The 57,671-nt window shown below is 39.3% G+C and carries 48 protein-coding genes and 7 tRNA genes (1 of these 55 running past the window's edge); 16 read left to right on the forward strand and 39 right to left on the reverse strand.

Translation table 11 applies throughout. The features are described from left to right. Positions 1-27 precede the first annotated feature (27 nt). From GQR39_RS16700 to pspA, 5 genes are all read right to left on the reverse strand, one after another. Positions 28-1,053, reverse strand: a complete 1,026-nt coding sequence (locus GQR39_RS16700; protein ID WP_121954546.1) for a TIGR01620 family protein — start codon at positions 1,051-1,053, stop codon at positions 28-30. After that, entirely contained in the window at positions 1,050-2,468 is a 1,419-nt protein-coding gene (locus GQR39_RS16705; RefSeq protein ID WP_121954547.1) for a YcjX family protein, read from the reverse strand. Before GQR39_RS16705 ends, GQR39_RS16700 begins: the two co-directional genes overlap by 4 nt. 63 nt (positions 2,469-2,531) lie before the next feature. Further along, positions 2,532-2,933, reverse strand: coding sequence for an envelope stress response membrane protein PspC (gene pspC, locus GQR39_RS16710; RefSeq protein ID WP_007580963.1), 402 nt, complete (start codon positions 2,931-2,933; stop codon positions 2,532-2,534). Beyond that, entirely contained in the window at positions 2,930-3,163 is a 234-nt protein-coding gene (gene pspB / locus GQR39_RS16715; protein WP_002958332.1) for an envelope stress response membrane protein PspB, read from the reverse strand. Before pspB ends, pspC begins: the two co-directional genes overlap by 4 nt. Positions 3,164-3,230: 67 nt before the next feature. Next, positions 3,231-3,890: a phage shock protein PspA gene (pspA, locus tag GQR39_RS16720; RefSeq protein WP_002958333.1), complete on the reverse strand. Its 660-nt coding sequence runs from the start codon at positions 3,888-3,890 to the stop codon at positions 3,231-3,233. Positions 3,891-4,076: 186 nt separating this feature from the next. Between pspA and pspF the strand changes: the two genes are divergently transcribed. The 7 genes from pspF to GQR39_RS16755 all read left to right on the forward strand — a co-directional run bounded on the left by pspF (position 4,077) and on the right by GQR39_RS16755 (position 11,009). After that, positions 4,077-5,141 (forward strand): phage shock protein operon transcriptional activator, encoded by a 1,065-nt coding sequence (gene pspF, locus GQR39_RS16725; RefSeq protein ID WP_002958334.1) that lies wholly within the window; start codon positions 4,077-4,079, stop codon positions 5,139-5,141. Positions 5,142-5,156: 15 nt separating this feature from the next. Next, a complete protein-coding gene (locus GQR39_RS16730; RefSeq protein WP_024607851.1) occupies positions 5,157-6,764 on the forward strand; it encodes an ABC transporter substrate-binding protein in 1,608 nt (535 codons plus the stop codon). Beyond that, positions 6,764-7,798 carry an ABC transporter permease gene (locus GQR39_RS16735; protein WP_007580956.1) on the forward strand — a complete coding sequence of 345 codons (1,035 nt, stop codon included), beginning with the start codon at positions 6,764-6,766 and terminating at the stop codon, positions 7,796-7,798. The genes GQR39_RS16730 and GQR39_RS16735 overlap by 1 nt, the downstream gene beginning before the upstream one ends. Next, positions 7,785-8,678 carry an ABC transporter permease subunit gene (locus tag GQR39_RS16740; protein ID WP_007580954.1) on the forward strand — a complete coding sequence of 298 codons (894 nt, stop codon included), beginning with the start codon at positions 7,785-7,787 and terminating at the stop codon, positions 8,676-8,678. Before GQR39_RS16735 ends, GQR39_RS16740 begins: the two co-directional genes overlap by 14 nt. Then, complete coding sequence (locus GQR39_RS16745; RefSeq protein ID WP_007580952.1) at positions 8,679-9,671, forward strand: oligopeptide/dipeptide ABC transporter ATP-binding protein; 993 nt, start codon at positions 8,679-8,681, stop codon at positions 9,669-9,671. Beyond that, positions 9,671-10,432 (forward strand): ABC transporter ATP-binding protein, encoded by a 762-nt coding sequence (locus GQR39_RS16750; protein WP_010553756.1) that lies wholly within the window; start codon positions 9,671-9,673, stop codon positions 10,430-10,432. The genes GQR39_RS16745 and GQR39_RS16750 overlap by 1 nt, the downstream gene beginning before the upstream one ends. Before the next feature lie 85 nt (positions 10,433-10,517). Further along, complete coding sequence (locus GQR39_RS16755) at positions 10,518-11,009, forward strand: VOC family protein (RefSeq protein ID WP_165736170.1); 492 nt, start codon at positions 10,518-10,520, stop codon at positions 11,007-11,009. A gap of 67 nt (positions 11,010-11,076) precedes the next feature. Here the strand turns inward: GQR39_RS16755 and GQR39_RS16760 are convergent, their stop codons facing one another. From GQR39_RS16760 to GQR39_RS16815, 12 genes are all read right to left on the reverse strand, one after another. Further along, positions 11,077-12,978: a SurA N-terminal domain-containing protein gene (locus GQR39_RS16760; protein WP_165736171.1), complete on the reverse strand. Its 1,902-nt coding sequence runs from the start codon at positions 12,976-12,978 to the stop codon at positions 11,077-11,079. 171 nt (positions 12,979-13,149) lie between these two features. Next, a complete protein-coding gene (locus tag GQR39_RS16765; protein ID WP_157823336.1) occupies positions 13,150-13,440 on the reverse strand; it encodes an HU family DNA-binding protein in 291 nt (96 codons plus the stop codon). Between the two features lie 183 nt (positions 13,441-13,623). Then, on the reverse strand, positions 13,624-15,993 hold the full coding sequence (lon, locus tag GQR39_RS16770) for an endopeptidase La (protein WP_165736172.1): 2,370 nt from the start codon (positions 15,991-15,993) through the stop codon (positions 13,624-13,626). A 151-nt stretch (positions 15,994-16,144) separates the two neighbouring features. After that, positions 16,145-17,428 (reverse strand): ATP-dependent protease ATP-binding subunit ClpX, encoded by a 1,284-nt coding sequence (gene clpX / locus GQR39_RS16775; protein WP_002958344.1) that lies wholly within the window; start codon positions 17,426-17,428, stop codon positions 16,145-16,147. A gap of 135 nt (positions 17,429-17,563) precedes the next feature. Then, complete coding sequence (gene clpP / locus GQR39_RS16780; RefSeq protein ID WP_024590978.1) at positions 17,564-18,181, reverse strand: ATP-dependent Clp endopeptidase proteolytic subunit ClpP; 618 nt, start codon at positions 18,179-18,181, stop codon at positions 17,564-17,566. A gap of 164 nt (positions 18,182-18,345) precedes the next feature. Then, positions 18,346-19,650: a trigger factor gene (tig, locus tag GQR39_RS16785; RefSeq protein WP_007580935.1), complete on the reverse strand. Its 1,305-nt coding sequence runs from the start codon at positions 19,648-19,650 to the stop codon at positions 18,346-18,348. 378 nt (positions 19,651-20,028) lie between these two features. Further along, positions 20,029-20,105, reverse strand: a tRNA-Pro gene (locus tag GQR39_RS16790). Between the two features lie 70 nt (positions 20,106-20,175). Then, positions 20,176-20,252, reverse strand: a tRNA-Pro gene (locus GQR39_RS16795). Positions 20,253-20,322: 70 nt separating this feature from the next. Further along, a tRNA-Pro gene (locus GQR39_RS16800) sits at positions 20,323-20,399 on the reverse strand. Between the two features lie 14 nt (positions 20,400-20,413). Then, positions 20,414-20,489 (reverse strand) — tRNA-His (locus GQR39_RS16805). 23 nt (positions 20,490-20,512) lie between these two features. Further along, a tRNA-Arg gene (locus tag GQR39_RS16810) sits at positions 20,513-20,589 on the reverse strand. A 55-nt stretch (positions 20,590-20,644) separates the two neighbouring features. Then, positions 20,645-20,721, reverse strand: a tRNA-Pro gene (locus GQR39_RS16815). Positions 20,722-21,073: 352 nt separating this feature from the next. Between GQR39_RS16815 and folD the strand changes: the two genes are divergently transcribed. Continuing rightward, positions 21,074-21,928 carry a bifunctional methylenetetrahydrofolate dehydrogenase/methenyltetrahydrofolate cyclohydrolase FolD gene (gene folD / locus GQR39_RS16820; RefSeq protein WP_002958348.1) on the forward strand — a complete coding sequence of 285 codons (855 nt, stop codon included), beginning with the start codon at positions 21,074-21,076 and terminating at the stop codon, positions 21,926-21,928. A gap of 72 nt (positions 21,929-22,000) precedes the next feature. On the opposite strand, the gene cysS is transcribed toward folD, so the two are convergent. Next, entirely contained in the window at positions 22,001-23,380 is a 1,380-nt protein-coding gene (gene cysS, locus GQR39_RS16825) for a cysteine--tRNA ligase (protein WP_007580933.1), read from the reverse strand. Between the two features lie 155 nt (positions 23,381-23,535). Between cysS and GQR39_RS16830 the strand changes: the two genes are divergently transcribed. The 3 genes from GQR39_RS16830 (at position 23,536) to GQR39_RS16840 (ending at position 25,692) form a co-directional block, all read left to right on the forward strand. Beyond that, the gene (locus tag GQR39_RS16830; protein WP_007580931.1) at positions 23,536-24,027 is read left to right on the forward strand and encodes a peptidylprolyl isomerase; all 492 of its coding nucleotides are present in this window, start codon (positions 23,536-23,538) and stop codon (positions 24,025-24,027) included. 87 nt (positions 24,028-24,114) lie between these two features. Beyond that, complete coding sequence (locus GQR39_RS16835) at positions 24,115-24,852, forward strand: UDP-2,3-diacylglucosamine diphosphatase (protein WP_007580929.1); 738 nt, start codon at positions 24,115-24,117, stop codon at positions 24,850-24,852. 54 nt (positions 24,853-24,906) lie between these two features. Further along, on the forward strand, positions 24,907-25,692 hold the full coding sequence (locus GQR39_RS16840; protein WP_165736173.1) for a transporter substrate-binding domain-containing protein: 786 nt from the start codon (positions 24,907-24,909) through the stop codon (positions 25,690-25,692). On the opposite strand, the gene miaE is transcribed toward GQR39_RS16840, so the two are convergent. Then, complete coding sequence (gene miaE, locus GQR39_RS16845) at positions 25,689-26,456, reverse strand: tRNA isopentenyl-2-thiomethyl-A-37 hydroxylase MiaE (protein ID WP_007580925.1); 768 nt, start codon at positions 26,454-26,456, stop codon at positions 25,689-25,691. The two genes, GQR39_RS16840 and miaE, sit on opposite strands and share 4 nt — an antisense overlap. 206 nt (positions 26,457-26,662) lie before the next feature. Between miaE and GQR39_RS16850 the strand changes: the two genes are divergently transcribed. After that, positions 26,663-27,262 (forward strand): Yip1 family protein, encoded by a 600-nt coding sequence (locus tag GQR39_RS16850; protein ID WP_007580923.1) that lies wholly within the window; start codon positions 26,663-26,665, stop codon positions 27,260-27,262. Positions 27,263-27,377: 115 nt separating this feature from the next. On the opposite strand, the gene purF is transcribed toward GQR39_RS16850, so the two are convergent. The 10 genes from purF to GQR39_RS16900 form a co-directional block, all read right to left on the reverse strand. Beyond that, positions 27,378-28,904, reverse strand: coding sequence for an amidophosphoribosyltransferase (gene purF, locus GQR39_RS16855; protein ID WP_007580920.1), 1,527 nt, complete (start codon positions 28,902-28,904; stop codon positions 27,378-27,380). Positions 28,905-28,922: 18 nt separating this feature from the next. Then, complete coding sequence (locus GQR39_RS16860) at positions 28,923-29,417, reverse strand: CvpA family protein (RefSeq protein WP_007376853.1); 495 nt, start codon at positions 29,415-29,417, stop codon at positions 28,923-28,925. Between the two features lie 195 nt (positions 29,418-29,612). Continuing rightward, complete coding sequence (locus GQR39_RS16865; protein WP_165736174.1) at positions 29,613-30,254, reverse strand: SPOR domain-containing protein; 642 nt, start codon at positions 30,252-30,254, stop codon at positions 29,613-29,615. Between the two features lie 11 nt (positions 30,255-30,265). Beyond that, a complete protein-coding gene (gene folC, locus GQR39_RS16870) occupies positions 30,266-31,531 on the reverse strand; it encodes a bifunctional tetrahydrofolate synthase/dihydrofolate synthase (protein ID WP_165736175.1) in 1,266 nt (421 codons plus the stop codon). Between the two features lie 25 nt (positions 31,532-31,556). After that, positions 31,557-32,432, reverse strand: coding sequence for an acetyl-CoA carboxylase, carboxyltransferase subunit beta (accD, locus tag GQR39_RS16875; RefSeq protein WP_007376856.1), 876 nt, complete (start codon positions 32,430-32,432; stop codon positions 31,557-31,559). A 140-nt stretch (positions 32,433-32,572) separates the two neighbouring features. Beyond that, positions 32,573-33,370, reverse strand: a complete 798-nt coding sequence (gene truA / locus GQR39_RS16880) for a tRNA pseudouridine(38-40) synthase TruA (protein ID WP_165736176.1) — start codon at positions 33,368-33,370, stop codon at positions 32,573-32,575. Between the two features lie 148 nt (positions 33,371-33,518). Then, the gene (locus GQR39_RS16885) at positions 33,519-38,426 is read right to left on the reverse strand and encodes a FimV/HubP family polar landmark protein (protein ID WP_165736177.1); all 4,908 of its coding nucleotides are present in this window, start codon (positions 38,424-38,426) and stop codon (positions 33,519-33,521) included. Positions 38,427-38,781: 355 nt separating this feature from the next. Next, positions 38,782-39,798, reverse strand: coding sequence for an aspartate-semialdehyde dehydrogenase (locus GQR39_RS16890; protein WP_007586655.1), 1,017 nt, complete (start codon positions 39,796-39,798; stop codon positions 38,782-38,784). 48 nt (positions 39,799-39,846) lie between these two features. Next, positions 39,847-40,968: a 4-phosphoerythronate dehydrogenase gene (locus GQR39_RS16895; protein ID WP_165736178.1), complete on the reverse strand. Its 1,122-nt coding sequence runs from the start codon at positions 40,966-40,968 to the stop codon at positions 39,847-39,849. Between the two features lie 265 nt (positions 40,969-41,233). Next, entirely contained in the window at positions 41,234-43,456 is a 2,223-nt protein-coding gene (locus tag GQR39_RS16900; RefSeq protein ID WP_165736179.1) for a TonB-dependent receptor, read from the reverse strand. A gap of 408 nt (positions 43,457-43,864) precedes the next feature. Between GQR39_RS16900 and GQR39_RS16905 the strand changes: the two genes are divergently transcribed. From GQR39_RS16905 to GQR39_RS16915, 3 genes are all read left to right on the forward strand, one after another. Next, a complete protein-coding gene (locus GQR39_RS16905) occupies positions 43,865-44,455 on the forward strand; it encodes a LuxR C-terminal-related transcriptional regulator (protein WP_165721603.1) in 591 nt (196 codons plus the stop codon). A 1,038-nt stretch (positions 44,456-45,493) separates the two neighbouring features. Continuing rightward, positions 45,494-46,624 (forward strand): porin, encoded by a 1,131-nt coding sequence (locus GQR39_RS16910; RefSeq protein ID WP_076924484.1) that lies wholly within the window; start codon positions 45,494-45,496, stop codon positions 46,622-46,624. A gap of 12 nt (positions 46,625-46,636) precedes the next feature. Beyond that, positions 46,637-47,044: a phosphate ABC transporter substrate-binding protein gene (locus GQR39_RS16915; protein ID WP_024590963.1), complete on the forward strand. Its 408-nt coding sequence runs from the start codon at positions 46,637-46,639 to the stop codon at positions 47,042-47,044. Positions 47,045-47,486: 442 nt separating this feature from the next. Here the strand turns inward: GQR39_RS16915 and GQR39_RS16920 are convergent, their stop codons facing one another. The 8 genes from GQR39_RS16920 to rlmE form a co-directional block, all read right to left on the reverse strand. After that, positions 47,487-49,112, reverse strand: a complete 1,626-nt coding sequence (locus tag GQR39_RS16920; RefSeq protein ID WP_024590962.1) for a methyl-accepting chemotaxis protein — start codon at positions 49,110-49,112, stop codon at positions 47,487-47,489. A gap of 198 nt (positions 49,113-49,310) precedes the next feature. Then, positions 49,311-49,395: transfer RNA gene (locus GQR39_RS16925), tRNA-Leu, on the reverse strand. A gap of 81 nt (positions 49,396-49,476) precedes the next feature. Further along, positions 49,477-49,830, reverse strand: coding sequence for a preprotein translocase subunit SecG (gene secG / locus GQR39_RS16930; RefSeq protein ID WP_002962769.1), 354 nt, complete (start codon positions 49,828-49,830; stop codon positions 49,477-49,479). A gap of 1 nt (position 49,831) precedes the next feature. Then, positions 49,832-50,581 carry a triose-phosphate isomerase gene (gene tpiA, locus GQR39_RS16935; RefSeq protein ID WP_165721601.1) on the reverse strand — a complete coding sequence of 250 codons (750 nt, stop codon included), beginning with the start codon at positions 50,579-50,581 and terminating at the stop codon, positions 49,832-49,834. A gap of 71 nt (positions 50,582-50,652) precedes the next feature. Beyond that, on the reverse strand, positions 50,653-52,002 hold the full coding sequence (glmM, locus tag GQR39_RS16940) for a phosphoglucosamine mutase (RefSeq protein ID WP_165736180.1): 1,350 nt from the start codon (positions 52,000-52,002) through the stop codon (positions 50,653-50,655). Further along, positions 52,002-52,847 (reverse strand): dihydropteroate synthase, encoded by an 846-nt coding sequence (gene folP / locus GQR39_RS16945; RefSeq protein ID WP_165736181.1) that lies wholly within the window; start codon positions 52,845-52,847, stop codon positions 52,002-52,004. The genes glmM and folP overlap by 1 nt, the downstream gene beginning before the upstream one ends. A gap of 78 nt (positions 52,848-52,925) precedes the next feature. After that, on the reverse strand, positions 52,926-54,869 hold the full coding sequence (gene ftsH / locus GQR39_RS16950) for an ATP-dependent zinc metalloprotease FtsH (protein WP_032827068.1): 1,944 nt from the start codon (positions 54,867-54,869) through the stop codon (positions 52,926-52,928). Positions 54,870-54,935: 66 nt separating this feature from the next. After that, positions 54,936-55,565 (reverse strand): 23S rRNA (uridine(2552)-2'-O)-methyltransferase RlmE, encoded by a 630-nt coding sequence (gene rlmE, locus GQR39_RS16955; protein WP_007586629.1) that lies wholly within the window; start codon positions 55,563-55,565, stop codon positions 54,936-54,938. A gap of 88 nt (positions 55,566-55,653) precedes the next feature. Between rlmE and yhbY the strand changes: the two genes are divergently transcribed. Next, the gene (gene yhbY, locus GQR39_RS16960) at positions 55,654-55,950 is read left to right on the forward strand and encodes a ribosome assembly RNA-binding protein YhbY (RefSeq protein ID WP_002963153.1); all 297 of its coding nucleotides are present in this window, start codon (positions 55,654-55,656) and stop codon (positions 55,948-55,950) included. Positions 55,951-56,030: 80 nt separating this feature from the next. Here yhbY and GQR39_RS16965 read toward each other — a convergent pair whose 3' ends face one another. Together GQR39_RS16965 and GQR39_RS16970 are read right to left on the reverse strand one after the other, a co-directional pair. Further along, a complete protein-coding gene (locus tag GQR39_RS16965) occupies positions 56,031-56,534 on the reverse strand; it encodes a histidine phosphatase family protein (protein WP_165736182.1) in 504 nt (167 codons plus the stop codon). Next, positions 56,531-57,671, reverse strand: partial view of a serine hydrolase domain-containing protein gene (locus tag GQR39_RS16970; protein ID WP_165736183.1) — the 3' portion only. The gene runs 14 nt beyond the window's last position; the window shows 1,141 of its 1,155 coding nt (coding positions 15-1,155); its start codon lies off the right edge, out of view; the stop codon is at positions 56,531-56,533. Before GQR39_RS16970 ends, GQR39_RS16965 begins: the two co-directional genes overlap by 4 nt.

Below are 57,671 nucleotides of genomic sequence, written 5' to 3' on the forward strand. Positions count from 1 at the left end.
CATCAAAGATCAACACGCCCTCGTATTTTACTGCGTTGACTCCGCCTTTTTACGACTCATAATTTTACCTGCGATGCTTTGCACAGTGCCTTTTAGTAAGCTGCGTTTGTTTTCAAGCCGTGGTAATGGGCGACTAAGCTCCATTGCTTTGTAACCAATACGCGCTGTAAAAATACCGGCGCTGACCCCTTGCGCTGCCCGCCCCGAAAGCTTACCTAAAAGCTCAGCACTTAGTGCAGTTGCAGCAAGGTCAGATACAAGCTCAGCACTGCCTACAAACATTACTTGTTTTATCAGCATACGGTATAACTTTATACGGCTCGCGTAGCCAAAACCAATGCCGTAAATTTTACCAATTTGTTCTATTAACTTAGTACCGCGCCAAAGCACAGCCATCATATCCACCAGCGCAAGTGGGCTTAGGGCAACTAGCAGTGCAGATTCAGTCGCAAAACGATTTATAAGCTTTTTAGCTTTGGTGTCTTGAGTTATTAATAAACTGTTGGCGTACAGCGTCATTATTTCTTTGTCGCTGTGATGCATCGCTACTTGGTTTTTGAAGGTTTCAAAGTTATCAAGCTCCTGGTGTTTATTAAGCTTTTCGAGCCAAGGTAATGCACCGCCTACTTGCTCGCTGTTTAAAAGCCTGTCGGCTTCAACTCGGTGCAATTGGTTACGCTTTAAACTGCGCAGCATTCGGTACTCTCGCCACAATAAGCGCCCTATTAGCAGTACGCCACTTACAACCGCGGTTAAATAAACACTGCCTAAAATAATTGACTGCTCGAAAGCAAATAATAACGAGTATGCAAACTCTAAAAGCACCAGCACTATAAAACTAATAGCAAAAACACCTTTGAGCGTTTGCCACTTTGACTTTTTGTACACAGGTTCCAGATCTATTTCTGGCTCTAGTGCTTCATCTTCAAGTTCTTCGTAATCACTTTGTCCGTGCTGAATAATTTTTGCAGGTGCTAAAACGGGTTCGTTCTGCTCAATGCTTTGCGTATCTATGCGACGCCCTGCTTGAAATGGTTGGTTTGACTCACTCATGTTAATTTGTCTCCTAGCAGGTACTGCATGACATGATCTAATCGAATATGTTTTAGTTGTTTATCGGGGCTCGGCATTGGAGAAAACGATAAAAACTCAAATCCCTGTGCTGGCCACTCATTTTTATTAAGCATCCGCGAGGGAGGTTGCGGCGGTAAATACGTAAGCCAATCAGGCTCGTGTAATGGTTTACCGTAAATGCAGTCAAGCGTTTGGCCTTTGTCGGCAATTTGGCGCGGCTGCGTTGCTGTAATTGACGACATGGCCATGGTTTCTATTTTTACACCATCAAACTTTAAATGATTACTTTGCTCATGCACGAGCGAATCAAGTAGCAGTGCTAAATCTTTATGGTGCTTAGCACTTATATGATCTGACTTATTAGCTGCAAATAATATTTTGTCTATGTTGGGCTTAAATAAACGTTTAAAAAAGCCCGATTCACCATAGTTAAAGTGTGCGAGTAATTGGTTTATTACACTGCTTTGCTCTTGGAGTGTTTCGTGCCCTTCGTTTAGCGCACTAAGTACATCTACAAGTACGATTTGGCGATCGAAGTGTCTAAAATGCTCATTATAAAATGGTTTTACAACTTCTTTTATATAGGCGTTAAAGCGCTTAATTAAATGCGCTAAATTAGAACCCGCAACGACATCGTCACTGTTTATTTCACCCGACACTGGAAAAAACAATAACAATGGCGCGCCTTGTAAGTCGCCAGGCATAAGCATACGCCCAGGTTGTAACATAGCAAGTTTGGTGTCTTTTTTAAGCTCGACTAACATGCTTTGATAAAGCTGAGCAATATGAGCAAGTGCGTTTTCATCAACGGGAGCGTTTAAGTCAAGTTGCTCAACGGCCATTAAAAAATCACTTGATGTGTTTACGCGCGAAGGCTGAGTTAATAACGGATATTGTTGCTCGCACCATTGAGCATAGCTTTGCTCAAGCATAGGTAAATCAAGGAGCCATTCACCCGGGTAGTCAATAATATCTAAATAAAGCGTTGATTGCGGCGAAAAGTGGCCGCGCAGCCCTGCGTTACTTTGATACTTTATTGCCAAGCGCAGCGTATTAATCCGCTCAGTTGATGCAGGCCATGTAGGCATCCCATCGCTGGGTAATAATGAATTTAGCGCGCGCGTATAATTAAACGTAGGAACTTTTAACGCCTCTTGCGGCACAACTTTAGTGGCCACATGGCGGTGCTCGCGCATTACATCAAAAAAAGGTAAGTTTTTATCGTCCGCTTGGGTTGTTAAGTGTTTAACAAGCGCGGTAATAAAGGCTGTTTTACCACTACCACTTAGGCCAGTTACGGCAAGTTTTACGTGTTGGTCTAAACTGCGATGAAGGGCTTTTTGTGCTTTGCCTTTAATACTTTTAAAGGTCTTTTTTGCAAATGATTGGCTCATAAAGTGTCTTGCACCTAATTTGCCGTAATTTATCACGCTGCAAATAAGGTGCTATTAAATCCTTTAAAGTTTGTTAATTTCACGGCTCACCGTAAACTCGCTTGAAGTTACATGGCGCTCCATATCTTGAAGGCGAGTATCTACACGCGTTAAACGCTCTTTTAAATCTTGCAATGCGCGCCGCGGTGGCTCGCCCTTTTGCCATACTTTAAATTTTACTTCTAGCGGATCGTCAGTTTTAGTTGAGCTTTTAGTTTGCACTGTTGCGGGCTCTTTTTTATCTAAAATGAACCAGGCTGCAATATACGCTACCACAAATAATGGGCCACCCGTTAGCAGTACCGCACTAACAAATATAATGCGAACTAACCATAACTCCATATTAAAGTAGTCACTTAATCCCGCACATACTCCGGCTATTTTACCGCGTTGTGGGTCTCTTAATAATTCGCGTTTGGCACTCATACTTTGCGTCTCCATTGTGGTGACTCTTGATCAAGTAATGCTTCAAGTGTTTCAACCCTGTCTGCCATTTTTTCGGCTTTATGTGCAAGCTCAAGTAACTGGCGATGTTCGTGTTCACTTAAACCTTGGCTTACTTGTTTTTTGCTACGGTAATGTAAAATTAACCACAGCGGTGCAACAAAAATCATAAATATAACAAATGGTACAATTATTACGTCTGAATCAAACATAATCCTCTCCTGACAATCCGTTTTGATGTTTTTAAGCAGTGGGGCACTTTAAGTGCCCCTTTATAAATTATTTATCAGCTAGCTTCTTTTTAAGTTCGGCTAGCTCATCATCTATCTTTTCATTTTTTTGTAGATTAGCAATTTCGTCCGCTAACGTCTTTTTACCTAAATCGTAAGACTCAATTTGAGATTCTAGTCCATCAATTTTGGTTTCGTAACGTTCAAAGCGGTTAAGTGCGTCTTCTACTTTTGAACTATCAAGTGTCTTTTTCACTTCAAGGCGCGACTCAGCCGAACGTTGGCGAAGTATAATTGCTTTTTGACGAGATTTCGCATCTGCTAGCTTTTCTTGTAGTGTCGTTACTTCTTGCTGTAATTTCTCAATATGAGACTCTACATGTTCAAGTTCACTAGCGACTGAAGCAACGGCATCTGCCGACTTTTGCTTTTCAAGCAGGGCTGAACGCGCTAAATCGTCGCGGTCTTTACTTAAAGCCAGTTCGGCTTTATCTTGCCAATCGCTTACTTGTGCTTTAAGCGTATCTAAGCGGCGTACAATTTCTTTTTTCTCAGCCAATGTTTTAGCTGATGTAGAACGTACTTCAACAAGCGTGTCTTCCATTTCTTGAATAATCAGACGAACCATTTTTTCTGGGTCTTCTGCTTTATCTAAAATGGCGTTGATATTAGAATTAACAATATCTGCAAAACGTGAAAAAATTCCCATAACATTTACCTCTGTAATTAAAACTTAGTTAGTCTGCTATAACTAGTATCAATATGCTTGCCAACTTTTTAAAAGTTAAAATACACTTTATTTTCATTACGTTAAACTAAATATACAAATTTCTTTAGTTATCCCTATTTATGAAATACACTAACTGTTAGTAAAAATGACCAAGAGTTAGGAAATATGAGCCAATATCGCCAACAGGATAATTTACTCGGCCAATCAGATAGCTTTCTATCTGTATTAGATCAGGTATCGCAACTGGCTAATTTAGATAAACCGGTACTTATTATTGGTGAACGCGGCACAGGTAAAGAGCTAATAGCAGCACGCTTACACTTTTTATCAAAGCGTTGGGATCAAAACTACGTAAAACTTAACTGTGCAGCGCTTAACGAAAACCTTCTCGAAAGTGAATTGTTTGGCCACGAAAGCGGTGCCTTTACGGGGGCAAGTAAACGCCACGAAGGTCGTTTTGAACGCGCCAACAGCGGCACACTGTTTTTAGATGAATTAGCTAATACCTCAGCTATGGTACAAGAAAAACTGCTGCGCGTTATAGAATACGGTGAGTTTGAACGTGTTGGCGGCAAACAAACTGTAAAAGTAGATACACGCTTAGTGTGTGCCACAAACGAAGACCTCCCTTATTTGGCTGAGCAAGGTGAATTTAGAAGTGATTTACTCGATCGCCTTGCCTTTGATGTAATTACCCTGCCACCACTGCGCGAACGCCAAGACGATATTATGCTTCTTGCTGAGCAGTTTGCGATGAATATGGCGCGCGATTTAGAGTGGGAACTCTTTAGCGGTTTTACCCGAAGCGCAACAGAAACACTGCTTAGTTATGATTGGCCTGGTAATATTCGTGAACTTAAAAATGTGGTTGAACGCAGTTTGTATCGCCACGGTAGTGAACATATCCCCGTTCACCAGATTATTTTAGACCCATTCGATAGCCCATTTAGACCAAAAGCGCGCATTAAAGCACCTATAGCGGCTCAAACTGTTAATGCCGAGCCTATTGTTGTTGCGCCGCCGATTGCTCAAGCAAGCAGTAATATAGCCGTCGATATTCAATTTCCGTGCAGCTTAAAAGAGCGTTCTAACGACTTTGAAATAAACATGATTAATAAAGCGCTCGAACATAGCCAATTTAATCAAAAGAAAACTGCAGAAGTACTTGGTTTAACGTATCATCAATTACGTGGTTATCTTAAAAAATACAACTTGTTGGATCAACAATAGTCAGAGGTTATGCGGGTGCATAAATTATTACTTGTTTTGCTTGCCACCACTTTAGTTGGTTGCCTTGATAGCAAAGAAGAAATCATAGAAGAAAAAAACCAAGGCTTAGTTTATTGCGCTGAAGCTAACCCTGTGTCGTTTAATCCGCAAGTCACGACCACCGGTTCAACTATTGATATAATTGCTAACCAATTATACGACCGTTTAATTAGCATTGACCCTGTTACGGCAGAATTTCAAAGTGAGCTGGCGACCGATTGGAAAATTAGTAAAGATGGTAAATCGGTTACCTTTACCTTGCGTAAAGATGTAAAGTTTCATACAACTTCTTATTTTACCCCATCGCGGGATTTTAACGCCGACGACGTTATATTCACCTTTAGCCGATTATTCGATGTATACAATCCATATCACTTTGTGGGCGATGCCAATTACCCGTATTTTCAAAGTGTGGGGATTGATCAACTCATTCGTAAAATTGTGCGTGTGTCTGACTACCAAGTGCGTTTTGAATTGTTTAATCCTGAAAGCAGCTTTTTAGCTAATATGGCTACCGACTTTGCCGTGGTGCTTTCAGAAGAATACGCCATGGAACTTAAGAAAAAAAACCAAGAAAACTTATTTGATCAGTACCCTATTGGCACTGGGCCGTATATTTATAAAGAATACCGCCGAGATCACCTTGTACGCTTTTACCGTAATCCACTTTATTGGAAGCACGACGTTGCACTTGAACAATTGGTTTACGACATAACCCCTAACGGCACTACGCGTATAGCAAAAATGCTGACTAAAGAGTGCGATGTAACGGCTCATCCAAGTAGTGCGCAATTAAGTATTTTAGCGCAACGTGATGATATAAACGTTGAAAAAGAAACGAACTTAAACATAGGTTATTGGGCATTTAATACAGAACGTGCCCCGTTTGACGACTTACGCGTACGCCAAGCACTCGCACATGCAATAGATGTAGATAAAATAATGCAGGCGGTTTATTACGGTAACGGTACTCGCGCACAATCTATTTTGCCGCCAACCTCTTGGGCGTTTGAGCCACAAGAAGATATACCTACGTTTGACCCAGAACTTGCTAAAAAGTTACTAATTGAAGCTGGCTTACCTGATGGCTTTGATATGACGATATGGGCTATGCCTGTGAGTCGTATTTATAACCCTAACGCGCGAAAAATGGCTGAGCTTATGCAAAGTGATTTACGCAAAGTGGGCGTTAATGTAAGCATTGTAGAATATGAGTGGAACACGTTTATTCAACGTATTGGCGAGCATAGGCACGACAGTGTATTACTTGGTTGGGCCGCAGATACACCCGATCCTGATAACTTTTTTAGCCCACTGCTGAGTTGTACCGCTACTTTTAGTGGTAAAAACCCAGCAAACTGGTGTAATCCCCAATTTGACTTATTGCTTACTCAAGCACTAGACACTACTGATTTAAACAAACGTAAAAAATACTACGAAGACGCACAAAGCTTAATCATTCAAGAGCTGCCGTTATTACCTATTGCTCATGGCCTGCGCTTTCAAGCGAGTAGCGCTGATGTGGAAGGCATAACACTTGGCCCATTTGGCGCTATTTCGCTTGCCAATGCGAGGAAGAAATAATGATCTTAGATTATATTTTACGTCGCCTTGGTTTGTTCTTTTTTATGATACTGATGCTCAGCGTATTTACGTTTTCACTGGCGTATTTATTTCCCGGTGATCCGCTAAGTAATTTAAGCGGCATACCAAGTAGTAACTTTGCACAGCATAGTGAGCTTGAAGACAAATATTTATATAACAGCAATTACTTTATGCAATACATTGCCTTTTTAGGGCGAATATTTCAGGGTGATTGGGGGCTTTCGTTTGCCTCTGGTAATAGTGTGTTTAGCCATATTGTTGATTTGCTACCGGCTACTTTAGAGCTAAGCGTATACGCATTAATTGTATCGGTTGTTATTGGTGTACCGACTGGCATTTTAGGCTCTGGGTATCATAAACGTTGGCCAGACAAGCTCATAAACTCTACCACTATGGTGGGTTATTCAATGCCTGTATTTTGGCTCGCATTGTTATTAATAATGGTTTTTTCATTAAAGCTTGGCTGGTTTCCTATGTCGGGAAGAATGGGGCTCCTTTACGAAATACCCGCCAGTACTGGTTTTATTTTAATTGATATTGCACTGGCTGGCTTTCCATATAAAGGAATGGCCTTTGTTGATGCGCTGCGCCATTTAACACTTCCGACTATTGTACTGGCTATGTATCCAACCACTGTATTAGTGCGCTTTACTCGCGAGTCTATGCTTAAAGTAATGGATCAAAACTTTATTAAAACAGCTAGGGCAAAAGGCCTTAACCGCCGCCAACTTATCATGCACCATGCACTGCGTAATGCATTACTGCCGGTAATTAAGCAAATTGGTTTGCAATTTAGTACGCTAATAACGCTTGCGATGATTACCGAAGTTATTTTTTCGTGGCCGGGTATTGGCCGATGGTTAATCGATAGTATTTATCAGCGTGACTTTCCTGCAATTCAAGGCGGATTAATGGCAGTGTCTTTATTTGTTATTTTAGCTTCTATTACAGCTGAGCTTACTTACACGTTATTCGATCCACTCTCGCGGAATCAGGCCCATGGCAAAGTTTAATTTATTTTCTGAAGAGTCGAATAAATCGCCACTGGCGCGATTTTGGCGAAAGTTTAAAAATAACCACCCTGCTTTGGTTGGTTTATGGATATTTATGGCGTTTGCACTATTAGCCGCCACCGCTCCTTTTTTAGCCCCGTATGGTGTAAACCAACAACACACTGATGCACTGCTTATTCCGCCATCGTGGCGAGAAATGGGCGATGTACGCTTTCTTTTAGGTACCGATGATTTAGGCCGTGATGTACTCTCACGCTTAATGAATGGTGCTACGTATACGTTTGGCCTCTCTGTTGTAGCCGCCCTAATCACGACTATTTTTGGTGTGTTAGTGGGTACTTTTGCAGGGATTAGTAAAGGGCTGCGTTCAAGCTTTTTAAATCACTTGCTTGATATAACCCTTTCTATTCCTTCTTTGTTACTGGCAATAATAATAATCGCCATACTCGGCCCGGGTTTAATGAATACCGTATGGGCAATTATTTTAGCATTACTGCCGCAGTTTATTCACTCAGTACGTAACCTGATTGTTGATGAATTAAGTAAAGATTACATTACTGCGTTTAGACTAGATGGTGCGTCTAATTGGCATATTATATCGCGTGGTATTTTTCCTAATATTTATGAGCATATTGTGGTTATATTCACGATGGCGCTTTCTACCGCTATATTAGATATTTCAGCACTGGGATTTTTAAAATTAGGGGCTCAGCCACCAACGACCGAATGGGGCGCAATATTAGCCGAAAACTTAGGCCTTATTTATTTAGCACCGTGGACTGTAGCGCTACCTGGTATACTATTATTTTTAGCCGTGTTATCTACTAATTTAGTAGGCGATGGCCTGCGACAAGTGCTAAAAGCACGTAAGGCTGATTAAATGCAATTACTCGATGTTCGTAACTTAACAATTGAACTACGTACCTCTGAAACTGTAATTAGAGCCGTAGACAGAGTGAGCTTTAGCTTAAAAGAGGGCGAAGTACATGCGCTTGTGGGCGAGTCTGGCTCTGGTAAAAGCCTAATAGCAAAAGCGATTATTGGTGTATTGAACGAACGCTGGGACATTACTGCCGACCGTATTCATTGGCGCGGCGTAGACTTAATGCGTTTAAGCCCAGAGAAACGCCGTAAAATAGTAAGCCAAGATATAGCGATGATCTACCAAGATCCAAGTCGCTGCCTTGACCCAACTGCTAAAATATTTGACCAAATTGCCGAAACACTCCCAGAGATCGCAACTAAAGGTTTCTTTTTAAAGCGCAACCGCGAGAGAAAAGACAGAGTAAAAGCGCTTATTCATAAGGTGGGCATTAAAAACCACGAAGCGGTACTAAGTAGTTACCCACATGAGCTCTCAGAGGGCGTATGTCAAAAAGTAATGATTGCGATGGCCATTGCTCGCACGCCTAAGTTATTAATCGCTGATGAGCCAACTACAGCACTTGAGAGCACAACTCGCGCACAAGTATTTAGACTACTAAAAAGCTTAAACCAACTTAAAAACATGTCTATTTTGATGATCTCTCATGAACTTGAAGAGATTGCACATTGGTCGCATGGCATTCATGTTTTATATTGCGGGCAAATGGTTGAAGCAGGCCCAACCCATGAAATATTTAAACAGCCTCGCCATCCATACACGCAAGCATTACTAAAAAGCTTGCCTGACTACGAACAAGGTTTAGCCCATAAAGAACCTTTTTATGCACTTAAAGGGACTATCCCTACCCTGCAACACTTGCCTATTGGCTGCCGCCTCGGGCCGCGTTGTCCGCAAGCACAAAAAGCCTGCGTGGTAACTCCCACCCTTACTAAGCATCATGGTCATAGTTATGCGTGCCATTTTCCGTTAATTAAGGACATGAAATAATGCAGCCGCTACTAAAAGTACAAGCACTATCAAAAACATTCAATGTGCGAGCTGGGCTTTTTTCACGTAAAAAGTTTGAAGTACTTAAAAATATTTCGTTTTGTGTCGGTAAAGGCGAAAGTATTGCCATAATTGGTGAAACAGGTGCAGGTAAAAGTACATTAGCAAAACTACTTTCTGGAGCTGATACTGCTGATAGCGGGCAAATTTTGCTCGAGAATAATATTATCGAAGATAATGGCGTACGCGATAATCAATGTCGCCATATTCGTATGATTTTTCAAGATTCAGCTGCATCGCTCAACCCGGGGTTAACCATTGGCGAAATGCTTGATGATTGCCTGCAATATAATACTGAACTTGATGCTAGTGAACGCACTGAAAAGATTGATGCAACGCTTTCAAAGGTGGGTTTGTTAATCGATCATAAACACTACTACCCGCATATGTTTAGTGTGGGGCAACTACAGCGTGTTGCGTTTGCTCGTGCATTAATTTTAGATCCTAAGGTGATTGTGCTTGATGAAGCCGTTTCGTCTTTAGACCCTTCTATACGCGCGCAAATAGTGAATTTATTACTTAAGCTGCAGCGCGACACAGGCCTTACATATGTGATGATCACCCATCATTTAAGTCTAGTGCGCCACATCAGTGATTATGTGGTTGTACTCGATAAAGGCGAAGTAGTTGAATACGGCCCTACTGAAGATGTTTTTCAAAACCCCCAATCAAAAGTAACGCAGCGATTACTTAGCTGCTAAACGCAGCCTAGCGTGTAATGTAATCTCCTTTATGAAGGTCTTTGTTAAATGCGCAATTTAACAACTAAAACCATAAAGAGGATCTATGCTAAAAAAAACATTACTCACAGGCATTTCATCATTAGCGTTACTACTGCTATCAACAACCTCAATAGCTGACGAAAACTCTACCTCTAAAAGTTGGGTTGGTGGCGTTGATCATTTAGGTTTAACCGTATCAAACTTAAATGCATCCAAAGCATTTTTTACTGATGTACTTGGTTTTAAAACGCTAGGAAGTGATCCAACCTACCCCGCTTATTTTTTATCAAACAATAAAATAACTATTACATTATGGCGCGTAAAAAATGATGAAAAACATGTGGAGTTTAATCGGGCAGAAAATGTGGGCTTACACCATTTAGCACTCCGTGTTGAAAGTATCAAAAAGTTAAGCGAGCTACATACACACTTAAAAATGCAAAATAATATTATTATAGAGTTTGCACCGGAAAACTTAGGTAAAGGTCCAACCCAACATATGATGATAAGAGAGCCTAGCGGCAATCGGATTGAGTTTATTGCCAGAGGTAATTAATACCAACTTTATTTAAGACAATAAAAAAGGCGCTTTAAAAGCGCCTTTCTTTATGAGCTAAAATTAATTATTCAACAGTTTGTGTAGCCGTTGGTAAGCTAAGTTCAGCATTTGCTTTAAGCGCTTCAATAAATACCATGTAGTTTTTATTAGCTTGCGCCATAGTAATGCTTTGTTTTGCTTGAGGGTCAATATTAGCTGCAACTTGTGCATCTGTTACCGACTTAAGCGCAACAATTGCTGCATCACCATTATTTAAATTAACAAGCTCAACTACCGCAGAATCTGCTGGGTGAGCCATTTTAAATGCTTGAGTCACAATAGCAGGTGAAACAGTGTAGCTTTGACGTGTTAACTGCGCTTCTTGACGAACCGTCAAGCTTTGCTCGTTTGCTACATCGTTTAAGCTCTTACCTGCTTGTACTTCTGCAAATAAGCTACGCGCTTTTTCTTTAGCAAGCTCAGATGATTTTTCATTAACTAAACGCGCTTTAATTTGCTCGCTTACTTCATCCAGCGCTTTAGTAGCAGCAGGTTTATGCTCGTTAATACGAACAATAATTGCATGCTCCTCACCAAGCTCAATAACTTCAGAGTTTACTTTATCTTCAAGTAAATCAACTGATGTTAGTGCTGTTACAACTGCAGGGCTGTTTAAAGGCTCTGGTAGAGCATTAAGTGCTAAAAGAGGTGTAGATTTAACTTCCACTTCAGCAACTTCTGCAGCGTCGTCTAAGCGGTCTGAAATTTCAAATGCAAGTGCGCCCATTTCTGTTTGCTTTTCGTAAAACGCATCTACTTTTTCAGCTTGTTCTAATTCAGCACGTAAGTCAGCTTTAACATCGTCATACGCTTTAACTTGTTGTGGTTGAATGTCTGTAAGTTTAATTATGTGATAACCAAACTCAGAAGCAACAACCTCAGAAATGTCACCTTTGTTTTGCAGTGCGAAAGTCGCGTCTTCAAATGCAGGGTCCATTACGTCACGTTCAATCCATTCAAGGTCGCCGCCCATTTCGCCACTAACGATATCGTCAGATGATGATTCTGCTAACTCAGCAAAGTCTGCACCTTGCTCTAGTTGTGCATGAAGTGCATTGGCTTTTTCTTTTGCTGCATCATCGTCTTCACTGTTATCAATTAAGATATGTGATACACGACGCTTTTCTGGCTCAACGTATTGTGCTTTATTTTGCTCGTAATACGCTTTAACGTCATCCTCGGTTACCGATTCAACATTAATATCTGCTGCTTTAAGCTCAATATAACTTACTGAAATAAGCTCTGGAGATAAAAATTGTGATGCGTTTAGCTCGTAGTAATCAGACACTTCTTGCTCTGATACTTCTACGTCCGCGGCAAGCGCTTCTTTATTAATGACTAAGTAGTCAATACTACGAGTTTGCTGCTGCAGAGCAATTGCGCTTTTAAGCTCGCTCTCTAGGGCAAAGTCTGTACCTGCAACAGCAGATACTACCTGACTACGTGTCATATCTTTACGTAAGTATTCACGAAAAGCATCTGGTTGAAAGTTCATTTGACGAATTACTTGTAAGTAACGATCGTTATTAAACTTTTCACCAATTTGAAAGTACGGTAGTTCTAAAATTGTTTTACGTACACTTTCGTCGCTTACGCGAAGGCCTAAATCAGCCGCTAGCTGTGATTGCAATTCTTGTTGTACTAAGCGGTCAACTACACCTTGGCGAATTTGCGCCATGTAATTTGGATCAGCGGCAATTTGTGTAAAATATTCACCAAATTGTTGCTCTAAACGGCTACGTTCATTTTGGTAAGCACGGTTAAAATCGGTTTGACTAATTTTAATTCCATTTACTTCAGCAACGGGTTGTTCTGTGGTTTGACCTAAGTAACTACCGATCCCTGCTAAGGCAAAAGATAAAATCACCGCGCCTAAAATTATTTTGGCTACAGGTCCTTGCGAACCTTCTCTGATTTTCTCAAGCATTTGTTTATCTCTTTTTGATCAAGGTATTTTACCTTGTCACATGTAAAAAAAGCGTATCTTACCAGATACGCTTTTTCACTTGAAGTAACTGGCGGTAAAGTTACTTAATTCATCTGTTGTGGTGAATCAGTAACTTTACACTCGCCATAACTAATGTGTTTAAAACAGTGATTAGTTTACTGCGTCTTTAAGCGCTTTACCGGCTTTAAAAGCAGGAATAGTTGCAGCAGCAATTTGGATTGTTTCACCAGTTTGCGGGTTACGGCCTGAACGTGCAGCACGGTCACGTACTGAGAAAGTACCAAAACCAACAAGTGCAACTGAGTCGCCTTCTTTTAGCGCGCCAGATACAGATTCGATGAATGAATCTAGTGCACGACCTGCAGCCGCTTTAGAAATGTCAGCATCAGCTGCGATTTGATCGATTAATTGAGATTTATTCACAATATCATCCTCTTTCATTGTTATTATCAAGAGCGATGGTTTTTTAAACTAACATCACTTTTTTGAAAATTGTAGAGCAAACTTTTAATGCTCACATGATTATATTTTTCTTAAGCCTACGCCCCATAAGGGCTAGGCTTGAAAACCAGTGCTTAACTTATCATACCGTTTAGATTTGAAAAGCCCTAAAAAGCACTTTTTTTAGCTTTTTTCTTGGTTTTTAGGTGTTTCGACCGAAAAACTCTCAACAGGATGCACTAAAGCAAGCTTTAACACCTCGTCAATCCAAGTAACTGGGTGAATATCAAGACCTGCCAACACGTTCTCTGGAATCTCTTTTAAGTCACGTTCGTTAATTTTTGGAATGATTACTGTTTTAATTCCACCACGATGCGCCGCCAATAATTTCTCTTTTAAGCCACCAATAGGAAGTACTTCACCACGTAGCGTAATTTCACCGGTCATTGCAACATCTGCTCGTACAGGGTTACCCGTTAAGCTAGATACAAGACCTGTTACCATTGCTGCGCCCGCACTAGGGCCATCTTTTGGTGTTGCGCCTTCAGGTACGTGAACGTGAATATCACGTTTTTCGTAAAAGTCGCTATTAATACGAAATGTATCTGCGCGATTACGTACTACCGTCATTGCCGCTTGAATCGACTCTTGCATTACATCGCCCAGTGAACCGGTATAAGTAAGTTTACCTTTACCTGGTACAGCCGCACATTCGATTGTTAGCAAATCACCGCCAACTTCTGTCCATGCTAAACCTGTAACTTGACCAATACGGTCGCCATCTTCAGCTTTACCATAATCAAAGCGTTGCACACCTAAAAAGTCTTCTAGGTTATCTTGATTGATAATCACTGTTTTAGTGTCTTTTTCAAGTAAGATATTTTTAACTGCTTTACGGCATAGTTTTGAAATTTCGCGCTCTAGGTTACGTACGCCCGCTTCACGTGTGTAGTAACGAATAATGCCAATAATTGCACTATCTTCGATAACTATTTCAGACTCTTTTAAGCCGTTACGTTTTACTTGTTTAGTAATTAAGTGCTCTTTTGCAATGTTTAGCTTTTCATCTTCGGTGTAACCCGATAAGCGAATAACTTCCATACGGTCCAGTAATGGGCCCGGAATGTTAAAGCTGTTTGATGTTGCTACAAACATAACATCAGATAAATCGTAATCTACTTCAAGGTAATGATCGGCAAAGTGGCTGTTTTGCTCAGGATCAAGCACTTCTAATAGTGCTGAAGCTGGGTCGCCACGCATGTCTGATGACATTTTATCGATTTCATCTAACAAAAATAATGGATTTTTAACGCCCACTTTTGTCATGTTTTGAATTAGCTTACCTGGCATTGAACCAATGTATGTACGACGATGACCACGGATCTCAGCTTCATCACGTACGCCGCCAAGCGCCATACGCACATACTTACGACCAGTTGAACGTGCAATAGATTGACCAAGTGATGTTTTACCAACACCTGGTGGCCCAACTAAACATAAAATTGGCCCTTTAAGCTTATTAGTACGCTGTTGTACCGCGAGGTACTCAATAATGCGTTCTTTTACTTTATCTAAGCCGTGGTGATCGCTATCAAGAATTTTTTGCGCGCCCGCTAAGTCTTTTTTCACTTTAGAGCGTTTTTTCCATGGCACATTAATTAATGTGTCAATGTATGAACGCACTACAGTCGCTTCTGCAGACATTGGCGACATCATCTTAAGCTTATTAAGCTCTGTCGTCGCTTTGTCTTGTGCCTCTGCTGGCATACCCGATTCTTCGATGCGTTTTTTAAGTGCTTCAAATTCGTCAGGTACATCGTCAAGCTCACCCAGCTCTTTTTGAATGGCTTTCATTTGCTCATTGAGGTAATACTCGCGCTGAGACTTTTCCATCTGCTTTTTAACGCGGGTACGGATTTTCTTCTCAACTTGCAGTAAGTCTATTTCGCCTTCCATTAATGCCATTAAATATTCAAGACGTTCTGTAACGCTTGAAATTTCGAGCACTTTTTGCTTTTCAGGTACTTTAAGCGGCATATGGGCTGCCATTGTATCGGCAAGGCGTGCTGGCTCATCAATACCTGAAACTGAAGTTAGTACTTCAGGTGGAATTTTTTTGTTTAGCTTTACATAGCCTTCAAACTGGCTAATTGCGCTACGAATAAAAATATCTTGTTCTTTCTCGTCTACCGAATCAGATTCAATAAATTGAGCATTAGCAACAAAAAAGTCATCGTTATCTACAAATTCTTCAATTTGTGCGCGCTGTGTACCTTCAACTAAAACTTTAACTGTACCGTCTGGTAATTTTAATAACTGAAGTACAGTGGCAATAGTACCGATACGATAAATATCATCTTGCTCTGGTTCATCTACAGTTGCATCTTTTTGTGCAACCAAGAAAATTTGTTTGTCTTTGTCCATTGCCGCTTCTAGGCATTTTATTGATTTTTCACGGCCAACAAAAAGCGGGATCACCATGTGCGGGTATACCACAACATCGCGCAGTGCAAGGACTGGGATTTCGACTCGGTCGGTTCTCTCAAGCGTCATTATAGTTTCTCTTCGCACTTCATTTATTTTAAAGATTACTCAAGTATATGGGGATAACCTAATTAAAGTTCAACAATTTTCCCATACTCGATTAAATTAATTATAAAAAAAGGAGCCTAAGGCTCCTTTTTTCATTCAAATAGCTTAAAAACTATTCTGATGCAGCTTTATCTTGTTTATTATTTTCATAAATCAAGATTGGGTCTGACTCACCTTTAATAACGGTTTCATCAATAACAACTTTGCTTACGTCATCCATTGAAGGAAGTTCGTACATAGTATCAAGTAACACACCTTCAACGATTGAACGAAGACCACGTGCACCTGTTTTACGCTCCATTGCTTTGTGGGCAATTGCAGCTAAGGCATCATCGCGAAACTCAAGTTCAACGTCTTCCATACCAAACAATACTGAGAACTGTTTAGTAATCGCGTTTTTAGGTTCACTCAATATTTGCACAAGAGCAGCTTCGTCAAGTTCTGTTAACGTAGCAACTACTGGCAAACGACCTATAAACTCAGGAATTAAGCCGTATTTAACTAAATCTTCTGGTTCTACGTCTTTAAATGTTTCACTTAAAGAGCGACTCGCCGCAGATTCTTTTACGCTAACGCCAAAACCGATACCGGTATTTTTATGGCTACGTTGCTCAATTACTTTATCTAGGCCTGAAAATGCACCACCACAAATAAACAAGATTTTAGACGTATCTACTTGTAAAAACTCTTGTTGTGGATGTTTACGACCACCTTGCGGTGGAACAGAAGCAACGGTGCCTTCAATCAGTTTAAGTAGCGCCTGTTGAACGCCCTCGCCCGATACATCACGTGTAATTGACGGGTTATCTGATTTACGAGAAATTTTGTCAATTTCATCAATGTAAACAATGCCACGTTGCGCTTTTTCAACATCGTAATCGCATTTTTGTAAAAGCTTTTGAATGATGTTTTCAACATCTTCACCTACATAACCTGCTTCGGTTAATGTAGTGGCATCGGCCATAGTAAACGGCACATCAAGTAGACGCGCTAATGTTTCTGCAAGTAATGTTTTACCACTACCTGTTGGGCCGATAAGCAAAATATTACTTTTACTTAATTCAATGTCTTGCTTAGTCGATTGGTTACGTAGGCGTTTATAATGGTTATAAACGGCAACAGACAATACTTTTTTAGCATGATCTTGACCAATAACATAATCGTCTAAGTGTTTACGAATTTCTTTTGGTACAGGTAGTTTGTCAGACGTATCATGCTTAGGAGCAATGTCTTTGATCTCTTCCCTGATAATATCGTTACACAACTCTACACATTCATCACAAACGTATACTGAAGGGCCTGCAATTAATTTACGCACTTCATGTTGGCTTTTGCCACAAAAAGAGCAGTATAACAATTTATTACTTTTGTCGCCGTCTGTAGGAGTGTCAGACATTCAGCTACCTCATTTTATTACGTTGGCCACCAAAACTGTTGGCGGCTATTTCAATACGCTTTAACTATACCAAAATTTATTAGTTTTCGCATAGTAACTCAAAGTGGCAAACAGGCAATCCTGCTCGCCAAGCGCTTACTTTTTGTCGCGATTTGTAAACACAGAGTCTACCAAGCCGTAATCTACAGCTTGCGTGGCACTCATAAAGTTATCACGATCTGTGTCTTTAGAGATAATATCTAATGGTTGGCCTGTATGCTCAGCCATTAAGCGATTAAGCTTAGCTTTAATAGACAGAATTTCTTTAGCATGTATTTCAAAGTCAGATGCTTGACCTTGGAAACCACCTAATGGTTGGTGAATCATCACACGTGAGTTTGGTAGGCAAAAACGCTTACCTTTAGCGCCAGCAGTAAGTAAAAAAGCACCCATGCTTGCAGCTTGACCTACACATATTGTACTTACATCTGGTTTGATGAAGTTCATTGTGTCGTAAATAGCCATACCCGCAGTTACTGAACCACCTGGTGAGTTGATGTATAAAAAGATATCTTTATCAGGATTTTCTGATTCTAAAAATAGCATTTGCGCTAAAATCAGATTTGCCATGTTGTCTTCAACTTGACCTGTTAAAAAGATAATACGCTCTTTTAATAATCTCGAATAAATATCATACGAGCGCTCGCCTTTCGGTGTTTGTTCAACAACCATTGGGACCAATGCATTTAGGGGATCTGTAATACCAGTATTCATACTTATTTAATTCCTTATGCGCTTATACTTATCCTTATTATAAGGAAGCATAGTTATCGTTTTTCGCAAATTTAGAGCCAAAAACTAAAATGGCCCGGGCACGCTGTATAAACAGAGTAGCACGAGCCATTTAATCGTTAGCGAGAGCTTAAGTCAATGACTTATTAAGCACCTTGCTGTGGATTCATGATGTCATCAAATGCTTTTTCAACATCAGTAACAACTGCTTTAGCTAAAATAGCTTCAACAGCTTGCTCTTCCATTGCTACATTACGCATTTGCTGCATAAGTTGATCATTACCTTTGTAGTATTCTACTACTTCAGTTGGATCTTCGTATGCAGAAGCTACCGTTGCGATTAATGCTTCAACTTTAGCGTCATCAACTTTAATCTCGTTAGCTTTAATCACTTCACCTAATAAAAGGCCAGTTTTAACACGTGTTACAGCTTGCTCGTGGAACAATTCAGCTGGAAGCTCTGGCATGTTTTGAGCGTCGCCGCCAAAACGTTGAGCTGCTTGCTGACGTAGAGCATCAACTTCTTGATCAACAAGTGCTTTAGGCACTTCGATTTCGTTGTTAGCTAAAAGACCTTTGATTGCTTGGTCTTTAACGCTTGCTTTAACCGCTTGGTCTAGCTCACGTGTCATGTTCTTTTTAACTTCTTCTTTAAGCGCGTCTACGCCGCCTTCGGTAACACCGAATTTAGTTGCAAACTCTTCGCTTAATTCTGGTAATTCTTGCGCTTCAACTTTTTTCACTGTGATAGTGAATTGAGCCGCTTTACCTTTTAAGTTTTCAGCGTGGTAATCATCAGGGAAAGTTACATCAGCAACTACTTCTTCGCCTGCTTTTTTACCTACGATGTTATCTTCAAAACCTGGGATCATACGACCTTGGCCAAGCTCTAATGGGAAGTCTTCAGCTTTGCCGCCTTCAAATACTTCACCGTCGATAGTACCTACGAAATCAACTGTTACACGGTCGTTTTCGCCAGCAGCTGCATCAACATCAGCCCACGCTGCGTGTTGCTTACGAAGTGTTTCTAGCATGTTAGCTAAATCTTCGTCAGTCACTGTTACCGCTGGTTTCTCAACAGTAATTTTATCTAAACCTTGAACTTCAACTTCAGGGTAAACTTCAAACGTTGCTGAGAATTCTAAATCTTTACCTGCTTCAAGTGATTTAGGTGCGAATGTAGGCGCGCCAGCTGGATTGATTTTTTCAGAAACGATTGCTTCAATGTAATTACGTTGCATTACTTCGCCAGCAACTTCTTGACGAACTGCAGGGCCAAAACGCTTGTTAATTACAGATACTGGAACTTTACCAGCACGGAAACCATCTATACGCTGTGTTTTTGACAGTTGTTGTAGGCGTTTTTTTACTTCGGTCTCAACGTTCTCTGAAGGAACGGTGATAGTTATACGGCGCTCAAGGCCTTGGGTCGTCTCAACAGAAACTTGCATGATTTACCTCAATATTCAATTTTGGCGACTGTTCGCCTTCCTTTACAAACAAAGTGATCTGCATGAGTCTTGATAAAGTTTAAGCGGTTTTTCACACTTAAAAGCATCCGTCGCTACCATGAGATACCATTGCTGCTTTGCCCTTCGGGCACTATGTTAAACAATAGACGCGGCATTATAACCTAATATTTATGATAGTCGAGTATAGGGGGCAATTATTTGGACTAGATAAGGGACTATAGAGACTAACTGAATAAAAAACAGGCTAACTAGGCATTGAATGGATTAAAGTAGAAATTATTTAATAGAATTATAGGCTAACAGATTTAGATTTATAACTTAGAGGAGTTTACTTATTATTCTTATTAGATAAGAAAATGGTCGGCGATGCAGGATTTGAACCTGCGACCCCTTGGACCCAAACCAAGTGCGCTACCAAACTGCGCTAATCGCCGACATTGAAGAGTTTACTTCTTTTTTCATACTGAACACTTAAACTGAGAGTTTAAGACCATTTTAAGGAAATGGTCGGCGATGCAGGATTTGAACCTGCGACCCCTTGGACCCAAACCAAGTGCGCTACCAAACTGCGCTAATCGCCGACATTGAAGAGTTTACTTCTTTTTTCATACTGAACACTTAAACTGAGAGTTTAAGACCATTTTAAGGAAATGGTCGGCGATGCAGGATTTGAACCTGCGACCCCTTGGACCCAAACCAAGTGCGCTACCAAACTGCGCTAATCGCCGATATTCGTTGTAAATGGGGTGACTGATGGGGCTCGAACCCACGACAACCGGAATCACAATCCGGGGCTCTACCAACTGAGCTACAATCACCGCTATATTTACATGTTTTCAAATGGTGCACCCAGAAGGATTCGAACCTTCGACCCACGCCTTAGAAGGGCGTTGCTCTATCCAGCTGAGCTATGGGCGCATCGAAAACTTCATAGTTTACCAATAAGCTATTCGATTATAATAAATTATAAAAATGGTCGGCGATGCAGGATTTGAACCTGCGACCCCTTGGACCCAAACCAAGTGCGCTACCAAACTGCGCTAATCGCCGAAACTTATTATTGTTAGCGAGTGACCTCGTTGACAACGGGGTGCATAATAGTGATTTGACGGGGTTAGGTCAAACGTTTTTTTAATAAAACCAATCAAGTGCTCATTTTTAGTGCACAATGGTTAAATATTACAATAGTAGGCTGAAATTTAAACTATTTAATAACTCAAATGTTATATACATTAAAAGCAACTTGGCGCTGCTATGCTTTTCTGCGAAAATAGTAGGCACATTATAAAACGAGTTAAATAAAGAGTATGTTTTCTTTATTAGCATTTTTACCCCTATTTTATTATGCATTCGTTTTTAGAGTATCGGTATCTAGTTAATTAACCCCAATTAAAGGTCACCCATGACGGCAAACATCATTGATGGTAAGGCAATCGCAAAACAAGTACGTAGCGCTGTAGCAGAACGCGTAAGTGAACGTGTAGCAAATGGTTTACGTGCACCAGGACTTGCAGTAGTACTTGTTGGACTTGATCCAGCAAGCCAAGTTTATGTTGGTTCAAAACGTAAAGCCTGTGAAGAAGTAGGTTTTATCTCCAAATCATTTGATTTACCAGCAGACACGCAAGAGCAAACTCTTTTAGATTTAATTGACGAGCTAAATAATGATGCCGAAGTTGATGGAATTTTAGTGCAGTTACCACTGCCAAAAGGTCTTGATGCTGAAAAGATTTTAGAACGCATTACCCCACATAAAGATGTTGATGGATTTCATCCATATAACATTGGTCGATTAGCACAGCGTATGCCTGCCCTTCGCCCATGTACCCCTAAAGGTATTATTACATTACTTGATTCAACGGGTGTACGTTATAAAGGGATGCATGCAGTTGTCGTTGGCGCGTCAAATATTGTTGGTCGTCCAATGTCGTTAGAGCTTTTATTAGCGGGTTGTACTACCACAGTATGCCATAAGTTTACTCAAGACTTAGAAACGCATGTTCGCCGCGCTGACTTATTAGTTGTGGCTGTAGGTAAACCTGAATTTATACCTGGAGATTGGATAAAAGAAGGCGCTATAGTCATCGATGTAGGCATTAACCGTTTAGACACGGGTAAATTAGTCGGTGATGTTCAATACAGTGTGGCTGAACAAAAAGCGCATTTCATTACACCTGTACCAGGTGGCGTTGGCCCGATGACGGTCGCGAGCTTAATTGAAAACACACTTGAAGCGTGTGAGAAATATCACAGCTAAGCTGTTAAAAAATCAAAAAAGGGTTGCCATTTGGCAACCCTTTTTTAGTTGAACGTGAATTACTTTAAACGCTTACGCTTTACGCCACGTTGTTTTACCGGCTGAATCTTCAAGTATTACACCTAACGCATTAAGCGCATCACGTGCTTCATCAGCAGCAGCCCAGTTTTTACTTGCACGTGCTTCATTACGTTTCACAATTAATGCTTCAATTGTCGCAACTTCGTCGTCATCTTGCCCGCCTTGTAAAAAAGCTTCTGGTGCTTGTTGAGCAACCCCTAAAACGTTACCAATACTGCGTAATATAAACGCAAGTTGCCCAGCTTGAACTGCGTCACTTTCTTTTACGCGGTTTAATTCTTTAGCAAGTTCGAACAACACAGGTAGTGCTTCTGGTGTATTAAAGTCGTCATTCATTGCTTTTCTAAATTTAGCAACAAACTCATTACCTTCTAAATCGCACTCTACCGGTTCGACATCACGAAGCGCTGTATAAATGCGCTCAAGTGATGAACGCGCTTGGTCTAAATTTTCTTGTGAGTAATTTAGTTGGCTGCGGTAATGACCTGAAATTAAAAAGTAACGAACAGATTCAGGATCGTATGCTTTTAAAACTTCACGCACTGTAAAGAAGTTATCTAACGACTTAGACATTTTTTCTTTGTTTACTTGAACCATGCCAGTATGTATCCATGTATTTACATACTTGCCGTTGTTTGCACAGCACGATTGGGCAATTTCGTTTTCATGATGTGGAAACTGTAAATCAGACCCCCCACCGTGAATATCAAAATGCTCACCTAAGTGCTTTGAGCTCATTGCCGAACATTCAATATGCCAACCCGGACGCCCTTCACCCCACGGTGATGACCATGATGGTTCACCTGCTTTTGCTTTTTTCCATAACACAAAATCAAGTGGATCGTCTTTATCTTGCGCTACTTCAACGCGAGAGCCTGATTGCAACATAGTTAAATCTTGCTGAGAAAGTGCACCGTATTGCTCAAACGTTGATACATCAAACAAAACATCGCCATCGGCTGCGACATAGGCATGGCCTTTTTCAATCAAGCGCTTAACCATAACGATAATTTCATCCATATGGCTTGTAACTGTTGGCTCAATATCTGGGCGTAGCATATTTAGGCTATCAAAATCTTCATGCATCGCTTTAGTCATGCGCACAGTTAAGTCGTTTATTGACTCACCATTTTCGTTCGCACGTTTAATTATTTTATCGTCGATATCTGTAATGTTACGTACATATTTCAAATCGTAACCAATATGGCGTAAGTAGCGCACAATAACGTCAAAACCTACAAAAGTACGAGCGTGTCCAATATGGCAGTAATCATAAATGGTGATACCACACACATACATGTCGATTTTTCCTTCGACCATAGGTTTAAATTGCTCTTTTTGTCGCGTGAGTGTGTTGTATATATTTACCATTTACTTTGAGTCCTTGACTATTTACTTGAACAGTTATGTTACCACTTGAAAAGCCCCTGCTCTAGCGCTTTATAACAAACCAAACATCTACTTTGTTAATCTTAGCCAACTACGATAAAATAGCGCCAATATTTAAACCGGATATAGGAAAACACATGGTTGTTCTACACACTAATTTTGGTGACATCACCATTAAAATGTTTGAGCAAGAAGCTCCAAACACAGTTAAAAACTTTTTAGAGTATGCAAATGCTGATTTTTTCAACGGCACTATCTTTCATCGTGTAATCGATGGTTTTATGGTTCAAGGCGGTGGTTTTGTTCCAGGTATGGAACAAAAAGAAGTAAACGACCCAATTCAGAATGAAGCTAATAATGGTCTGTCTAATAAAGTAGGCACTTTAGCTATGGCACGTACACCTGATCCTCATTCAGCTACAGCACAGTTTTTCATTAACGTGAACAACAACGACTTTTTAAACCACAGCAGCGAAACATCGCAAGGTTGGGGTTATTGTGTTTTTGCTGAAGTAGTAGAAGGCATGGACGTAGTAAATAAGATTAAAGCAGTTGCAACAGGTAGTACTGGTTTTCACCAAGACGTACCTCTTGAAGATGTGATCATCGAAAGCGTTACTGTTAATTAGTAACGTTTACTCATATTATGTGAGTATATAAGCGGGTGTATACTATTAGTATATGCCCGTTTTTTTAAAACTAGAATAGACTGACCTATGACTCGCCAAACTTACTTTATTGCAGATTTACACCTAAGCGAAAACCGCCCCGACATTAGCGCTGCATTTTTTGACTTTTTAAATACACATATATTAAATAAAGATGTAGATGCACTTTATATTTTGGGTGATTTTTTTGAAGTATGGGTTGGAGATGACTACATTACTGCACTGAGTGCCGATGTAGCAAAACATTTAAGCGCCGTTAATGATGGTGGCACACCTGTTTATTTTATACATGGCAATCGTGATTTCATTATGCGCAAGCAATATGCCGACATGGCCGCAATGACATTACTCGATGAACAAACGGTCATTGATTTATATGGCACGCCTACCGTTATTTTACATGGCGACGAAATGTGCACTCAAGACACTGAATATCAAAACTTTCGTAAAAAGAGCCGTGGTTGGTGGTGGCCAAAATTGATGCTTGCAATGCCGCTTTGGTATCGTAAAAAAATAGCGCGTAATGCCCGCGAAAAAAGTAAGTTAAGCCAAGCTGATAAACCTATCGAAATTTTAGACGTTGTCGATGAGGCTGTACTTGCCACCTTTGCCAAACATAACGTTACAAATATGATTCATGGTCATACTCACCGCCCTAATGTTCATACGTATAAAGTTAATGAACAAACACTTACTCGCACAGTGCTAGGTGACTGGTATACCCAAGGCTCTTATTTAGTCGTTACCCCTCAATCACAAGAATTAATTAGCACGCCTTTCGCATAATTTAAAATTCTGACTATTATTTATCTATATATATGAATAATAGTGAGAGGTTGAATGATTAAGCTGTTAATTTTCATCGTAGTAATTGCCATTCCTACACAAGTATTTAGCAAGCAAACATGGCAAATTGTTACAGAAAACTATCCTCCCTATTTTAGCGAAAACCTACCTAGTAATGGCTGGCTATATGAAATAGCCCAATCAGCTCTTAAAACGCAAGGTATTAATAGCGAAGCCGAGTTTACGACCTGGGACCGCGCCCTAAAGCTATTAGAAAAAAACAGAAAAACCGCTATTTTAGGTGCTTTTTATTCATTAAAAAGAAATGAAGTTTTTTACTACTCTCGTCCACTTGCAGTTGCTCACTCAGGAGTTTTCAAACGAAAAGAGAGTGTTATTAATTTCGACGGTACAGTTCAATCATTAACACCTTATAGTATTGGTATAGAAGACAATGCCGTTGTAAGCCAAGAGTTTGCTAGAAATACGGAGCTGGCAATAACGTCCACTAAAAGCCTTCCTACAAGCTTATATTTACTACAACAAGGGCGTATTGATTTAGTCGCGGGTACTAAAGAGGTTGGAAATTACTGGCTTGAACACACTAAAACCGAAGATTCAGATGATAATAATATTGAGTACTTATCGCCAGATCTTGCTTCTCATAAACTATATTTAGTTGTCTCTAAATCAAATTATAGAGCCAAAGAATACTTACAAAAATTTAATAGAGGAATTGATATAATAACTAAAAATGGATGCATTGCTAAAATTATGAAAAAACATAATTTCAGCAATCAGAAAATAGCAGAGTATATTAATTTCTTAAAAGAAAATTAGCTTTGCGCTATTGGAACACCGCTGTGAAATTTAAAATCAGTATCGGTTGTAGAAATTAGCTCTTTTTCTTTTTCACCAAAAAAGTTTACGCGTTCGGTAATATCAAAATCAGCAATTTCTTGCGCTAAAGTTAAATAATCTTGGTAATGACGCGCTTCTGAACGTAACAACGAAATATAAAAATCACCTAAACGTTTGTCAACATGCGGTGCAAGCTTTGCAAAACGCTCACACGAACGCGCCTCAATATAAGCGCCTACTATTAGCTTATCGACTAATGCATCGGGCTCGAACGTTTTAACATGACGGAGCATGCCTTTTGCGTAACGACATGGTGTAATACTTCGATACTCAACACCGTACTCGTCCATAATTTCGAGCACTTGATAAAAGTGATGCAGCTCTTCTTTTATCAGCAAAACCATTTTATCGATTAGACCTTGCCCGTATGGAGAACTCGATTTAGGAATTATTGATTTAGTGAGCTTATTTTTAGCAGCCAGATCGCGCCAATTCCCTTCTCGTTTGTAAATAAGCGTTTCAAATGGCTTTAGCCACTCGAGTAATGCATCACTACCCTCTTTATCTACCGCGTATTTACGTATCAAAAACATCGCACTTTGAGCTGCTTTTAATTCACAAATTAAGTGATCTATTAAAATGACTGATAAGTTTTCTTTTTTAATTGCTTGCTCCACCCATTGCTCTGGGGTGGTACACAATAAAAAGTTATTAATCGGCTCTAAAAGTTGGCTATGTGGCACTTTGACTGCTCATTACTAAATAAATTTGATAGACCGTTATTTTAACACGAAATTTTGCTTGGGATAAATCAAAGCCCTTATCTGCGTCTAAATGTTAATAACGAGTTAACTTGACTTTGCAAAATAAGTGAACCATAACTGTACATAGACTGTATAAAAATAAACCAACCAAAACAATAATACGTTCCTTTTATGGAGTAAGTACTATGATACTAAATCACCTCTGGGGCATTTATGCTCACCCACTTGAAGAATGGCAAACAATAGATAATCGCCATGAAAGTTTAACCTATAGTTTGTCGCATATTTTACTGATTGCTTTATTTCCTTCAATAATGGGCTACTACTCATCTGTTTATTTAGGATGGAGTATAGGTGCAGGCAATCCCGTATTTTTAACGCACGATAGTGCACTGCTAATTGCAGGTGCAATGTATTTTGCTTTAATAGCGGGTGTTTTTGCATTGGCGTATTTAGCCCATTGGATGGCGGTTACATTTGGCTCTAAACCTACATTTACACAAACACTTGAACTTGCAGCATATACTGCAACACCAGTGTTTATGTCGGCACTCGCCGCTTTTTGGCCTGTACTTTGGTTTGTAGTGTGTATTGGAATTATTGCACTGGCTTACTCGGTTTATTTACTCTATACCGGCGTACCAATACTTATGCATATCCCAGAAGAGCGTGGCTTTATTTACGCCAGCTCGGTAGTAACGTGTGGATTAATATTACTGGTTATTATTTTAGCTGTAACAGCTATGCTTTGGACTAATGGGATTGTTAGCCCAATGTTTACTTAATAAATTTCACCTAAAAAAAGAGTCATGTTTGATAGAAATGTTCCCTTTCTTTCCTTCGCAAAAAAGGAGCTAATTAGCTCCTTTTTTTGTGTAACGACTTTTTGTTAACTAACTATTAATCAGCTTCATTTTCGTCTTGGTTGTGTATCTCTAAACCTGAAGACATCGCACTTTCGCGGGTGCTTTTTGCAGAATCGTTACGTAGCTTATCAATACGGTTTAAATAGTTTTGATCAATATCGCCAGTAATATATTGGCCATCAAATACTGAAGTTTCAAACTTAGTAATTTCAGGGTTTTCTTGGCTAACCGCAGCAATTAAATCTTTTAACGATTGAAAGATTAAACCGTCAGAACCAATACTTGCATTAATATCTTCTACTTCACGTCCGTGAGCAATAAGCTCAGCTGCTGAAGGCATATCAATACCGTACACATTAGGGAAGCGTATTTCAGGTGCCGCTGATGCAAAGTAAACGTTTTTAGCGCCAGACTCTCGGGCCATTTCAACAATTTGTGCTGATGTTGTACCACGAACAATTGAGTCATCAACCAATAATACGTTTTTACCTTTAAACTCGCGATCAATTGCGTTTAGCTTTTGACGCACTGATTTTTTACGCATCTCTTGGCCAGGCATGATAAATGTACGACCAATATAACGGTTTTTAACAAAACCTTGGCGATACGGTAAATCAAGTACACGTGCGATTTCCAGTGCTACATCACATGAAGTTTCTGGTATTGGGATAACTACATCAATATCTTTGTCAGCCCATTCACGTGCAATTTTTTCGCCTAGTTTAGTCCCCATGTTTACGCGTGTTGCGTACACAGACATACGGTCTATTGTTGAGTCAGGTCGAGCAAAATAAACAAATTCAAAAATACACGGCGAGTAAGATGCCTTATCAGCACAACTAAGTGAATGGAATTCACCTTCTTCTGTAACATATATAGCTTCACCAGGGGCTACATCACGTACAAACTCAAAACCGTCCGGTTTCAACGCAACGCTTTCTGAGGCAAACATGTACTCAGTACCTTTTTCGGTTTCGCGTTTACCAAATACAAGCGGGCGAATACCATTAGGGTCGCGAAAAGCAACAATGCCGTGGCCGATAATCATAGCAATAGTTGCATAACCACCGCTTACTTTATTGTTTACTTCGGTTACCGCAGTAAAAATATCTTCAGGGTCTAAATGCAACTTATCAGATTTGCTTAATTCATGTGCCATGATATTAAGTAAAATTTCAGAGTCTGATGTTGTATTAACGTGACGACGTGCTTCAGAGAATAGCTGCTCTTTTAAAGCTTCTGCATTAGTAAGGTTGCCATTATGGGCAAGTGCTATACCAAACGGTGAGTTAACATAAAAAGGCTGTGCTTCAGATGAGCTTGAAGATCCTGCTGTAGGATAGCGCACATGGCCAAGACCAATTGTACCTTGTAGTCGTTTCATATGACGTGTGTGAAAGGCATCTTTCACTAAGCCATTTGCTTTGCGCAAGCTAAACGTATTATTCTCAATGGTAATGATACCCGCGGCATCTTGACCACGGTGCTGCAAAACAGTTAAGCCATCATAAATCGCCTGATTAACAGGGGATGTTCCGACTATTCCAACGATACCACACATGTAATTTATCCTCGCCGATTAACGGTTTACTGAATTTAAAAAGCTCGAGTTGTTTTCTAGGTACGAAAAGAACCATTCAACAACAAAGCCAAATTCTGGAATCAAAATAGAATTGCCCCACCAGTGCGTATTGGGTGCACCAGTAAAAGCATCAAGAAAGAAGAGTAACGCGCTCACGACCAACACGCCTCGTAGAGCACCAAACACTATGCCAAAGACACGGTCGGTACCCGATAAACCAGTACGATGTACAAGTTCACCTAAAATGTAGTTTAGTAAACCGCCTAACAGTAGCGTCGCAAAGAATAATATGGCTATGGCCGCAGCATTTCTTAAAAGGGGTTCAGAAATGGTTGTTAGGAAGGAAGCTAAATATTGGTAAAATAAGCTAGAGATGATAAAGGCGCCAGCCCATACCGCTAATGACATTGCTTCTTTTACAAAGCCGCGTATTAAACCGATGATGGTAGACAATGCAATGATGCCAATAATGGCGTAATCAACCCAGATCATAAGAACCAATTAGTCGCTAATTTGGGGCGCATTCTATACCCAAACATCGTTAGTATGCAAGTTTAAACGGGAGATTACTGGGTTGTAGTCAATACAAAAAATTAACATTATAGAATGGGTATTGTGAGATAAAGATAATGATAAAAACAAATATAAATAAATAAAAAAAGGCTTGTGATACAAGCCTTTTTTTAATTATTTTGTTACTTCGTATTGCGTAACTTTACCATTTAATTTAGTAAGCTCTTTCAGCTGGGGAAGCTGCTTTTGTAATTCATTTTTATCAAGCGAAGGACCAACAAATACCTTGGTTAACGTCCCATTTGGGGTTTTAATCGGTTTAGTAAACGTTTTAAACCCTTCAACTTTTAATTTAGCCTGTAATGCTTTTACATTTGCAACATGTGAAAAACTACCTAATTGAATAACGTAAGCCATACTTGTTAGGTTTTCATCACTTTTACGAGGCGCAATAGGTTTTGGTTTAGCCTGAACCGGTGCCTTAGTGATCGGTGTAGTTTTGGGTTCAATAGTCGCTTCAACAACTTTATTCTCTACAGCGTAGTCACTCTCATCCATAGCGTTTTGCTGCTCAAAAGCTTCATCGTCAGCTTGAATGTCTTCAATTTCATCTTGTTTTAGTGGCTCAGCATTAGCCATGTTTTCATCAATTGACTCTTGAAGATCGATTGTTTTGAACTCAGGGCGATCAGGTATCGCTTTAAAGCCCTCTTTATAATGCACTTTTTCGCCATCGAGTATATTAGGGATAAACACAATTGCTGCGATCACTACTATACTTGTTCCGACTAAGCGATTAATAAAACTTGAGTTCACCGACATCCTCTCTATTTTTTAAAGTAATTAATAGCGCCGGCCACTGTAAAAAATGAACCAAATACAATCAACATAGTATCACTTTGTTGTTTTGGTAAAATTACACTCAGTGCCTGTGCCACACTATCATAGCTATTGATAGTATTATGATGAGATATACCCTGCAGCGCATTTTGTAAATTACTTGCAGTGTCGCCTCGCGGACCACTTAAGCTCGCTAATGACCACTCATCGACCAAGTGACTTACTTCTTTAAGTACACCCACTTTATCTTTATCAGCAAGCATAGCGGCTAATGCATGAATTTTAAAGCCTTTATCTTTATAGCTTGATAACTTATTGGCTAAATAACGCGCCGACTCAGGGTTATGTGCTACATCGGTAAAGACTAAAGGCTCAGCGCTTAACTGCTGAAACCGCCCTTCTACAACTAAATTAGCGAGGCAACTTCGTATGACTTGCTCACTAGGTAATAAGCTTAAAACACTTAGCGCAGTTAACGCAGTTGCTGCATTTTGACACGGTATTGCTGGCTTATCTATTACAAGATTATGTTCTTTATATTGCCAATTAAAGCTCTCAGCATTCTCTTTGAAAATAAAGTCACTGTCCGACAACGTCATATTGGCATTAATTTCTTTGCCGTAATCAGTCATTGTGTGAGGAATATTTAAATCCCCTATAATAGCAGGCGTATTTTCACGAAAAATACCGGCTTTATCATAAGCCACTAACTCTCGTGTATCACCTAAGTACTCTTTATGATCTAAATCGATAGTGGTGATCACGCTTGCAAAGGGAGTTACTATATTTGTAGCATCAAAGCGCCCGCCTAGACCAACCTCTAGTAATACATAATCGACCTTACAGCGTTTAAAAATTGCCAACGCACCCAAAGTACCATATTCAAAATAAGTCAAAGGAGTGTCTTTACGGCCTTGCTCAAGCTGGTGAAAAGCATCTATATGAAATTGGTCTGCCAGTTCTTCGCCATTAACTCGTACACGCTCGTTATAACGAATTAAATGAGGAGATGCGTAAGTACCCACGCTAAAACCTTGCGCTAGCAATAGCGACTCTAAGCAACGTGCAGTGGTGCCCTTACCGTTTGTACCGGCAATAAGAATAATTTTACTTGGAGTGTTTAAAAGGCCAATATTGTTGGCAACATTAGCAACTCGTTCTAGGCCCATTGCAATGTTAGCTGGGTGAACACTTTCTAAATAAAAAAGCCAATCATCAAGGCTTGATGATTGGCTAGGAATTGTTTTTGTCATAGCGTGTAATCAGTAAAGCTGAAATTTACGCTACTCTATGCTCTTGTTCCGTAGAAGGCAAGTTCATAAATTTAGCTAAAATGCGTGCAAGGGTATCGCGCATTTCACGGCGGTCAATAATCATGTCAATTGCACCATGTTCTAGCAAAAATTCACTACGCTGAAAACCTTCAGGTAATGTTTCGCGAACAGTCTGCTCAATAACACGAGGACCTGCAAAACCAATTAACGCTTTAGGTTCAGCAACGTTAATATCACCCAGCATAGCAAGTGATGCAGATACACCACCCATTGTCGGGTCGGTCATTACTGAAATAAATGGAAGACCTTTTTCCGTCATTTTTGCAAGTGCAGCACTTGTTTTAGCCATTTGCATAAGCGACATAAGCGCCTCTTGCATACGTGCTCCGCCTGATGCAGAAAAACAAATAAGCGGCATGTTATGCTCTAAACATTGATCAACAGCATCAACAAAGCGAGCGCCAACAACAGAAGCCATTGAACCACCCATAAATGAGAACTCAAATGCTACCGCTGCTACTGGAATGCCTTTTAATCGGCCTTTCATAGCTACAAGTGCATCTTTTTCACCACTTGCTTTTTGCGCTGCACTGATACGGTCAGAGTACTTTTTAGAATCTTTAAACTTAAGAATGTCTTTAGGCTCATGTTGTGTACCAAGCTCTTGACGATCACCTTCATCTAAAAAGTGCTCTAGGCGCTTACGGCCACTAACACGCATGTGGTGGTCACACTTAGGACATACGTTTAATGACTTTTCTAATTCAGCTTTATATAAAATTGAATCACACGATGTACACTTAGCCCAAACACCTTCTGGGATTTCTTTACGACCTGATGATTTTGTCGTTTTAGGTAAGATTTTTTCTAGCCAACTCATTTGCAACTCTCTTAATACTGTTCTGTGTCGCGAGCCTGCTAATAGCAATTAGCAGACAAATTTTTTCAATTAAAACATGAATTACACTAACGCGGTATAAAAAACTGGTCTTAGTAGTTAAAAGTGCTCATAAAAAGTACTTATATCACATCTATATCAGGCAAAAATAAAGGGCCTAAAGGTGTTTGAGGAATATTAAATTGCTCAGGGTAGTCAACATCCACTAAATACAAACCAGCAGCCTTAGCGGTAGCACTGGCCTTTGCGCGTTCTTTACAATCAAGTAGCTCTTTTATCCATATAGGTTGTTGTTTATGTAAACCAACATCCATTAAGCTGCCTGTGATATTACGTACCATGTGATGTAAAAATGCATTCGCTTTAATATCAATAATAACGTAAGTACCTTGGCGCTGTACCGACAGATGATGAATTGTTCTTGTCGGTGTATTCGCTTGGCAATGTATCGCTCTAAAAGAGGTGAAATCGTGTTTACCTATTAAGTACTGACACGCCTCTTGCATCTTTGTTTCATCAAGATGATGATGAAAATGCGTAACCCCCTCGTTTAATACCGCACCTCGTAGGGGGGAGTTATAAATAACATAGCGATAACGACGAGCTGTAGCACTAAAACGGGCATGAAAGTCATCAGCAACCGGTTGGGCAAAGCGAATAGCAATATCTTTAGGCATTAAAGTATTCATACCTAGTGTAAATGCGACCATATCGCGATCGGCTTGCGTTTCAAAGTGTATTACTTGGCCTGTACCATGCACACCAGCATCTGTACGCCCTGCACATATAACTTCAACAGGATGATTACAAATACGCGACAACGCTTTTTCTACTTCTTGCTGTACGCTATTTACATGTGATTGACGCTGCCAACCACTATAACGTGCGCCATTGTATTCAACTCCAAGTGCTACTCGCATAATTACCGTTTTACCTACTGTGCTAATGAACGAGGCATTTTATGCTATCTAACGATGCAATAAAAGGAGACCTGTCGTAATCAAACCAATACACATAAAAAAAACCGTATTTAGCTAAGCTAGATACGGGTTCTTATAAACATTTTAATTATTTTAGTTTAGCTTTTAAGCTAAGTGCTTCCTCTTGAACTTCTTCAGGACCTTTGTTAATGACATCCTCAATAACTTTAAGCGCAGAATCAAAATCATCAATTTCAATATAAGCACGCGCTAAATCAAGTTTAGCTGAGTAGCCACCACTTTCAGCATCAACATCCGTTGGGTTATCACCTGCAAGTAATGCATCAAACTCACTCAAACCGACATCCATATTAACGTCGGTGTAAGGTTCGTGTTCAAGTTCAGCGTCGTCACTTTCTTCTAATAATGAATCAATATCTACAAATTCGTCATTATCAAGTTGCTCAACATCACTACCTTCAACAAGTGACTCTTTTGTAGTTAATGAATCATCTGTCTCTAAGTCTTCTTTTAGCAAGCTGTCAAAGTCAACATCAAATTCACTGCTGTCATCAACACTTAAGTCTTCAGGCTCTGCTAACTCACTAAGTAATGAATCAAAATCAGTTTGCGTCAAATTCGACATAAACTCTTCATCAAGTTCGTCGTCAGAGCTAATATCAGTGCTACCCACTTCATCTAAGCTTGTTAACTGTGCTTCGCGCTCTGCATTTGTTTGCTCTTGCGATTCGTCTGATAACTCATCAGTTAGTGCTTGCTCTAAACTATCTTCGTCAAATTCAGCATCTAATTCAGAAAAATCATTTTCAATTAAAATCTCATCATCAAAATCATTTTCTAAACTATCTAAATCAGCATCTGCCATAAGTGCGTTTGCTAAATCTTGCTCAGCTTGGCTGGAAGCGACTCCCGGTGCCTCACCATCTAAATCATCCCCTTGTAATTCTTCAGGGGTAAATGGTAACTCACTTTCTAATGTTTCTTGAACTTCATCAAGGTTAAGAGGTTTGATGTCATCTTCAATACTTGGTGGTTCAACAGAATCAACCTCATTATTAATTTCTTGAAGTAAATCATCATCAAACGACTCATCTTCAATCTCCGTTTCAGTTTCTAATTCAGAGAAGTCATTATCAATTAATAGTTCATCATCAAAATCATCTTCTAAACTATCTAAATCACCATCTGCCATAAGCGCATTTGCGAGATCTTTCTCTGTTTGACTAAGTGCTACTGCATTTTCATCATCCGATGCATCTCCTTTAAGCTCTTGCGGCTCAAACGAAGGCTCATTCTCTAATAATGATTGATCATCGTCTAATTCAAGTTCAGGATATTCATCCAACTCTTCACTTGGCGTTACAAGCTCGCTATCAAGCTGCTCTTCAATTTCAGTAAGATCTGAGTCATCGTCGCCCGCTAGCGGATCGTCACCAAGATCAACTTCTATTTCTTCAAGATCATCATCAAGCTCATCTAAAGACCAATCAGGTGTTTCTATATAGTCGTCATCAGTGCCCTGTTGTAGCTCACTTAAAAGCTCATCAACGCTCTTTAAAGTATCATCTGTGTATTCTTCAAGTGCATCTTCAGGATCAAGAAGCGACTCTGATGTGTCTGAAAAATCATCAACCGTTACATCTATAAGTTCAGGTTCTTCTTTAAGCTCAGGTTCTTCTTCAAGCTCAGGCTTATCGTCAAGCTCAGGTTCTTCTGCAAGTTCAGGCTCATCGTCAAGCGCAGGCTCTTCTTTAAGCTCAGGCTCTTCTTCAAGCTTAGGCTCTTCTTCAAGCTCTGGCTCTTCTTCAAGCTCAGGCTCTTCTTCAAGCTCAGGCTCTTCTTCAAGTTCTGGTTCTTCTTCAAGCTCTGGCTCTTCTTCAAGCTCTGGCTCTTCTTCAAGCTCTGGCTCTTCTTCAAGCTCTGGCTCTTCTTCAAGCTCTGGCTCTTCTTCAAGCTCTGGCTCTTCTTCAAGCTCTGGCTCTTCTTCAAGCTCTGGCTCTTCTTCAAGCTCTGGCTCTTCTTCAAGCTCTGGCTCTTCTTCAAGCTCTGGCTCTTCTTCAAGCTCTGGCTCTTCTTCAAGCTCTGGCTCTTCTTCAAGCTCTGGCTCTTCTTCAAGCTCTGGCTCTTCTTCAAGCTCTGGCTCTTCTTCAAGCTCTGGCTCTTCTTCAAGCTCTGGCTCTTCTTCAAGCTCTGGCTCTTCTTCAAGCTCTGGCTCTTCTTCAAGCTCTGGCTCTTCTTCAAGCTCTGGCTCTTCTTCAAGCTCTGGCTCTTCTTCAAGCTCTGGCTCTTCTTCAAGCTCTGGCTCTTCTTCAAGCTCTGGCTCTTCTTCAAGCTCTGGCTCTTCTTCAAGCTCTGGCTCTTCTTCAAGCTCTGGCTCTTCTTCAAGCTCTGGCTCTTCTTCAAGCTCTGGCTCTTCTTCAAGCTCTGGCTCTTCTTCAAGCTCTGGCTCTTCTTCAAGCTCTGGCTCTTCTTCAAGCTCTGGCTCTTCTTCAAGCTCTGGCTCTTCTTCAAGCTCTGGCTTTTCAGCAAGTTCAGGCTCTTCTTCAAGTTCAGGCTCTTCTTCAAGCTCTGGTTCTTTTTCAAGCTCTGGCTCTTCTTCAAGTTCTGGCTCTTCTTCAAGTTCTGGCTCTTCTTCAAGCTCTGGCTCTTCTTCAAGCTCAGGCTCTTCATTTAATGATGAAGCAAGCGACTCAATATCATCAACATTTAATTCTTCTTGAGCATCTGCTAAATCCTCAACTGAGTCTGCTAATGCATTATCAATTTCTGAATCTCTTACATCTGAATTTTTTAGTTCATCATCAATTAGGTTATCTATGTCGTCTAAATCAAAGTCGTCACTTTCCTCAACTAATGATTTATCTGCAGTATCAACCGCTGCCTCATCAATTAAGCTATCTATGTCGTCTAAATCAAAGTCGTCACTTTCCTCAACTAATGAATCATTTGCAGTATCAACTGCTGCCTCATCAATTAGGTTATCTATGTCGTCTAAATCAAAGTCATCACTTTCCTCAACTAATGAATCATTTGCAGTATCAACCGCTGCCTCATCAATTAAGCTATCTATGTCGTCTAAATCAAAGTCGTCACTTTCCTCAACTAATGAATCATTTGCAGTATCAACCGCTGCCTCATCAATTAAGCTATCTATGTCGTCTAAATCAAAGTCGTCACTTTCCTCAACTAATGAATCATTTGCAGTATCAACCGCTGCCTCATCAATTAAGCTATCTATGTCGTCTAAATCAAAGTCGTCACTTTCCTCAACTAATGAATCATCTGCAGTGTCAACCGCGGCTTCATCAATTAAGCTATCTATGTCATCTAAATCAAAATCGTCGCTTTCCTCAACTAATGAATCATCTGCAGTGTCAACCGCTGCTTCATCAATTAAGCTATCTATGTCATCTAAATCAAAATCGTCGCTTTCTTCTAGAAGTTCATCTTCGTCGAGTAACTCTGCATCAATTGAGTCATCTACCACATCACTTTTTGGGTCATTCGCTTCATCAATTAAGCTATCTATATCGTCTAAATCAAAGTCGTCGCTTGTATCAAGTTCAGCTGAAGTGTTATTTGAGGTATCTAATTCTGTTGATGTTTGATCTAATAATTCATCTATATCAAAATTATCATCATCTGCAAGCTCCTCACTTAAAGCCGCCATTTCATCATGAGACTCTAAGCTATCATCCTCTACAGCTTCGCTTGTTTGCGGTGCATCAAACTCAGGTAGACTATCGTCTTCATCAAACAAGCTATCTAAATCGTCATTAGTTAGAATTTCATCATTGTTTATTGAGTCATCAGATAAGTCTAAATCAATATCTTCAGCGTTTTCATCTGAAGGTTGATCAAACCCTTGCTGCATAAAAATATCGAGTTCATCATCGTCATCGGTATTTTCATCATCAAAAACAATGTCATCACTTAGTAGACTTTCAAGCTCATCCTGATCGAGTAAATTCTCACCACCTGAAAAATCATCTAGGCCGTCATCTAAATCATCATCAGGCAACATATCATTTTCAAGATTATCATCAAGTTGAACACTCAAGTCATCTAAAGGGTCGGGTACAATTGGATCGTCATTTAAACTTGGACCTAAATCATCATCGCCAGTGTAAATTGGGGTTTGTGGTAAAAAGTCATCATCGTTTTGTGGCTCTTCTTGATTACTTGCTCGTTTGCGTAAAAACATAACAATTGCAAAAATAATCAGTAGCCCAGGAATAAACATTAATAAACCCAGCACTATCGGATTTGAAAATAATGAGCTTAAATCAAGCGATTCTTTTGGTACTATCTCTTGTTTTTTTTGTTGTGCAATAATCTCGTTTTGCTTAACAATTAGTTCTTTTAATTGATTTTGAATTTCACTGTCTTGTCCTAACTGTAAGCGTAAGTTTTCGAGTTCGTTTGAAATACCTGATAATTGTTTTTTAAGATTATTATTCTCAACTAAAATTTCTTCTACATTGCTTACAGAATTTTTAAATTGTTGTTGTAACTCAACCAGCTTAGTACTTTGCTCTGTTTTTATTTCATTTAATTCTTTCTGTATCTCTTTTTTGGCATCGTCTACGTCGACTTTACGAGCTTGGGTTACTTTTGTTTGTGCTGAGGTAATTTCGCTTTGCGTAAGTGTGCCATTTTTTTTCTTTTCCCATAATGCATCATCTTGCTCTGAGCGTTGTTTTGCAAGCTGTGTATTTACACCTTTGATTTCGGCTAAGGTAGGGATTTTTAAATAGGCACCATTTTGAATATGATTAAGATTTTGCTCTAAAAATGAGTTGGGGTTTTTGTTATACAAGGCCTGCATAACTTGATAAATGCTGACGGAGTTATCTGGGCGCACTTTAGCCGCTATACGCCAAAGTGTGTCTGTTGGTTTAATTGGCCCAATAGATCGCCCTTGCGCACCATAGTCAACGCCTTTAGGCCCCTTTAATTGGGTACTGTCTTGAGAGTAAACTGGCGTTACTATCAATGCAGACGCTAATATAATAAGTGTAACTAAACCGCGCATGCTGATCCTTTAGTATTTAAATATTAACAAAAGCACCTAAAACTTAAGTGCGTAAATATTGTTTGTTATTGCTGTTATCAGCCAAATGACTGACTCGCATTTATTATTACAATCTATTTTTATTGCAAGCTCTATTCCAATTACAAACTATAAACCAGTTAAGGCTTAATATCCATCGCAACACCTTGAAAATAAATGCCTTAAAACATCTTTATAAATATTAATTTATTGAGTGTTATCAATCAGTTTTTATACTTTTAAAAACAAACGGCAAAAAATTGACAAGCTCTATAAACAAAAAGCGGCAAACAAATAATGTTTACCGCTTCTAAAGTGTGTTCAGCGCTATTAACTATTACATGTAATTAGCAATAAGCTCTTCTGCAATTTGAATACTGTTAGTTGCAGCACCTTTGCGAGTGTTATCACTTACAACCCACATGTTTAATCCATGAGGATGAGAAATATCAGCACGTAATCGGCCTATATAAACAGTATCGTTACCACTAGCGTCAGACACTGCTGTAGGGTAATCACCTTCATCATCAATTAGCTCGACACCAGGCGCGTCTTTTAAAAGTTGCTTAACGTGTTCAAAGTCATAAGGCATGCGCGTTTCAATATTAATTGATTCTGAGTGACCAAAAAACACGGGAACACGTACACATGTAGGATTTACTGCAATAGTGGTATCACCCAAAATTTTATGAGTTTCATTTACCATTTTCATTTCTTCGCGTGTATAGCCATTATCTTCAAAGCTATCAATTTGAGGAATAACGTTAAATGCAATTTGCTTTGGAAATACTTTATTATCCATAGGGCGTGCATTCATCAAGTTAGCTGTTTGCTTTGCAAGTTCATCAACCGCTTCTTTACCTGCGCCCGATACAGCTTGGTAAGTAGATACGTTAATACGGTCTATTCCGTAAGCATCATAAATTGGTTTAAGTGCTAACATCATCTGAATAGTTGAACAGTTAGGGTTAGCAATAATATTACGATTCCTAAAATCAGCTAGGCTTGAAGCATTAACTTCTGGCACCACTAGTGGGATTTCAAAATCATTTCTAAAGTGCGATGTATTATCGATTACAATACAGCCGGCATCAGCAGCAATAGGAGCATATTTTTCAGATACACTACCACCAGCAGAAAACAAACCTATATGCGCTTGGCTAAAATCAAAGCCTTCAACGTCAAGTACTTCAATGGTCTCACCACGAAACTTTATGTCTTCACCTGCGCTGCGGCTGCTCGCAAGTAAAAAAAGCTGATCTACAGGAAACTTACGATCTGCTAGCGTTTCAATGATTTGACGGCCTACTAAACCAGTAGCGCCAAGTACGGCAACGTTATATTTTTGCGACATATTTCTTCCTCTATAAACGACATTAAAACAACATCGTTAGTTAAATAATTATTTAGCTATGCTAAAGCCAAGTTGACTAAGTGCTGCTAGTTGTGGGCTATCACCTTGTAGGAATAAGGTGCTAAATTCTCGCCTTACCGGATAGTTTTTACGTAAACTATCAAAGCCCTCACCTTCTAAATGACGAAGTAAAATTCCGTCATCGCGGCGTACGTCATAAATTAAATGCACCAAACGGGCAATATCTTGCTCGCTTAGGCTTTGCGTAACAGTTGCATGTGTAATAGCAGGTATTGGTAAAAAATCATCCAACGATTTACTCACCTCTACACCTTTTAGGTCACACAATTTTTGATACAACATTTGTGTACCTCGTGCTTTCCCCTCAAGTGTATGCCCTGCGATATGCACACTGGCATAACGCAAATGCTCTAGTAATTCAGTTAGAATATTGGGCTCTTTTTCCCATACATCAAGTACTATATCTAAATCAGCCCCAGCTTCCATTACCTCAAGCAATGCTTGATTATCAATTACGTCGCCTCGGCTTGCATTAATTAGCGTGGTTCCTGGCTTAAGTGCTTTTAATCGCTCTTTATTCATCATGTGCAGCGTTTTGTGCTCGCCACTTTTAATAAGTGGAACATGAAAAGTAACAACATCTGATTGCGCTAATAACTCATCAAGCGCTACATGCTCTTGTAATAAGCCCTGTTCGTGCTTAATTGGATCGCACAGCAGTACGTCGACATTTAATGCTTTTAATTTTTGCGACAAACACGTGCCAATGTTACCCATTCCTACAATACCAATTGTTTGACCACACAATAGGCGCGCATTTTCTTGGCTTAATGCAAATAAACTACTAATTACATATTCAGCTACAGCAACGGCATTACAACCAGGTGCACTGGTAAAAGCAATATTTCTGTCATGCAGCAATTGCGTATCAATATGGTCTATGCCAATTGTAGCAGTCCCCACAAAGCTCAGCTTGTTAGCTTGTGCCAATAGTTCATTATTAACATTAGTCACTGAACGAGTAAGGAGTACATCTACATTTATTAATTGTTCAGGCGTTAATTTACGACCATCAAAACGCTCAACCTCACCAAAGTCTGCAAAGTACTGCTCAACTAAAGGCATATTTTGATCGGCAAGAATTTTCATCACTGAGTCCGTTTGGCAATTAAGTGGCGCCATTGTAACGAACAACCAAGCCTTTACACAAACTAAAAAGGCGCATTTTAGCTGATACAAATACTTAAAAGTGGTTATGTTGATTGTTTTAAATCAGCAATTTAAATTAGAGATTTAAATTATGTGGATAATAATTTTACTATTGAATATATAAAGGCCGAATCACAGCATGATTCGGCCTTTATTATGAAAAATAAACGTCAATTACATTGAATTTTATTTACTTGATTTTAGTTTATAGCTCAAAATCTTTTTTGAATTTCAAACCAAATTCACTGCGGTCATTACTGCGCATTACACCAACAAAACCTGATTGTTGTAGGCGACCAACATCGTAAACTTCGTTTAGAACGTTTTCACCATACAGTGTAACTTCCATATCGCCATATGGATTAGTGTACGAAATATTAAAACCAACTAGTTCACGAGAATCAATGGTCTCACTTTGGTTGTAAACTGATTGACCTTGCATTTCACTGCGATACGAATAATTAGCATTAAACGCAAGTGTTGCGCCACTCTCTAAATCCATAAAGTAAGAAGGTGCAACCATGACAGTCCAGCGTGGCGTCAGTGCTGGTGAATCACCTTTACCTATACCTTGTACGCCCTCAGCCACTTCTGTTATTTCAGAATCTAAATAACCAACTGCACTACGAATAGTAAAATCATCGGTAATAGCAACTGTTGTTTCAAGCTCAATACCTTGCGCTTTAGATTGACCCGCATTTTCTACAATTGTTACAAAGCCGCCACCCGCTGTTGGATCTGAAAACGGTAATGCTAAATCGGTGTAATCAGTCACAAATACCGCAAGCATCATAGATACATTTTCGTGTACTTGGCCTTTTAAGCCCATTTCGTAGTTAATCGCTTTTGTTTCGTCAAACGATACAAATTGATCTGGTCCACCAAATGGACGCGGTGGAAAACCACCTGTTTGATAGCCTTTTTGAATCTGGCCATAAACATTCATATTATTGCTAAGCTGATAAGATGCATTTACATCCCACGTAACCGCATCAAAATCTGCACTTACATATTTACGAGTTGGAAATGATGGGAATATAGCATTTGCATCTTTTTCATCTTTTGAATAACGAAGGCCACCACCAACCGTTAAATCGTCAGTTAAATCGTAGCTGGCATTTATATATACTGCATACGAATTGGTTTCTTGGTTAATTTCAAATTCGCCGTAACCGCCAAATGATTCTGTTACACCATCATTCAACAAGCCATTAGGTGTATTAAATGGGCTAAATACAAACGGGCCTGAACGCGTAAATCCATCTTCATTAAAAAAGTAAAGGCCAGATACAAAGTCCATATTATCAAATGTTGCATTTAGCTGAACTTCAAAAGAGTATTGATCAGCACCGCCCTCCTCTGGAAACTCAGATAAGTTTAAAGGTGATGCATCATCATCTAGGCCACCTTCATACTCAGATGTACGGTAGCTTGAGATAAACTTAGTAGTATAAGTATCGTTAATTGCCCAATCGGCTGAAAACGATGTACCCCAACCTGAGTAAGAGGTAGATTCAATACCCGCAACAGTTGTGCCTAAATCATCAGGGTCTGATGGAATTAAATCTTGAGTCAATAATGGGAAGTCGCCATTATTAACATCATTTGAGTCTAGTGGGTCTGTCAATTCAATTGTATAAGGCGATTGGCCAGATTCGTTATCAACACCATCTAAAGAAAAAGTGAATGCTAAGTCGGTATTTGCTTGCCATTTAAGTGCAACACGACCACTAAATTCTTCTTCTTCACCAATTTCTTTTTCTGGGTTTGCTAAATTAACAGCTTCGCCCACACCATCGCGTGTTTTGTACGATGCACTTGCAGACATACTTACATCGTCTGTCAGTGAGTTATTAAAATAAACATCACCGGCAATACGTCCACGACTCCCCAACTTAGCCGTAGTGGTAACAATACCTTCATCACCAGGCTGCTTTGTAATTACATTTACTGCGCCACCTAATGTGTTACGACCATATAGAGTACCTTGAGGGCCACGAAGTACTTCAACACGTTCAACATTTGGCAGCGATAAGTTAGAACCCATTTGACGACCTAAGTACACACCATCAAGATACACACCCACACCAGGATCTGTTGTTATTATGTGATCTTGCAAACCTATACCGCGAATGAATACCGATGCATGCGCAGAGTTACCCACGCCATAGCGGGTAATATTTAAATTTGGAACATATTTACCAATATCTTCTAGGTTACTCATATTAGCTTTATCAATTAGGTTAGCGCCAATTGAAGTGATAGCGGTTGGAGATTCAAACAGGCTTTCTGTACGTTTACGAGCTGTGACTTCTATCTTTTCAAATGCGTCTTGTTTAGCTGTTTTTTTAGTTTCTTCGGCGTTTACAGAGGTAGTGAGTGCAGCAAAAATTGCTAGACTTAACTGTGAGAGGTTACGTAATTTCAAAATATTCTCCAAAGGATACCGTGTGATTTAGTTATGCATTTATACTTAAAAGTATAAATTTCAGGCATAAAAAAAGATGCGTAATGCATCTTTCCTCTGGATGGGTATTATATGACAGAATTGTGAAGAAATGTATAAATTATTTGAATATATGTATAAAGAATAAAAGCAATTTAGGCATTGTTAGCTTTAGGTGGATTATCATAAATAAAGAACATTAATATCAACCTCACTAAAAAGCTGTTTTAAAACAAAAAACCGCATAAATACAATTTTAAAAAGCACATAAAACGTACTTTACACATGTACTTTAGTGTATAAAAAAAGAGCTACAACACATTCTCCTATCATTGAAATTAACTAAAAATAAGAATATAGTACTAAAATGTAGTCTATGGATAGAATATTATGAATATTGAAAACACAGCTGATAAAAGCCTCAAATGCTTCACAAATCCAAATTACACTTCACTTTTTTGTGTTGCAGCTGACTTCAACGTTTTACTTGTTAATTATCAAGCTTTAAACGTCATTACCAATTATGAACTTATTAATCAATTCATGCTAAAAAATGGTCACCAAGGACTGGTAATTTTTGATGTCCCAAAAGACTGCGATGTACTGGCATTAAAAGAGTGGCCAAATTTAAAAGGATTGTTTTACGAAGGCACTGACGAAGTACTACTTCAACAAGGATTAGAAGCCATTGAACAAGGAAAGTTATGGTTCCCTCGTGCAGTAACCGATGATTGGATGAGGCAAATGCTAGCGAGTGAACAACAAACTACGTTGCAATCAAACAACTTAACCTGCAAGGAAATGAAAGTATTAAACTTATTATTTTCTGGCTTACATTCAAGTGCAATTGCCGACACTTTATTTATAAGTGAAGCTACTGTTCGAGTCCACCTACACAAGGTTTACCAAAAAATTGCTGTAAAAAATAAGCAGCAAGCATTACTTTGGTGTCAAAAAAACTTAAATAAGATCAATAGTTAAGCGGGCTTACTTGAAACCTTATTGTGTCTACTCGACTTTGACTCTGACTCTGACTCTGACTCTGAATTATTATTTCAACTGAAAGCATAAAGTCAAAGTTGGACCCACTTAAATACCCTATACAACCAGCAACTTTCTTTTCTTAAACAGCACTCTGGAAGTGCCTTTCATGTCGAGTCAATATCAAAAATCCACTTTTTCGAACTTAATACTGCAAATAAAAATTATACTTTTCTCCTTACTATTTATTAATACCTGAAATAATTACAAGGTATTGATATTACTTATTGTATAAAGCAGTGGCCCGGCACCACAAACTTTCAGATCTCCAGCAAATAATGGACCAGGCCCTAGAGTAGTAATTACTGATAACGAAGGCCACCACTTTCAGAATGCTTGACTCTCCATAGGTGAATTACAATTAATCACTAGTTTTATACTCACGAGGCCATCTGAAAGTACTGCAAAGTATTATTTTGTGTAATGGAGACGCTAAATAGCGAGATATAACCTATCAAAAGACTTACTTCATCGTAACCGTATGCATTCATTGCAAAGCAGCATAATAAAAAACAAGTTAGCTTCTTCATGAGCGCTATTTCCTTTGGACAATCTCGCTAAAAAAAATTTAATCCTATAATAAAACTTCCGTTTAGAAAGTTGCTATTTGCTTATAGCTAACTTTACTTATTAATAATTTCGACTATATATTTACATAAAATATAAACATTTAAACCAAGTAACTTATGTGAAATACATAGAGTTAAGTAATAGCAACTTTATGTAGCAGTAAATACAGCTCTGATGGCTTACAGATAAAATTATAAAAATAAGTTACAGGAGGCATATTTTTGTACCCGAAGACAGGGCTAAACATTTTTAAACACAAACATTCGCACCTGATTAATTTAAAAAACAAAATAATATTGACTAAAAATTAAATAAAAACCTTAAACCATTCTGTTTATTAGATAAATACTCGTTATGCACTTATACTAATAAAGAAATCAACATTTAAATAACAAATAGGAACAACATATGAAAAAGCTATCTGTAGCAGTGGCTGTATGTGCAGTTTTAGCATCTAGCTATGCTAGTGCTGAGGTAAGAATTAATGGTTTTGCATCAATTGTCGGTGGTAAAAGTCTGGATAGTGACAGTACTTTGTACGGCTATGATGACGATATCTCTTTTAAAAATGAGAGTAAATTCGCTTTACAATTATCTGCAGACCTACATGAAAAGCTAACAGCTACGGCTCAAATTATTGCGCGTGGAGAGGATGACTTTGACGCTACATTCGAATGGGCATACGTTACTTATGAATACAGCGATGAACTGCAATTTAGCGCTGGTAAAATGCGTGTTCCTTTTTACAAGTATTCTGATTTCTTGGATGTAGGTTATGCTTATCGCTGGGTACGTCCGCCAAAATCAGTATACGGTATCCCATTTTCAACTTATGAAGGCGTTAGTGTAGTTTACAGCTCTCAATTGGGTGATTGGGATTCTACGCTTCAAGGCTTTTATGGTGCATTCGATGGTGATATTGACGTATTTGGAACAGAATTACCTGCTGAATTAAATAATTTAGGCGGTATAAACTGGAGTCTATCATACGACTGGTTCAGTGCGCGAGCTGCATACATTGTGGCCGACACTAGCATTTCTTCAGAGGATAGCGGCCTAATTGGTCTCGTAAGTGTATTGTCTGATAGTGGCTTAACTAATACTGCGAATGACCTAATCACTGAAGAAGATAAAACGAGCTTCGTTGGCGTTGGTTTTTCTATTGATTATGAAAACTTTTTGTTTGATGCCGAATATACGCAATTTGAGGTTGAAGACAGTATACTACCAGAACAGTCACAGTATTACGCATCAGTTGGTTACCGTATTGACAGTGTAATTGTTCATTTTACTTATGAAGACAATGATGACAAACATGACTCATCACGTTTTAATACCATTGAGTCAATACCAACCTTAAATTCAGCTGTAAATGGTGCTCTTGAAGGTCTTCGTGCACAAAGTAACGTATACACAATTGGTGCACGTTATGATTTTCATCCTTCCGCTGCTTTCAAGATCGACTTTAGTCGTTTTGAAGATGACATAACTGATACAGAGACGGATGTTGTAGCTGTCGGTGTAGATCTTGTCTTTTAATTGGAGCTTATGATGAAAAAATTAATTTTAGTAAGTGCACTTTCATTGTGCTCAATTAATGTATTTGCAGAAGTTGCTGTGATTATTAATCCAAGCAATGCTAGCTCTGTAGATGCTGACACAATAAAAAAGATTTATCTGGGAAAAAGTAAGTCATTTAGTAATGGCGATAAAGTTAATCCTATAAATCAAGACGGTACATCTGTAGCTGATGAATTTAACGACAAAGTAGTGGGTAAGTCTAGCAGTCAGTTAAATGCATATTGGTCAAAGCTTGTATTTACAGGTAAAGGTACCCCGCCTGAAAAACTAACATCTGACCAAGCTGTTATTGATTTTGTTGCAGCTAATGGAAATGCAATTGGCTATGTTGATAGTGCTAAAGTGACCGATAAAGTAAAAGTAATTGCGACCTTTTAGCAGTGAAATTGATATAAAAACCACCCAGAGGTTAATACAGATAGGTTGAGAAATATTTAACCAATCGATAAACCGGCCTTCTGGTTCGTTTATGAAGGCTTCTGAATTTATTCAGAGGCCTTTTTTTTGCAACCCACTACAACACTTTCTCTAGCCAATAGCTACGCACCCAATTCAGAAGACTTCTGTCAACTGAGTGTTACGACGTGTGCAATTAATATTATTAACTTAATTCAGACTATGTTTATTGTGAACTCAGGGAGTATCCCTAAATAAATAGAGCAATAGTAAGCTAAAGTAGAGCATCACATATTACTAATAAAGCGGGAGTGGACATATACTAGGTATGTCAAACCAGATATCCAAACAAAAAAGCCAGTCAGCGGTTAACTAACTGGCATCAACCCTAGGGTAGATTTTTATACTGACTCAGTACTAAGCTTTACTCGATTCTAAACTTAGCGGTTGCATCTAATAGGTTATCAGATAGGTAATGTAGGTTTTTGGCTACGTCGCGTACAGCAAGTAGTGAGTCCATAGTATCTTCGAACGATACATGCATATTTGACACATTATCTACTACCATAGCTGCAACGGATGTTTGTTCCTCAGTCGCTGCTGCTATTTGCGAATTCATACCATTAATTTCTAACATTTGCTCTGCGATTTTCTCTATTGAAATACCTGTTTTTTCTGCGGCTGTAGCATTATCTGTTGCCATATCACGTGCTGAAGTCATAGCAGCAACAGATTCATTTGCGGCAGTCGTTAATGATCCCAATAGTTCACGTATTTCATTAGTAGAATGTGCAGTGCGAGAAGCCAGTTCACGAACCTCATCTGCCACTACAGCAAAGCCTCTTCCATGTTCACCTGCTCGTGCAGCTTCAATAGCAGCATTAAGAGCAAGTAAGTTTGTCTGATCTGCAATAGACGTAATTACATTCAAAATCTGCGATACATTTTTTGTATCGTCTGCAAGCTTATTAATAGTCCCTGCAGCTCGATTAATTTCATCACTGAGCGTACGAGAAGCGGTAACTGACATCTGTACTTGTGTACGACTTTGTTCAACTTCTTTCTCGGCCGTTTCAGCAGCGTGAGAAGCGTTAGCTGCAGATTCTGATATATCACCAACACTCTGTTTCATTTCTTCCATAGATTGCTTAACAATTTCAGCATCAGTGGTTTGCTTTGTTGTAGCACGCTCAGCTTGTTCCATACCTTGAACTAATCGTGTTGAGTTTTCCATTAAAGGCTCACATACAGCAATAACTTCAAGAACTGTTTCTCTTAGTAAGGAAATAAATGCGTTAAAATTAATAGAGACTTGGCCAATTTCGTCTTCTGAGTTAACAGATAGCTGTGTGCTTAAAGAACCATTGCCGCTTGCTAATAAACTAAGGTTGTTAGCTGCATCACTCGCAGATGAACCTATATTCTTAGCAATCCAAATAGCCATAAACAATAATAAAATTAATGAAATAATGGATACAGCTAACATTAGAGTTAATGCTTCATCAGAGCGCGCTTTAGTGTTGGCAACCAGTTCAAAAAAACGATTATCCGCTTTTTGTTGAGCGCCTTTAAAACTTTCTAAGACAGATCCATATAAACTTGTTTTAAGCTGCGCTTGTTGCTGAATCTTACTAAAATCAGCAGTACCGTTAACCATACCTGTAGCAATACTTGAGGATATTTTTTCATAATCTGACAACTCATTAATAATATCGTTATTAATGTAGGAGTTATTAAGTTGCGTTATTAAGGTAATATTAGACTCTAAAGTTTGATATACCTCGTCTGCTTTAACTATAAGATCTTGCTCACCAAACGTAACCGCTTGGGTATAAAGTTCATCAAGTTTTTCTAAAAGCCCTACGTTTTGCGACGTTATTTTTACAACCTTATACGATGAGTTACTCATTTCATCGAGAGAAACCTTATTATCATTCATAGCTAAATAGTTTATCAATACGATCACTATGAAAGCCACTACCGCAATGCATGTTATTGCATGTATTTTTTTTGTTATGCTTAGGTTTTGAAAAGAGAAGCCTGAAGCCATACTGTGCTACCTTATTTTATTGTCTATATCTATTATCGGCTTGATATCTATAAGTGTGAGCTAAATTTGTAATATTTCTAGTTTTTTCTAACAAATAGAAGAATTATTTAACAATAAACACACATCGCTCATAAAACAATCACAATAAATTACAGATACAAAAAAACCAGTAACATCACTGCTACTGGTTTCTAAATTTGGTGCGGATGGGGGGACTTGAACCCCCATGCCCTAAAGCACCACCCCCTCAAGGTGGCGTGTCTACCAATTCCACCACATCCGCATTTTTTAAGCTTTCGCTTAATTGTTAAACATGTGATTTATTTGAGGACTATAAATCGTTTAACGATAGCTTTACGCTAAATTAGTTTGGTACGTCAGAGCTTTGCTCTTTAGTAGATGTTACTGGAACATCTTCTTCAACAGGAACTACTGTTTCTACTGCTGGAGCTGCTTCTAGGTTTTCCCATTCGTCAGTCTTTTTAATTTGACCAGCAGTTAGGTTTCCTAACACAATGCTTAATACAAAAAATACCGTTGCTAAGCTTGTGGTTGTTTTTGTCATAAAGTTACCTGCACCTGACGAACCAAAAACTGTGCCTGATGCACCAGCGCCAAATGAAGAACCCATATCTGCGCCTTTACCTTGTTGAATTAAAACCATTCCAACTAGAGCCAAAGCCACAACTAAATAAACTACTAATAAAATTTCGTACATCTTATACAGTCCCTTTTGCACTGTTACAGATTGCAGTAAAAGATTCTGCTTTTAGACTTGCGCCGCCAATTAAGCCGCCATCTATATCTGTTTGTGCAAATAATAATTCGCTATTTTTTTCATTAACGCTACCACCATATAAGATGGCAAGCCCTTGTGCTAAATTGCTATCAAGTGATGCAACTTTGTCACGGATAAATTTATGAACAGTTTGTGCCTGCTCTGGCGATGCAGTCTTACCTGTGCCTATGGCCCAAACGGGCTCGTATGCTATCACAGAATCTTTCAGTGCTGCTACACCTAATTTCTCTATTACTGCATCAATTTGTGCAGCAACTACTTGTTCGGTTTGACCGTTTGCTTGCTCACTTTCGCTCTCGCCTACACATAATATTGGTGTTAACCCAACTTGCTGTGCTCTAGCAAACTTTTCAGCGACTGTTGCATTACTTTCGTTATAAATACTGCGGCGTTCAGAATGACCAACGAGTACGTAAGTTGCACCTAAATCTTTTATAAGCTGCGCATCAACTTCACCAGTAAATGCGCCAGGCGTATTTTCAGAAACAGTTTGAGCTCCTGTAGAAACACCGCTAGCTACCATTGCTGGTACAAGTGGGAATGGAGGAAATAAAACAATGTCCATCTCTTGTGATTTTACATCGTTAATAGCGTCAGACATTTGTTTAACTAACTCTAAAGAGCCATTCATTTTCCAGTTGCCTGCGACCATCGCCTTGCGTATTGCCATTATCCACTCCACATTAGAAAGCGGGCGAGATATTAACTTTTCTCGCCCAAAGTTACAAGAGATTATTGTTATTAATCAGTTTGTTTGCTCATAGATTCTACAACAGCTGCAATTTTTTGAGCGCTGTCTATTACAATCTTTTCTTGCTCGGCTTCAACCATAACACGAACCACAGGTTCAGTGCCTGACTTACGCAGTAAAACACGGCCTTTATCGCCTAAAGCAAGCTCTACTTCTGCTACAGCTGAAAGCACTTCTGGTGCTTTTGTCGGGTCAGTTCCAGCTGTATAACGCACGTTAATCATCTTCATTGGATACTTGGTAAAACCAGCGCCTAAGTCTTGCAATGTACGATTTTGTGCAACCATAGCAGCAAGTACTTGTAAGCTTGAAATAATACCATCACCCGTGCTAATTAAATCTAGATTTAGTACATGGCCAGAGCTTTCACCGCCAATTTTCCAGCCTTTTTGCTGTAGTAATTCCATAACATAGCGATCCCCTACTTTACTGCGAGCAAACTCGATACCTTTTGCTTTTAAAGCATTTTCAAGGCCCATGTTAGACATAACAGTGCCAACTACACCGCCACCCAAATTATCATCCTCGGCTGCTTGGCAAGCAATAATATAAACCAGATCATCACCATCAAATACACGGCCATTATGATCAACCATCATTACGCGGTCACCATCACCATCGTATGCAATACCTACGTCGGCTTTAAGTTCAAGCACTTTACGTTTAAGGGTGTCTACGTGAGTAGCGCCACATTCATGATTGATATTAACGCCGTTAGGCTCGCATGCATGCGTTATAACTTCTGCACCAAGTTCACGCATAACAGAAGGAGCTATATGGTACGTAGCGCCATTTGCGCAATCGACAACAATTTTAAGACCTTTTAAAGACAGGCCTTGCGGGAACTGGCTCTTACAAAACTCTATATACCGACCATCCGCACTGACTAAACGCGATGCTTTGCCTAATTTGTCTGAAGCAACACATGTCATTTGCTCATCAAGCATCGCTTCAATTTCAAGTTCTACTGCATCATCAAGCTTTAAGCCTTGACCATTGAAAAACTTAATACCGTTATCGTAATACGGATTATGTGAGGCACTAATTACAATACCGGCCTCAGCACGAAATGTTTGCGCTAAATAAGCGACGGCCGGTGTCGGCATAGGGCCTAGTAATACAACATCAATGCCAGCGGCAATTAAACCAGCCTCAAGTGCGGTTTCAAGCATGTAGCCCGAAATACGCGTATCTTTACCAATAATTACTTTTTTAGTACCACTTTGCGATAATACACGCCCAGCAGCCCAGCCTAGCTTCATTGCAAACTCAGGGTTTATTGGAGCAGCGCCTACAAGTCCACGCACGCCATCGGTGCCAAAATATTTTCTTTCTTTCATTATGCCATTCCTTCCTCGCAGGCTTGATAAACACCAAGTACATCTGCGGTTTCTTTTACGTCATGTACACGAATAATTTTTGCGCCATTTTGCGCTGCGATTAACGCACCCGCTAAGCTGCCCGCTAACCGTTCATTTGTATCTCTGTTTAATAAATTACCTATCATCGATTTACGAGATAATCCGGCCAATAATGGCAAACCTAATTTATTAAAATCATCAAACTTAGCCAATATTTGATAGTTATGACTAAGCGTTTTTCCAAATCCAAAACCTGGGTCTAGAATAAGTCGTTCAAACTTAATCCCAGCTGTTTCACATGCTTTAATACGTTCACTAAAAAACATACTTATATCTGCAAACAAATTATCGTAATGAGGTGACGATTGCATGCTCCGGGGCTGCCCTTGCATATGCATTAAACAAATTGCTACATCTTCATACTGCGCAACCGTTTCTAAGGCGTCTATTTCTTGTAAAGCTCTAACATCATTGACTATATCTGCCCCTGCAAGTATTGCTTGCTCCATTACCTGTGCTTTACTGGTATCAATTGAAATAACGCAATCACTGTGCTGACGTATCGCTTTAATAGCAGGGATTACTCGAGCAAGTTCATCTTCTAAGCTAACATCTGGCGCGCCTGGGCGAGTAGATTCTCCCCCTATATCTAAAATTGTCGCACCGTCATCTAATAATTGCATTGCGCGTTTTAGCGCTATTTTGGGATCTAAAAACTGCCCACCATCAGAAAATGAATCCGGCGTTACATTTAATATTCCCATAATAACGGGCTTTTCAAGATTAAGCGTACGCCCTCTCGGAAGCTTTAATATGTTAGTCATTGCCAACCTTTATTCTTTTTCTAAATAGCTGATACAAAAAAGCCCCGAAGTTCGGGGCTTTCATTACTATTTTAACGATTATTCAGCTTTGTCATCAAGGTTTGTTTCATCTTTTTTTGATGAATCATCAGTCTTTTGACTTTCATCAGCAACTGGTTCTTGAGGTTCTTCCGCTTTTACCGGTTTAGCTTCATGACGGTCATGTGCATCACGCGGTTCACGTACTGGTTGGCGTGCCATTAAATCATCAATTTGCTTAGCATCAATAGTTTCGTATTTCATTAACGCATCTTTCATTGAGTGAAGAATATCAATATTTTCTTTTAATATTTCCTCTGCTCTTTGATAGTTACGATCTGAAAGTAATCGAACCTCTGCATCAATTACTTTTGCCGTGTCGTCCGACATGCTAGATGAACGACTACCGCCACCACCCATATACATTTCGTTCTGATCTTCAGCGTAAAGTAACGGACCTAGTTTTTCACTTAAACCCCAATGTGTAACCATTTTACGCGCTATATCTGTAGCTCGTTCAATGTCATTACTTGCACCCGTTGTTACTTTATCTGCGCCGTAAATAAGCGCTTCAGCAATACGGCCACCATAAAGGCTAGAAATCATTGATTCTAAAAGCTCTTTTGAATGGCTAACACGATCTTGTTCAGGCAAGTACATTGTTACACCCAGCGCACGGCCACGTGGAATAATAGATACTTTATAAACCGGATCATGTTCTGGCACCATACGACCAACAATTGCATGGCCTGCTTCATGGTATGCAGTCATTGCTTTTTCTTGCTCGCTCATCACCATGGTCTTGCGCTCTGCGCCCATCATGATCTTATCTTTAGCAGCGTCAAATTCAGCCATACTTACAACACGTTTATTACCACGTGCAGCATAAAGTGCAGCTTCGTTTACTAAGTTTGCTAAATCCGCGCCAGAGAAACCTGGAGTACCACGTGCTATAAGAGCAGCTTCTACGTTATCGCCTAATGGCACTTTACGCATGTGTACTTTAAGTATTTGCTCACGACCACGAATATCAGGTAAACCTACTTCAACTTGACGGTCAAAACGACCTGGACGAAGTAATGCAGGGTCTAATACATCTGGTCGGTTAGTTGCTGCAATAACGATTATACCTTCGTTACCACCAAAACCATCCATCTCTACTAGCATTTGGTTAAGTGTTTGCTCTCGTTCATCGTTACCGCCGCCCATACCTGCGCCACGTTTACGACCAACCGCATCAATCTCATCTATAAAGATAATACAAGGTGCCGCTTTTTTAGCTTGCTCAAACATGTCACGTACACGTGACGCACCAACACCCACAAACATTTCAACAAAATCTGAACCAGAAATTGTAAAAAATGGCACTTTAGCTTCACCAGCAACAGCCTTCGCAAGTAACGTTTTACCGGTACCTGGAGGACCAACCATTAGTACACCTTTAGGAATACTACCGCCAAGTTTTTGAAACTTAGAAGGATCTCTTAAAAAGTCTACCAGCTCAGTAACATCTTCTTTTGCTTCATCACAACCTGCAACATCAGCAAACGTTGTTTTAATTTGGTCTTCGCTCATTAAGCGAGCTTTACTCTTACCAAATGACATAGCGCCTTTACCGCCGCCGCCTTGCATTTGACGCATGAAGAATATCCATACACCTATAAGCAGTATCATCGGGAACCAAGAAATAAATATACTTGCTAAGAATGATTGTTCTTCAGGTTGTACACCCTTCACATTTACATCATTTTTAAGTAAATCATTTATTAAGTCTTCATCGTACATTGGCATCGTTGTTTGAAAACGCTCACCACTGCTCTTAGTACCAGTAATATTTCCTGTACCGCGGTCGATAATAACTTCTTGTAAAGAGCCACTGCGGACATCTTTTACAAATTGAGTGTAACTTGTTTGACGATCAACTTGCTCGCCGCCATTAAAGCTCTGAAAGACTGACATCAGCACAACTGCAATCACCAGCCATAGTATTAAATTTTTCGCCATATCGCTCAAGGGGTTAACCTCTTGTATCCAATTAATTTAAATTCAACTAAACGCCAAGCAACTGTACTACAGTTTGTATCCAGTCGCTACTATATATACTTCCCGAGAACGGGCACGTGAGGCATCAGGTTTGCGTATTTTCACTGCTTTAAAACTATTACGTACATCTTGCAAGTATTGATCAAAGCCTTCTCCTTGGAAAACTTTAACAATAAATGCGCCATTTTTCTTTAGTACTTGACTACACATATCCAGCGCAAGTTCTACCAAATACATACTACCCGCTTGATCTACTGAGTTATTGCCACTCATATTTGGTGCCATGTCAGAGAGTACCACATCAACATTTTTACCATCAATACGTTTTAACAACGCATTTAATACAGCCTCCTCACGAAAGTCACCTTGTAAGAAGTCAACACCCGCAAGTGAATCCATCGGCAATATATCACACGCGATCACTTGGCCTTTGTCACCTACTTTCTCAGCCAAATATTGAGACCAACTTCCTGGAGCCGCCCCTAAATCAACAACTGTCATACCTGGACGAAGTATTTTATCTCTATTTTGTACTTCATCTAATTTAAAAACCGCTCGGGAACGCCAGCCTTTTTTTTGCGCTTCTTGAACATATTTATCATCAAAATGTTCTTTCAGCCATCGTTGTGAACTGGCTGACTGTTTTTTATTTGTCATAAATTAACACGCAACTAATTAGTAATATTCTCTAGATGGCGTTAGAATACCCTTAATTCAAGCCATATTCAGCAAAATTTGTATAAACATGACATTATCAAACAAACAAAAGCAGTTTTTAAAAGGTCAGGCACATAGCCTTAAGCCTGTAGTTTTACTAGGTTCTAACGGTTTAACCGAAGGCGTAGTAGTAGAAATTCAAAGTGCATTAGAAATTCACGAATTAATCAAAGTTAAAGTTCCAACTGACGATCGTGAAACAAAAGCACTAATTTTTGAAGCAATCGTACGTGAAACTGGTGCGACTAAGCTACAAACGATAGGTCACACTATTGTGCTTTATCGTCAAAGCGTTGAGAAAAAAATACATTTACCGCGTAACTAATTATTCCTGTTAAAGGATTTAGTGCGTTTAAATTGAAAAAACCAGCTTAATGCTGGTTTTTTATTATTTAACGTTTTAAATCAAAAACTCATTTTATGATGGGTTACATCATATTCACTACCATTACTACTGGGCTTCTTATTCAATATAAAGTACTGAGTAAATTGTGTTTCACTCATTGCTGGCACTTTTTCATTCGAAAGTAGCTCGGCTAGTTGCGGTGTTGTATTACTGTGCCCAATAACAACAACCACTCCCTTTAGTTTTAGTAACTCATTTTTTAGATCACTTAGCTTACCTGCGTTATACACATTTATTTTGGTATTAAAATGTGCCTGCAAAGGTGCGGCTGTTTGCAATGTGCGTTTATAGTTGCTGCTAAAAAGATGTATATTTTGATGTTCTTTAAACAACGTAACTAAATTATTTGCACGTGCCTTTCCCACCTCTGAGAGCGCTGGATTTTTACCCGTTAACTTTTCGCTATGACGAAACAAATATATCTCATCAGGTGCTGCAAACACTAAACTACAATTGAATGACATGACTAAAAAAGTGATTGCTAATATTATTTTACTCTTCATATTTTTTTACCTCGTTTGTATTCTAATAGCCTGTCGATAAATTCAGTCGTTAGCTCATTGATTACGCCGGTTTCAGCATTAACTATTAAGCTAAAACCAATATTTAAGTGAGGAAATACAACCACATCACTTCTATATCCTTGCACCCAGCCACTATGATAGTAAAGTGTTTCATCAGCATAGTTATAGACGCGCCAACCTAACCCGTAATAAGCCTCATTAAGGTGTTTTTTCCACACTCTGCGATGCATTTCTTTTTTTGTATGTGTATAAGGACGCGTTTGCTTTGCTAGAGTATCCAATGACAAAACATCAGGGTAATGCCCTAGCTGGGCTTTTAACCAAATGGCCATGTCACTTGCACTCGCGTTTACACCCGCTGCAGGTCCCACTTTATAATAATTTTTTTTAAGCTTAGCGCTATACCAGCGCTTTTTACCCCGCACATGAGGTAGAGCATAATTATTGTCATGCACCATTTGTTCAAAACCTAAGCTCGCATCACTCATTTTTAATGGCTCAAAAATAGCTTCTCGTAACCACTGTCCGTAACTTTTATCGGTGCTTTGTAATATCACATCGCCTATAAGACTAAACATAACGTTTTGATAGCCATAACATTCGCCGGGTTTGCAAATTGGTTTGACGCTAAGCAGCTTTTCAACAATACCTGGGTAATCCATACGAGATTCAATTAAATTGTCGTATGCATTAGGAACTAATCCACTTGAATGGCTCAAAAGATGAAACACCTTTAAATCATCTTGATAAACAGTCCCTTTAAAATCAGTTATGTATTCGCTAACAGGCTTATCTAATTCCAGTAGGCCGTTAGCAGCCAATTTAACTGATAACGAGCCTGCAAATGTCTTCGAAACAGACGCGAGTCTAAACCGAGTATGCTTATTAACTTTTTGTCCATTTCGTGATTTAGTTACGCCCATGGTGTGGATGTAATCTGAATTGTTTATATTTACAATCGAAAGCGCTGCACCGGGTATACCTTTACTTTTTAATTTTTTTTGTGCGTAACGGCCGTACTTTTTTACAAATGCATCCCAATCAGGATCCGCTTTTGCTGCAAAACCCACAGAACTAAACAGCAAACACAAAGCAGATAGGCAATACAATAAAGAG

The sequence above is a fragment of the Pseudoalteromonas sp. C8 genome, assembly GCF_011378685.1.
Taxonomy (GTDB): Bacteria; Pseudomonadota; Gammaproteobacteria; order Enterobacterales; family Alteromonadaceae; genus Pseudoalteromonas; species Pseudoalteromonas arctica.

Excerpts from the sequence above, each read along its gene's own strand:
- GQR39_RS16700 (WP_121954546.1), bottom strand. The coding sequence starts at position 1,053 with ATGAGTGAGTCAAACCAACCATTTCAAGCAGGGCGTCGCATAGATACG.
- GQR39_RS16705 (WP_121954547.1), bottom strand. The coding sequence starts at position 2,468 with ATGAGCCAATCATTTGCAAAAAAGACCTTTAAAAGTATTAAAGGCAAA.
- pspC (WP_007580963.1), bottom strand. The coding sequence starts at position 2,933 with ATGAGTGCCAAACGCGAATTATTAAGAGACCCACAACGCGGTAAAATA.
- pspB (WP_002958332.1), bottom strand. The coding sequence starts at position 3,163 with ATGTTTGATTCAGACGTAATAATTGTACCATTTGTTATATTTATGATT.
- pspA (WP_002958333.1), bottom strand. The coding sequence starts at position 3,890 with ATGGGAATTTTTTCACGTTTTGCAGATATTGTTAATTCTAATATCAAC.
- pspF (WP_002958334.1), top strand. The coding sequence starts at position 4,077 with ATGAGCCAATATCGCCAACAGGATAATTTACTCGGCCAATCAGATAGC.
- GQR39_RS16735 (WP_007580956.1), top strand. The coding sequence starts at position 6,764 with ATGATCTTAGATTATATTTTACGTCGCCTTGGTTTGTTCTTTTTTATG.
- GQR39_RS16740 (WP_007580954.1), top strand. The coding sequence starts at position 7,785 with ATGGCAAAGTTTAATTTATTTTCTGAAGAGTCGAATAAATCGCCACTG.
- GQR39_RS16745 (WP_007580952.1), top strand. The coding sequence starts at position 8,679 with ATGCAATTACTCGATGTTCGTAACTTAACAATTGAACTACGTACCTCT.
- GQR39_RS16750 (WP_010553756.1), top strand. The coding sequence starts at position 9,671 with ATGCAGCCGCTACTAAAAGTACAAGCACTATCAAAAACATTCAATGTG.
- GQR39_RS16755 (WP_165736170.1), top strand. The coding sequence starts at position 10,518 with ATGCTAAAAAAAACATTACTCACAGGCATTTCATCATTAGCGTTACTA.
- GQR39_RS16760 (WP_165736171.1), bottom strand. The coding sequence starts at position 12,978 with ATGCTTGAGAAAATCAGAGAAGGTTCGCAAGGACCTGTAGCCAAAATA.
- GQR39_RS16765 (WP_157823336.1), bottom strand. The coding sequence starts at position 13,440 with ATGAAAGAGGATGATATTGTGAATAAATCTCAATTAATCGATCAAATC.
- lon (WP_165736172.1), bottom strand. The coding sequence starts at position 15,993 with ATGACGCTTGAGAGAACCGACCGAGTCGAAATCCCAGTCCTTGCACTG.
- clpX (WP_002958344.1), bottom strand. The coding sequence starts at position 17,428 with ATGTCTGACACTCCTACAGACGGCGACAAAAGTAATAAATTGTTATAC.
- clpP (WP_024590978.1), bottom strand. The coding sequence starts at position 18,181 with ATGAATACTGGTATTACAGATCCCCTAAATGCATTGGTCCCAATGGTT.
- tig (WP_007580935.1), bottom strand. The coding sequence starts at position 19,650 with ATGCAAGTTTCTGTTGAGACGACCCAAGGCCTTGAGCGCCGTATAACT.
- folD (WP_002958348.1), top strand. The coding sequence starts at position 21,074 with ATGACGGCAAACATCATTGATGGTAAGGCAATCGCAAAACAAGTACGT.
- cysS (WP_007580933.1), bottom strand. The coding sequence starts at position 23,380 with ATGGTAAATATATACAACACACTCACGCGACAAAAAGAGCAATTTAAA.
- GQR39_RS16830 (WP_007580931.1), top strand. The coding sequence starts at position 23,536 with ATGGTTGTTCTACACACTAATTTTGGTGACATCACCATTAAAATGTTT.
- GQR39_RS16835 (WP_007580929.1), top strand. The coding sequence starts at position 24,115 with ATGACTCGCCAAACTTACTTTATTGCAGATTTACACCTAAGCGAAAAC.
- GQR39_RS16840 (WP_165736173.1), top strand. The coding sequence starts at position 24,907 with ATGATTAAGCTGTTAATTTTCATCGTAGTAATTGCCATTCCTACACAA.
- GQR39_RS16850 (WP_007580923.1), top strand. The coding sequence starts at position 26,663 with ATGATACTAAATCACCTCTGGGGCATTTATGCTCACCCACTTGAAGAA.
- purF (WP_007580920.1), bottom strand. The coding sequence starts at position 28,904 with ATGTGTGGTATCGTTGGAATAGTCGGAACATCCCCTGTTAATCAGGCG.
- GQR39_RS16860 (WP_007376853.1), bottom strand. The coding sequence starts at position 29,417 with ATGATCTGGGTTGATTACGCCATTATTGGCATCATTGCATTGTCTACC.
- folC (WP_165736175.1), bottom strand. The coding sequence starts at position 31,531 with ATGACAAAAACAATTCCTAGCCAATCATCAAGCCTTGATGATTGGCTT.
- accD (WP_007376856.1), bottom strand. The coding sequence starts at position 32,432 with ATGAGTTGGCTAGAAAAAATCTTACCTAAAACGACAAAATCATCAGGT.
- truA (WP_165736176.1), bottom strand. The coding sequence starts at position 33,370 with ATGCGAGTAGCACTTGGAGTTGAATACAATGGCGCACGTTATAGTGGT.
- GQR39_RS16885 (WP_165736177.1), bottom strand. The coding sequence starts at position 38,426 with ATGCGCGGTTTAGTTACACTTATTATATTAGCGTCTGCATTGATAGTA.
- GQR39_RS16890 (WP_007586655.1), bottom strand. The coding sequence starts at position 39,798 with ATGTCGCAAAAATATAACGTTGCCGTACTTGGCGCTACTGGTTTAGTA.
- GQR39_RS16895 (WP_165736178.1), bottom strand. The coding sequence starts at position 40,968 with ATGAAAATTCTTGCCGATCAAAATATGCCTTTAGTTGAGCAGTACTTT.
- GQR39_RS16905 (WP_165721603.1), top strand. The coding sequence starts at position 43,865 with ATGAATATTGAAAACACAGCTGATAAAAGCCTCAAATGCTTCACAAAT.
- GQR39_RS16910 (WP_076924484.1), top strand. The coding sequence starts at position 45,494 with ATGAAAAAGCTATCTGTAGCAGTGGCTGTATGTGCAGTTTTAGCATCT.
- GQR39_RS16915 (WP_024590963.1), top strand. The coding sequence starts at position 46,637 with ATGAAAAAATTAATTTTAGTAAGTGCACTTTCATTGTGCTCAATTAAT.
- GQR39_RS16920 (WP_024590962.1), bottom strand. The coding sequence starts at position 49,112 with ATGGCTTCAGGCTTCTCTTTTCAAAACCTAAGCATAACAAAAAAAATA.
- secG (WP_002962769.1), bottom strand. The coding sequence starts at position 49,830 with ATGTACGAAATTTTATTAGTAGTTTATTTAGTTGTGGCTTTGGCTCTA.
- tpiA (WP_165721601.1), bottom strand. The coding sequence starts at position 50,581 with ATGGCAATACGCAAGGCGATGGTCGCAGGCAACTGGAAAATGAATGGC.
- glmM (WP_165736180.1), bottom strand. The coding sequence starts at position 52,002 with ATGAAAGAAAGAAAATATTTTGGCACCGATGGCGTGCGTGGACTTGTA.
- folP (WP_165736181.1), bottom strand. The coding sequence starts at position 52,847 with ATGACTAACATATTAAAGCTTCCGAGAGGGCGTACGCTTAATCTTGAA.
- ftsH (WP_032827068.1), bottom strand. The coding sequence starts at position 54,869 with ATGGCGAAAAATTTAATACTATGGCTGGTGATTGCAGTTGTGCTGATG.
- rlmE (WP_007586629.1), bottom strand. The coding sequence starts at position 55,565 with ATGACAAATAAAAAACAGTCAGCCAGTTCACAACGATGGCTGAAAGAA.
- yhbY (WP_002963153.1), top strand. The coding sequence starts at position 55,654 with ATGACATTATCAAACAAACAAAAGCAGTTTTTAAAAGGTCAGGCACAT.
- GQR39_RS16965 (WP_165736182.1), bottom strand. The coding sequence starts at position 56,534 with ATGAAGAGTAAAATAATATTAGCAATCACTTTTTTAGTCATGTCATTC.